Source organism: Escherichia sp. E1V33 (assembly GCF_004211955.1).
Taxonomy (GTDB): Bacteria; Pseudomonadota; Gammaproteobacteria; order Enterobacterales; family Enterobacteriaceae; genus Escherichia.
The window spans coordinates 57,672-115,342 of record NZ_RHJI01000013.1; the positions used below are offsets into that span (position 1 = coordinate 57,672).

The 57,671-nt window shown below is 51.2% G+C and carries 47 protein-coding genes, 1 tRNA gene, 1 other RNA gene and 1 pseudogene (2 of these 50 cut by a window edge); 33 read left to right on the forward strand and 17 right to left on the reverse strand.

Annotated elements, in window-relative coordinates; genetic code table 11:
* The 3 genes from xylB to yiaA all read left to right on the forward strand — a co-directional run.
* A protein-coding gene (xylB, locus tag D9742_RS13670) for a xylulokinase (RefSeq protein ID WP_130237258.1) crosses the window boundary here: on the forward strand, nt 1-898 show its 3' portion. Its footprint begins 557 nt before the window's first position; the window shows 898 of its 1,455 coding nt (coding positions 558-1,455); the start codon falls outside the window, past its left edge; the stop codon is at nt 896-898.
* A 166-nt stretch (nt 899-1,064) separates the two neighbouring features.
* Nucleotides 1,065-1,406 (forward strand): inner membrane protein YiaB, encoded by a 342-nt coding sequence (gene yiaB, locus D9742_RS13675; RefSeq protein WP_130237259.1) that lies wholly within the window; start codon nt 1,065-1,067, stop codon nt 1,404-1,406.
* Between the two features lie 41 nt (nt 1,407-1,447).
* The gene (gene yiaA / locus D9742_RS13680; protein ID WP_130237260.1) at nt 1,448-1,885 is read left to right on the forward strand and encodes an inner membrane protein YiaA; all 438 of its coding nucleotides are present in this window, start codon (nt 1,448-1,450) and stop codon (nt 1,883-1,885) included.
* A 41-nt stretch (nt 1,886-1,926) separates the two neighbouring features.
* On the opposite strand, the gene wecH is transcribed toward yiaA, so the two are convergent.
* Entirely contained in the window at nt 1,927-2,922 is a 996-nt protein-coding gene (wecH, locus tag D9742_RS13685) for an O-acetyltransferase WecH (protein ID WP_130237261.1), read from the reverse strand.
* 173 nt (nt 2,923-3,095) lie between these two features.
* On the opposite strand from wecH, the gene D9742_RS13690 reads away from it, so the two are divergent.
* The 4 genes and pseudogenes from D9742_RS13690 to hokA all read left to right on the forward strand — a co-directional run bounded on the left by D9742_RS13690 (nt 3,096) and on the right by hokA (nt 6,957).
* Nucleotides 3,096-3,395 (forward strand): YsaB family lipoprotein, encoded by a 300-nt coding sequence (locus D9742_RS13690; protein WP_130237293.1) that lies wholly within the window; start codon nt 3,096-3,098, stop codon nt 3,393-3,395.
* Between the two features lie 95 nt (nt 3,396-3,490).
* Nucleotides 3,491-4,402, forward strand: a complete 912-nt coding sequence (gene glyQ / locus D9742_RS13695; RefSeq protein ID WP_001168544.1) for a glycine--tRNA ligase subunit alpha — start codon at nt 3,491-3,493, stop codon at nt 4,400-4,402.
* Between the two features lie 9 nt (nt 4,403-4,411).
* Nucleotides 4,412-6,481 (forward strand): glycine--tRNA ligase subunit beta, encoded by a 2,070-nt coding sequence (gene glyS, locus D9742_RS13700; protein ID WP_130237262.1) that lies wholly within the window; start codon nt 4,412-4,414, stop codon nt 6,479-6,481.
* Between the two features lie 322 nt (nt 6,482-6,803).
* Nucleotides 6,804-6,957, forward strand: a pseudogene (gene hokA, locus D9742_RS13705) (type I toxin-antitoxin system toxin HokA).
* Here hokA and D9742_RS23465 read toward each other — a convergent pair.
* The 3 genes from D9742_RS23465 to D9742_RS13715 all read right to left on the reverse strand — a co-directional run bounded on the left by D9742_RS23465 (nt 6,934) and on the right by D9742_RS13715 (nt 7,929).
* Nucleotides 6,934-7,005 (reverse strand): hypothetical protein, encoded by a 72-nt coding sequence (locus tag D9742_RS23465; RefSeq protein WP_212735822.1) that lies wholly within the window; start codon nt 7,003-7,005, stop codon nt 6,934-6,936. The pseudogene hokA and the gene D9742_RS23465 overlap by 24 nt on opposite strands.
* Nucleotides 7,006-7,144: 139 nt before the next feature.
* Nucleotides 7,145-7,357, reverse strand: coding sequence for an RNA chaperone/antiterminator CspA (gene cspA, locus D9742_RS13710; protein WP_000014594.1), 213 nt, complete (start codon nt 7,355-7,357; stop codon nt 7,145-7,147).
* Nucleotides 7,358-7,638: 281 nt separating this feature from the next.
* Complete coding sequence (locus D9742_RS13715) at nt 7,639-7,929, reverse strand: HTH-type transcriptional regulator (protein WP_130237263.1); 291 nt, start codon at nt 7,927-7,929, stop codon at nt 7,639-7,641.
* A gap of 419 nt (nt 7,930-8,348) precedes the next feature.
* On the opposite strand from D9742_RS13715, the gene D9742_RS13720 reads away from it, so the two are divergent.
* Nucleotides 8,349-9,059, forward strand: a complete 711-nt coding sequence (locus D9742_RS13720; protein WP_064527854.1) for a DUF3053 domain-containing protein — start codon at nt 8,349-8,351, stop codon at nt 9,057-9,059.
* A 48-nt stretch (nt 9,060-9,107) separates the two neighbouring features.
* Here D9742_RS13720 and ghrB read toward each other — a convergent pair whose 3' ends face one another.
* Both ghrB and D9742_RS13730 read right to left on the reverse strand, forming a co-directional pair.
* Nucleotides 9,108-10,082: a glyoxylate/hydroxypyruvate reductase GhrB gene (ghrB, locus tag D9742_RS13725; RefSeq protein WP_130237264.1), complete on the reverse strand. Its 975-nt coding sequence runs from the start codon at nt 10,080-10,082 to the stop codon at nt 9,108-9,110.
* Between the two features lie 103 nt (nt 10,083-10,185).
* On the reverse strand, nt 10,186-10,845 hold the full coding sequence (locus tag D9742_RS13730) for an OmpA family lipoprotein (protein WP_000747625.1): 660 nt from the start codon (nt 10,843-10,845) through the stop codon (nt 10,186-10,188).
* 152 nt (nt 10,846-10,997) lie between these two features.
* On the opposite strand from D9742_RS13730, the gene bisC reads away from it, so the two are divergent.
* Nucleotides 10,998-13,331: a biotin sulfoxide reductase gene (bisC, locus tag D9742_RS13735; RefSeq protein WP_130237265.1), complete on the forward strand. Its 2,334-nt coding sequence runs from the start codon at nt 10,998-11,000 to the stop codon at nt 13,329-13,331.
* On the opposite strand, the gene D9742_RS13740 is transcribed toward bisC, so the two are convergent.
* The gene (locus D9742_RS13740) at nt 13,300-13,740 is read right to left on the reverse strand and encodes an N-acetyltransferase (protein WP_130237266.1); all 441 of its coding nucleotides are present in this window, start codon (nt 13,738-13,740) and stop codon (nt 13,300-13,302) included. The two genes, bisC and D9742_RS13740, sit on opposite strands and share 32 nt — an antisense overlap.
* Nucleotides 13,740-14,300: a DNA-3-methyladenine glycosylase I gene (gene tag / locus D9742_RS13745; RefSeq protein ID WP_130237267.1), complete on the reverse strand. Its 561-nt coding sequence runs from the start codon at nt 14,298-14,300 to the stop codon at nt 13,740-13,742. Before tag ends, D9742_RS13740 begins: the two co-directional genes overlap by 1 nt.
* A gap of 157 nt (nt 14,301-14,457) precedes the next feature.
* Between tag and D9742_RS13750 the strand changes: the two genes are divergently transcribed.
* The 10 genes from D9742_RS13750 to dppF all read left to right on the forward strand — a co-directional run bounded on the left by D9742_RS13750 (nt 14,458) and on the right by dppF (nt 25,230).
* On the forward strand, nt 14,458-15,156 hold the full coding sequence (locus D9742_RS13750; RefSeq protein ID WP_130216270.1) for an autotransporter outer membrane beta-barrel domain-containing protein: 699 nt from the start codon (nt 14,458-14,460) through the stop codon (nt 15,154-15,156).
* Between the two features lie 228 nt (nt 15,157-15,384).
* Complete coding sequence (locus D9742_RS13755; protein ID WP_130237268.1) at nt 15,385-16,587, forward strand: MFS transporter; 1,203 nt, start codon at nt 15,385-15,387, stop codon at nt 16,585-16,587.
* 276 nt (nt 16,588-16,863) lie between these two features.
* Nucleotides 16,864-18,555: a kdo(2)-lipid A phosphoethanolamine 7''-transferase gene (gene eptB, locus D9742_RS13760; RefSeq protein WP_130237269.1), complete on the forward strand. Its 1,692-nt coding sequence runs from the start codon at nt 16,864-16,866 to the stop codon at nt 18,553-18,555.
* A gap of 91 nt (nt 18,556-18,646) precedes the next feature.
* Nucleotides 18,647-18,723: transfer RNA gene (locus D9742_RS13765), tRNA-Pro, on the forward strand.
* A gap of 32 nt (nt 18,724-18,755) precedes the next feature.
* Nucleotides 18,756-18,891, forward strand: a non-coding RNA gene (locus tag D9742_RS13770) — RtT sRNA.
* 663 nt (nt 18,892-19,554) lie between these two features.
* Nucleotides 19,555-21,162: a dipeptide ABC transporter substrate-binding protein DppA gene (gene dppA / locus D9742_RS13775; protein WP_016262652.1), complete on the forward strand. Its 1,608-nt coding sequence runs from the start codon at nt 19,555-19,557 to the stop codon at nt 21,160-21,162.
* 141 nt (nt 21,163-21,303) lie between these two features.
* On the forward strand, nt 21,304-22,323 hold the full coding sequence (dppB, locus tag D9742_RS13785) for a dipeptide ABC transporter permease DppB (RefSeq protein ID WP_130237271.1): 1,020 nt from the start codon (nt 21,304-21,306) through the stop codon (nt 22,321-22,323).
* Between the two features lie 9 nt (nt 22,324-22,332).
* The gene (dppC, locus tag D9742_RS13790) at nt 22,333-23,235 is read left to right on the forward strand and encodes a dipeptide ABC transporter permease DppC (protein WP_000084677.1); all 903 of its coding nucleotides are present in this window, start codon (nt 22,333-22,335) and stop codon (nt 23,233-23,235) included.
* Between the two features lie 10 nt (nt 23,236-23,245).
* Complete coding sequence (dppD, locus tag D9742_RS13795) at nt 23,246-24,229, forward strand: dipeptide ABC transporter ATP-binding protein (RefSeq protein ID WP_001196484.1); 984 nt, start codon at nt 23,246-23,248, stop codon at nt 24,227-24,229.
* The gene (dppF, locus tag D9742_RS13800; RefSeq protein ID WP_000107036.1) at nt 24,226-25,230 is read left to right on the forward strand and encodes a dipeptide ABC transporter ATP-binding subunit DppF; all 1,005 of its coding nucleotides are present in this window, start codon (nt 24,226-24,228) and stop codon (nt 25,228-25,230) included. The genes dppD and dppF overlap by 4 nt, the downstream gene beginning before the upstream one ends.
* Nucleotides 25,231-25,259: 29 nt before the next feature.
* Here the strand turns inward: dppF and D9742_RS13805 are convergent, their stop codons facing one another.
* Nucleotides 25,260-26,531, reverse strand: a complete 1,272-nt coding sequence (locus D9742_RS13805) for an aromatic amino acid transport family protein (protein ID WP_130237272.1) — start codon at nt 26,529-26,531, stop codon at nt 25,260-25,262.
* 475 nt (nt 26,532-27,006) lie between these two features.
* Between D9742_RS13805 and D9742_RS13810 the strand changes: the two genes are divergently transcribed.
* Together D9742_RS13810 and D9742_RS13820 are read left to right on the forward strand one after the other, a co-directional pair.
* Nucleotides 27,007-27,114, forward strand: coding sequence for a type I toxin-antitoxin system toxin Ldr family protein (locus tag D9742_RS13810; RefSeq protein ID WP_077789174.1), 108 nt, complete (start codon nt 27,007-27,009; stop codon nt 27,112-27,114).
* Between the two features lie 375 nt (nt 27,115-27,489).
* Nucleotides 27,490-27,597, forward strand: coding sequence for a type I toxin-antitoxin system toxin Ldr family protein (locus D9742_RS13820; RefSeq protein ID WP_002431793.1), 108 nt, complete (start codon nt 27,490-27,492; stop codon nt 27,595-27,597).
* Between the two features lie 86 nt (nt 27,598-27,683).
* On the opposite strand, the gene bcsG is transcribed toward D9742_RS13820, so the two are convergent.
* From bcsG to bcsE, 3 genes are read right to left on the reverse strand one after another with little or no spacing between them, the layout of a single operon-like run.
* Complete coding sequence (bcsG, locus tag D9742_RS13825) at nt 27,684-29,363, reverse strand: cellulose biosynthesis protein BcsG (RefSeq protein ID WP_130237273.1); 1,680 nt, start codon at nt 29,361-29,363, stop codon at nt 27,684-27,686.
* Nucleotides 29,360-29,551, reverse strand: coding sequence for a cellulose biosynthesis protein BcsF (bcsF, locus tag D9742_RS13830; protein ID WP_130237274.1), 192 nt, complete (start codon nt 29,549-29,551; stop codon nt 29,360-29,362). The genes bcsG and bcsF overlap by 4 nt, the downstream gene beginning before the upstream one ends.
* Nucleotides 29,548-31,119, reverse strand: coding sequence for a cellulose biosynthesis c-di-GMP-binding protein BcsE (gene bcsE / locus D9742_RS13835; RefSeq protein ID WP_130237275.1), 1,572 nt, complete (start codon nt 31,117-31,119; stop codon nt 29,548-29,550). Before bcsE ends, bcsF begins: the two co-directional genes overlap by 4 nt.
* A gap of 273 nt (nt 31,120-31,392) precedes the next feature.
* On the opposite strand from bcsE, the gene bcsR reads away from it, so the two are divergent.
* From bcsR to D9742_RS13885, 10 genes are all read left to right on the forward strand, one after another.
* The gene (gene bcsR / locus D9742_RS13840; protein WP_064527810.1) at nt 31,393-31,581 is read left to right on the forward strand and encodes a cellulose biosynthesis protein BcsR; all 189 of its coding nucleotides are present in this window, start codon (nt 31,393-31,395) and stop codon (nt 31,579-31,581) included.
* Nucleotides 31,582-31,592: 11 nt separating this feature from the next.
* Nucleotides 31,593-32,345 (forward strand): cellulose biosynthesis protein BcsQ, encoded by a 753-nt coding sequence (bcsQ, locus tag D9742_RS13845; RefSeq protein ID WP_130237276.1) that lies wholly within the window; start codon nt 31,593-31,595, stop codon nt 32,343-32,345.
* Nucleotides 32,342-34,960 (forward strand): UDP-forming cellulose synthase catalytic subunit, encoded by a 2,619-nt coding sequence (gene bcsA, locus D9742_RS13850; RefSeq protein ID WP_130210108.1) that lies wholly within the window; start codon nt 32,342-32,344, stop codon nt 34,958-34,960. Before bcsQ ends, bcsA begins: the two co-directional genes overlap by 4 nt.
* A gap of 10 nt (nt 34,961-34,970) precedes the next feature.
* Nucleotides 34,971-37,310 (forward strand): cellulose biosynthesis cyclic di-GMP-binding regulatory protein BcsB, encoded by a 2,340-nt coding sequence (gene bcsB, locus D9742_RS13855; protein WP_130237277.1) that lies wholly within the window; start codon nt 34,971-34,973, stop codon nt 37,308-37,310.
* 6 nt (nt 37,311-37,316) lie between these two features.
* The gene (gene bcsZ / locus D9742_RS13860; protein ID WP_130237294.1) at nt 37,317-38,423 is read left to right on the forward strand and encodes a cellulose synthase complex periplasmic endoglucanase BcsZ; all 1,107 of its coding nucleotides are present in this window, start codon (nt 37,317-37,319) and stop codon (nt 38,421-38,423) included.
* Nucleotides 38,405-41,878, forward strand: coding sequence for a cellulose synthase complex outer membrane protein BcsC (gene bcsC, locus D9742_RS13865; RefSeq protein WP_130237278.1), 3,474 nt, complete (start codon nt 38,405-38,407; stop codon nt 41,876-41,878). Before bcsZ ends, bcsC begins: the two co-directional genes overlap by 19 nt.
* Before the next feature lie 82 nt (nt 41,879-41,960).
* Entirely contained in the window at nt 41,961-43,949 is a 1,989-nt protein-coding gene (gene hmsP, locus D9742_RS13870; protein ID WP_130237279.1) for a biofilm formation regulator HmsP, read from the forward strand.
* 182 nt (nt 43,950-44,131) lie between these two features.
* Nucleotides 44,132-45,418 (forward strand): C4-dicarboxylate transporter DctC, encoded by a 1,287-nt coding sequence (gene dctA / locus D9742_RS13875; RefSeq protein WP_130237280.1) that lies wholly within the window; start codon nt 44,132-44,134, stop codon nt 45,416-45,418.
* A 219-nt stretch (nt 45,419-45,637) separates the two neighbouring features.
* Nucleotides 45,638-47,134, forward strand: a complete 1,497-nt coding sequence (locus tag D9742_RS13880) for a pitrilysin family protein (RefSeq protein WP_130237281.1) — start codon at nt 45,638-45,640, stop codon at nt 47,132-47,134.
* Between the two features lie 219 nt (nt 47,135-47,353).
* Nucleotides 47,354-47,884 carry a hypothetical protein gene (locus D9742_RS13885; RefSeq protein WP_130237282.1) on the forward strand — a complete coding sequence of 177 codons (531 nt, stop codon included), beginning with the start codon at nt 47,354-47,356 and terminating at the stop codon, nt 47,882-47,884.
* Here D9742_RS13885 and D9742_RS13890 read toward each other — a convergent pair.
* The 3 genes from D9742_RS13890 to kdgK form a co-directional block, all read right to left on the reverse strand.
* Complete coding sequence (locus tag D9742_RS13890) at nt 47,862-49,904, reverse strand: hypothetical protein (protein ID WP_130237283.1); 2,043 nt, start codon at nt 49,902-49,904, stop codon at nt 47,862-47,864. The two genes, D9742_RS13885 and D9742_RS13890, sit on opposite strands and share 23 nt — an antisense overlap.
* Entirely contained in the window at nt 49,891-51,096 is a 1,206-nt protein-coding gene (locus D9742_RS13895) for a DUF3142 domain-containing protein (RefSeq protein ID WP_130237284.1), read from the reverse strand. Before D9742_RS13895 ends, D9742_RS13890 begins: the two co-directional genes overlap by 14 nt.
* Before the next feature lie 94 nt (nt 51,097-51,190).
* The gene (kdgK, locus tag D9742_RS13900; RefSeq protein WP_130237285.1) at nt 51,191-52,120 is read right to left on the reverse strand and encodes a 2-dehydro-3-deoxygluconokinase; all 930 of its coding nucleotides are present in this window, start codon (nt 52,118-52,120) and stop codon (nt 51,191-51,193) included.
* Between the two features lie 232 nt (nt 52,121-52,352).
* Between kdgK and pdeH the strand changes: the two genes are divergently transcribed.
* A complete protein-coding gene (gene pdeH, locus D9742_RS13905; protein ID WP_130237286.1) occupies nt 52,353-53,120 on the forward strand; it encodes a cyclic-guanylate-specific phosphodiesterase in 768 nt (255 codons plus the stop codon).
* Between the two features lie 68 nt (nt 53,121-53,188).
* Nucleotides 53,189-55,249 carry an AsmA family protein gene (locus tag D9742_RS13910; protein WP_130237287.1) on the forward strand — a complete coding sequence of 687 codons (2,061 nt, stop codon included), beginning with the start codon at nt 53,189-53,191 and terminating at the stop codon, nt 55,247-55,249.
* 234 nt (nt 55,250-55,483) lie between these two features.
* On the opposite strand, the gene D9742_RS13915 is transcribed toward D9742_RS13910, so the two are convergent.
* Nucleotides 55,484-56,806 (reverse strand): MFS transporter, encoded by a 1,323-nt coding sequence (locus D9742_RS13915; RefSeq protein ID WP_130237288.1) that lies wholly within the window; start codon nt 56,804-56,806, stop codon nt 55,484-55,486.
* Between the two features lie 410 nt (nt 56,807-57,216).
* Nucleotides 57,217-57,671, reverse strand: partial view of an inner membrane protein YhjD gene (yhjD, locus tag D9742_RS13920; RefSeq protein ID WP_130237289.1) — the final stretch only. Its footprint extends 559 nt past the window's final position; only the last 455 of its 1,014 coding nucleotides appear in the window; the start codon falls outside the window, past its right edge; the stop codon is at nt 57,217-57,219.

Below are 57,671 nucleotides of genomic sequence, written 5' to 3' on the forward strand. Positions count from 1 at the left end.
TGTCATGCTGGAAGCTTGCCAGCTATCTCGTGACCAGATGCCCGCATTATACGAAGGCAGTGAAGTTACCGGAACTTTACTACCCGAGGTGGCAAAAGCATGGGGAATGGCGACAGTGCCCGTTGTCGCGGGCGGCGGCGATAATGCGGCTGGCGCGGTTGGTGTGGGTATGGTTGATGCCAACCAGGCGATGCTGTCGCTGGGGACTTCTGGTGTTTATTTTGCGGTGAGCGAAGGGTTCTTAAGTAAGCCAGAAAGCGCCGTACACAGCTTTTGCCATGCATTACCACAGCGTTGGCATTTAATGTCGGTGATGCTGAGTGCGGCATCGTGTCTGGATTGGGCCGCTAAATTAACTGGCCTGAGCAATGTCCCAGCCTTAATTGCAGCTGCGCAACAGGCAGATGAAAGTGCCGAGCCAATCTGGTTTTTGCCTTATCTTTCCGGCGAGCGTACCCCGCACAATAATCCACAGGCGAAGGGTGTTTTCTTTGGCCTGACCCATCAGCACGGTCCTAATGAACTGGCGCGAGCAGTGCTGGAAGGCGTGGGTTATGCGTTGGCTGATGGCATGGATGTAGTGCACGCCTGCGGGATTAAACCGCAAAGTATTACGCTGATTGGTGGCGGAGCTCGTAGTGAGTATTGGCGTCAGATGCTAGCGGATATCAGCGGTCAGCAGTTGGATTACCGCACGGGGGGGGATGTCGGGCCAGCACTGGGCGCCGCAAGGTTGGCGCAGATTGCGGTGAATCCAGATAAATCGCTCAGTGAATTGTTGCCGCAACTGCCGTTAGAGCAGTCGCATATGCCGAACGCGCAGCATCATGCCGCTTATCAGCCACGACGCGAAACATTCCGTCGTCTCTATCAGCAACTTCTGCCGTTAATGGCGTAAACTTATCCCCTGCTGGCCGGGCAGGGGATAATTCCCGTCTATATAAATAATCAACTCATTAATATTTAATATGAATTTATTCTGAAAATCATTTGTTAATGGTGTTTTTCAGTTTTGTCTTTCGTTGGTTACTCGTAATGTATCGCTGGTAGATACGGAGATCATTATGAAAACCTCAAAGACTGTGGCAAAACTATTATTTGTTGTCGGGGCGCTGGTTTATCTGGTTGGGCTATGGAACTCATGCCCATTGTTAAGCGGCAAAGGCTATTTTCTCGGCGTGTTAATGACGGGAACGTTTGGCAATTATGCTTATCTTCGTGCTGAAAAGCTCGGGCAACTGGATGACATGTTTATTCGCATCTGCCAGTTAGTTGCGTTATTCACTATCGGTCTGTTGTTTATCGGTGTTTTAAATGCACCCGTTAGCGCCTATGAAATGGTGATTTATCCCATTGCCTTTTTTGCTTGCTTGTTTGGTCAGATGCGGTTATTGCGTTCAGCATGAGCTATGTAGCTCTTACAATGTAATATGAAAGGAACTCTGTGATGGAAAACAAAATATCAACCTATTCTCCGGCATTTAGCATTGTGTCATGGATAGCTCTCGTTGGTGGTATCGTTACCTATCTGTTAGGACTATGGAATGCAGAGATGCAGTTAAATGAAAAAGGATATTATTTTGCCGTACTGGTATTAGGACTGTTTTCTGCGGCGTCTTATCAAAAGACCGTTCGGGACAAGTATGAAGGCATACCGACCACCTCCATTTATTATATGACCTGCCTGGCTGTCTTTATTATCTCTGTTGCGTTACTGATGGTAGGTCTGTGGAATGCGACGTTATTACTCAGCGAAAAAGGTTTTTATGGACTGGCTTTCTTCTTAAGCTTGTTTGGTGCAGTAGCGGTGCAGAAGAATATTCGTGATGCTGGAATAAACTCACCAAAAGAAACACAAGTTACTCAGGAAGAATATAGCGAATAATCTGCGTAAGCCCGGCCAGTCCAATGTGTCCGGGCTTTTGCTCAACTCACGAATCTGTTTCTGTCGATTCGTTGCACCAGCACAGAAAGTAATAAGCTTGTGGCCAGCGTGGCGCAAAAGATCCAAATAATATCCAGTATTGGCCAGTTTTTAAGCTCAACCCCCCGGGTGCGCAGCGCATGGATAATCAATGCGTGGAACCCGTATATACCTAAAGAATGGCGTGATATCAGCCCAAGCCCGGGAACAGTGCGTGTATCCAGCGTGTTTTTTACCAGCGTCAGTAACGCGATTGCGCAGATAAAAACCATCGGTCCGCAATAGAGATACCAGGTATCGGCAAAATTTCCGCGCCACTGTAATTCATATAATGTCCCGCGAGAGATAATAAATACTCCCGCAACAAACAGTGCGGCGCTCATCCACGACAGCGGTTTATGTTGCGTATCCATCATGCCAATGGCGCGGCCCAACATGCCATACAGGATGTAGTAAAAAGTATCGCCATTGATATATAAGTTAATCGGTAGCCATTCGAAGCCGTCGATCTTCTGTGGCACTGTGTTTGGGTTAGCGATGATGCCAATCACCACCATGAGTACCAGCAACATTTTACCGCTAACGTTTTTCACCTGAACCAGCGGCGAAACCAGATAAATCACCGCAATCGCGAAGAAAAACCATAAGTGATAAAACACAGGTTTTTGTAGCAGGTTTTTCAGCGCTAACTCCACATTGATGGAGGTAAACAGTGCAATGTAGAGCAGCGCGATTGCGCTATAAAACAGCAGGCATAAGCCGATACGCAAGAAATGGCGCGGCTGGGCGCTACGTTCGCCAAAAAAGAGATAGCCGGAAATCATGAAAAATAGCGGCACGCTGACTCGGGAGGCCGAATTTAGAACATTCGCGATATCCCAGGTTACGGGGCTAACGCTATGGGCGTTGGTTACATACCAGGTGGTGGTATGAATCATCACCACCATTAAACAGGCTATCCCTCGCAGGTTATCAATCCAATAAATTTTGGGCTGCATCTGTGTCTCTGTAACTGGTTAAAAAAGGTCTGACCGATAAATCATCCGGCTGGTGCACTGGAATAATCCGAGTTTTATCTCTACAGCTTATAGAGGCTTGAGGAAATTCGTTAGATTCAGCCACTATACCGATATTAATAATAAGACTCACCTGCAAATAAGACGGTAATTTAATGATGATGAACAATTTCTTTCCAGCAATGGCGCTTATTGTGTTAGTGGGATGCTCGACACCGCCACCCGAACAAAAAGCACAGCGGGTAAAGGTTGATCCGCTGCGTTCATTGAATATGGAAGCGTTGTGCAAGGATCAGGCGGCAAAACGTTATAACACCGGCGAGCAAAAAATCGACGTCACTGCATTTGAACAGTTCCAGGGGAGCTACGAAATGCGCGGTTATACCTTCCGGAAAGAGCAGTTTGTCTGTTCTTTTGACGCAGATGGCCATTTTTTGCATCTTTCCATGCGTTAAGGCCTGCCTTTTTCCCGTTTCGTACTGTATATCTTCCATCCAGCGGGTATACTGATCCCTTCCTTTAAATCCACACGTATCCAGCACGAAATAATATGCAAAAGTTTGATACCAGGACCTTCCAGGGCTTGATCCTGACCTTACAGGATTACTGGGCTCGCCAGGGCTGCACCATTGTTCAACCATTGGACATGGAAGTCGGCGCGGGAACCTCTCACCCAATGACCTGTCTGCGCGCGCTGGGGCCAGAACCGATGGCGGCTGCTTATGTCCAGCCTTCTCGTCGCCCGACCGATGGTCGCTACGGCGAAAACCCCAACCGTTTACAGCACTACTATCAGTTCCAGGTGGTCATCAAGCCATCGCCGGATAATATTCAGGAGCTGTACCTCGGTTCCCTGAAAGAGCTGGGCATGGACCCGACCATCCACGACATCCGCTTTGTGGAAGATAACTGGGAAAACCCGACGCTGGGTGCCTGGGGGCTGGGCTGGGAAGTGTGGCTGAACGGCATGGAAGTGACGCAGTTCACTTACTTCCAGCAGGTTGGTGGTCTGGAGTGTAAACCGGTTACCGGCGAGATCACTTACGGTCTGGAACGTCTGGCCATGTACATTCAGGGCGTAGACAGCGTTTACGACCTGGTCTGGAGCGACGGCCCGCTGGGTAAAACCACCTACGGCGACGTGTTCCATCAGAACGAAGTGGAGCAGTCCACTTACAACTTCGAATACGCGGATGTGGACTTCCTGTTCACCTGCTTCGAGCAGTACGAGAAAGAAGCCCAGCAGTTGCTGGCGCTGGAAAATCCGCTGCCGCTGCCAGCCTACGAACGTATTCTGAAAGCCGCCCACAGCTTCAACCTGCTGGATGCGCGTAAAGCCATCTCCGTCACCGAGCGTCAACGCTACATTCTGCGTATTCGCACCCTGACCAAAGCAGTGGCAGAAGCATATTACGCTTCCCGTGAAGCCCTCGGCTTCCCGATGTGCAACAAAGATAAGTAAGAGGCGGCCATGTCTGAGAAAACTTTTCTGGTGGAAATTGGCACTGAAGAGCTGCCACCAAAAGCACTGCGCAGCCTGGCAGAGTCCTTTGCTGCGAACTTTACTGCGGAGCTGGATAACGCTGGCCTCGCACACGGCACCGTTCAATGGTTTGCGGCTCCGCGTCGTCTGGCGCTAAAAGTGGCTAACCTGGCGGAAGCACAGCCAGATCGCGAAATCGAAAAACGCGGCCCGGCGATTGCCCAGGCGTTCGACGCTGAAGGCAAACCGAGCAAAGCGGCAGAAGGCTGGGCGCGTGGCTGCGGTATTACCGTTGACCAGGCTGAGCGTCTGACTACCGATAAAGGTGAATGGCTGCTGTATCGCGCCCACGTGAAGGGCGAAAGTACCGAAGCACTGCTGCCGAATATGGTTGCGACTTCGCTGGCGAAACTGCCTATCCCGAAACTGATGCGCTGGGGCGCGTCTGACGTCCACTTCGTGCGTCCGGTTCACACCGTGACTCTGCTGCTGGGCGATAAAGTCATTCCGGCAACCATTCTGGGTATTCAGTCCGATCGCGTGATTCGTGGCCACCGCTTTATGGGCGAACCGGAGTTCACCATCGACAACGCCGATCAGTATCCGGAAATTCTGCGTGAGCGCGGTAAAGTCATCGCCGATTACGAAGAACGTAAAGCGAAGATTAAAGCTGATGCCGAAGAAGCTGCGCGTAAGATTGGCGGTAACGCTGACTTAAGCGAAAACCTGCTGGAAGAAGTGGCTTCTCTGGTTGAATGGCCGGTTGTGCTGACTGCGAAATTCGAAGAGAAATTCCTCGCAGTGCCATCTGAAGCCTTGGTTTACACCATGAAAGGTGACCAGAAGTACTTCCCGGTGTACGCGAACGACGGCAAACTGCTGCCGAACTTTATCTTCGTTGCCAACATCGAATCGAAAGATCCGCAGCAAATTATCTCCGGTAACGAAAAGGTTGTTCGTCCACGTCTGGCGGATGCTGAGTTCTTCTTCAACACCGACCGTAAAAAACGTCTGGAAGATAACCTGCCGCGCCTGCAAACCGTGCTGTTCCAGCAACAGCTTGGCACACTGCGTGACAAAACTGACCGCATCCAGGCACTGGCTGGCTGGATTGCTGAACAGATTGGCGCTGACGTTAACCACGCAACCCGCGCGGGCCTGCTGTCTAAGTGTGACCTGATGACCAACATGGTCTTCGAGTTCACCGACACTCAGGGCGTGATGGGTATGCACTACGCACGTCACGATGGCGAAGCGGAAGACGTAGCAGTCGCGCTGAACGAGCAGTATCAGCCGCGCTTTGCTGGTGATGACCTGCCGTCTAACCCGGTGGCTTGTGCGCTGGCGATTGCAGACAAGATGGACACCCTGGCGGGTATCTTCGGTATTGGTCAGCATCCGAAAGGCGACAAAGATCCGTTTGCGCTGCGTCGTGCCGCACTTGGCGTGCTGCGTATTATCGTTGAGAAGAACCTCAACCTCGATCTGCAAACGCTGACCGAAGAAGCGGTGCGTCTGTATGGCGATAAGCTGACTAATGCCAACGTAGTTGATGATGTTATCGACTTTATGCTCGGCCGTTTCCGCGCCTGGTATCAGGACGAAGGTTACACCGTCGACACCATCCAGGCAGTACTGGCGCGTCGTCCGACTCGTCCGGCTGATTTCGATGCCCGTATGAAGGCGGTATCGCATTTCCGTACTCTGGAAGCGGCAGCTGCATTGGCGGCGGCGAACAAGCGTGTCTCCAACATTCTGGCGAAATCTAACGAAGTCTTGAGCGATCGCGTTAACGCCTCCACCCTGAAAGAGCCAGAAGAAATTAAACTGGCGATGCAGGTGGTTGTACTGCGCGACAAGCTGGAGCCGTACTTTGCTGAAGGTCGTTACCAGGATGCGCTGGTCGAACTCGCCGAGTTGCGTGAGCCGGTAGATGCTTTCTTCGATAAAGTGATGGTCATGGTTGATGATAAAGATCTGCGTATCAACCGTCTGACTATGCTGGAAAAACTGCGCGAACTGTTCCTGCGCGTTGCGGATATTTCGCTGTTGCAGTAATAACGCCGTTATTAAATAGCCTGCCACCTGGCAGGCTTTTTTTATCGATAAATAATACAGCTACCTTTAATAATCTTCTGCTGAATAAAGATTATCTCATATATTAATTTTATGAGATTTTTTTAGGATTATATCAAGGAGAAGAAACGAAATTATTAAGCTAGAATAGCCACGGGTGCTTGAGACTGTTTGTCTCAGGTATTCACCGAAAGGCAGACAGAGAAAAGCCCCACCTGACTATAAATCAAAGTGAGGCTACCCTATGCCTGAACACCATAAGGTTAGCCTCTTACTCGTTGGAAATCAACACAGGAGGCTAGGAATGCCGCAGAAATATAGATTACTATTCTTTAATAGTGATTTGTTTCACGCTTTTATTTTTCACCTGGATGGTAAGAGATTCACTGTGTGAATTGCATATTAAACAGGGGAGTTATGAGCTGGCGGCATTTTTAGCCTGCAATTTGAAAGAGTAAGAGTCTTTGGCGGGAAATTATTCCCGCCTTTCTTACGGCGTTGCGCATTCTCATTGCACCCAAATTTATTCTTCATAAAAATAATAATAGATTCGATTACACGATCGATTATTTATTCCCTGAAAAACAAATAAAAAAATCCCCGCCAAATGGCAGGGATCTTAGATTCTGTGCTTTTAAGCAGAGATTACAGGCTGGTTACGTTACCAGCTGCTGGGCCTTTAGCGCCGCTTTCGATGGTGAAGGACACTTTCTGACCTTCGTCCAGAGATTTGTAACCATCGTTCTGGATAGCAGAGAAGTGTACGAACACGTCTTTAGAGCCATCGTCAGGAGTGATGAAGCCGAAGCCTTTGTCAGCGTTGAACCATTTTACGATACCAGTCATTTTACCGGACATAGTGTATTACCTTTAATAATTAAGTGTGCCTTTCGGCGATATGGCGTGCTTTACAGATTTTGAAGCGTTAAAGGAAATGTGCACTACGAGGGGTATCAACGATAACTCTTGAAGGGACTTGCCTTACTACACTGCTTTAATGGTCTGTACGTCAAACCGTTGATGTGCATTAAGCCACGCATTGGGGGTGGATGCAACAATTATTTTTCAAATTTATGATTAATCGGTCGGAAAACGGCCCTGTCATCAGGACCGTAAACATCAAAAAAGTTAATAAAACTCTATTCCATCAACTGCTTACTTAATGCAGGATTGGCCTGAATCAGACGCATTAATTTTAGTTCAGCACTGGAAGGCTTCACTCGTCTGGATTCCCATTCCTTTACCATCGCAACGGATACGCCCAAAACCCGGGCGAAATCATCAATTTTTAACCCCGTTCCTTTGCGTAATTGCTCAATCTCGGTACAGGGCGTAGGTCTGTGCGTCAGGGCAATCTTCTGTGTTTCATCTTTAAAAACAATTTGTTCCAGGCTGCTCAACAGCTCAAGCATTGGATCTTTATATTCCATTGAAAACTCCTCAAATCACACTGCGGGATCGTGAATTGCATTGAAGCTCATTAAGAATAGTCGGGAAACACAGACTCAGCGGGAAGCAACCAGAGTGTGATTCGATTCAGCTTATCAATAACTGTGACTTATAGTTACCTAACGATATGATTAACTCCGATATATTTCGCAGAATCCAGGATTGTAAAGATTCCGAAAATTTCCCTTAGCGAAGAGAAGTAAAGTTCTGGCTAAAAAAAGCAATAGCAATGCCTGTTTTTAACAATGAAACAACAAATTAACCTTCCTTCATTTTCTACATCATTTTCCCAGGAAGATTATGCATAAAGGGTATCTTGCAAGCTTGTCCTGGACTATCCTTGTCACGTCAGACACGCATGTGTCGTTGTGCGCTTTTTTTGGGTGAAAGGAGTAAGAAAATGGCGACAGGAAAGTCCTGCTCTCGCTGGTTTGCGCCTCTTGCGGCGTTATTAATGGTAGTTAGCCTGAGTGGGTGTTTTGATAAAGAAGGCGATCAGCGTAAAGCGTTTATCGACTTCCTGCAGAATACAGTGATGCGTAGCGGTGAACGTCTACCAACCCTGACTGCCGATCAGAAAAAACAATTTGGTCCTTTTGTCTCTGATTACGCGATTCTGTATGGCTATTCCCAACAGGTGAATCAGGCGATGGATTCCGGTCTGCGTCCGGTTGTAGACAGCGTTAACGCAATTCGTGTACCACAGGATTATGTCACGCAAAGTGGTCCACTGCGTGAAATGAACGGTTCGCTGGGTGTACTGGCGCAACAGCTACAAAATGCGAAGTTGCAGGCCGATGCCGCGCACTCTGCGCTGAAACAGACTGATGACCTGAAACCAGTCTTTGATCAGGCATTCACCAAAGTGGTGACGACACCGGCTGATGCGTTACAACCGTTGATTCCGGCGGCACAAACCTTTACACAACAACTGGTAATGGTTGGGGACTATATTTCCCAGCAGGGTACTCAGGTAAGCTTTGTGGCGAATGGTATTCAGTTCCCGACGTCACAGCAGGCGAGTGAATATAACAAACTGATTGCGCCATTACCGGCACAGCATCAGGCGTTTAATCAGGCCTGGACTACAGCAGTAACTGCAACCCAATAAAGAGTTAAAGCCCGAGCGGTTTTCGGGCTTTTCTCCACGCAGTCGCGGTTATTCCGCGACTTGCGGATTCACACAGTTCTTCTCGACATTCCCTTGTAACGCATTAATCAAATTATCCACAGCACAGGCGGCCATGCCATAACGCGTCTCATGGGTAGCAGAACCAATATGTGGGACTGCGACAACATTTGCCATTGAGAGCAGCGGTGAATCTACTGGCAGCGGCTCTTGTTCGAAGACATCCAGCCCGGCGGCGTGAATTTCCCCTTTCTGCAATGCCGTAATCAGTGCATTTTCGTCAACCACCGGTCCACGTCCTGCATTAATGAAGATGGCAGAGGATTTCATTTTGGCGAATTGTTCAGCGCCAAAGAGGTGATGAGTTTCTTCAGTTAGTGGCAGGATCAGGCAAACGAAATCCGATTCTTGTAACAGAGTATCCAGATCGCAATAACGGGCGTTAAAGCGTTCTTCAGCTTCTTTATGGTGGCGGCGAGCGTTATAGAGAATCGGCATATTGAAGCCAAAGTGTGCACGTTGTGCCAGCGCCATACCGATCCGTCCCATCCCGACAATGCCAAGAGTTTTATGATGCACGTCGCTGCCGTACCAGTCCGGGCCAATGCTCGCGGTCCATTCGCCCGCTTTTACGCGTTCTGCTACCTCGACAACCCGACGCGCGGTACACAGCATCAATGCCATCAGCGTATCGGCCACCGTTTCCGTTAATACGGTTGGCGTATGCATTAGCAGGATTTTACGGGCGGTAAGCGCATCGACGTCGAAATTGTCATAGCCGACGGAGATAGTTGATGCGGCACGCAGTTTCGGCATTTTTTCCAGCAACACGGCATCAACATTTTCATTTGAACCTAACAAGCCCTCGGCTTCGGCAAAAATATCCACGTTTTGCGCAACGGTTTGTGGGGTGAGGTTTGTCACCTGGTGAACGGTGAAATGCGCTTGCAGGCGTTGCAGTAAATCATCAGGTAAGGCTTTGTAGAGGATAACGGACGGCTTCATGCTTCTCTCCATTCACTGATAAGGCGATCACCTTAGCTTGAAAAATGAAGCAGGAAAACCTAAGAATACCAGGTGATTGAATCACCACCTGGCATGAAAGTGATTACAGCGGACTTAAGGTAATTTCTACGCGACGGTTTTGGGCTTTGCCTTCTGCGGTGCTGTTGCTGGCGATCGGGTTAGCCGGGCCAAGACCCTGGGTACGAATACGGCTGGCGTCAACGCCCTGGGTAATCAACGCGCTGGCAACGGAATCAGCACGCTGCTGCGACAGACGCATGTTCAGGTCATGACCGCCAGTGCTATCAGTGTAGCCAATCACGTTAACCGCCGTTTTCGGATACTCTTTCAGTACCATTGCAACACCGGTCAGGGTGTTAGCACCTGCTGGTTTCAGAGTGGCGCTGCTGCTGTCGAAGGTCACATTGTTCGGCATGTTGAGGATAATGTTGTCCCCGCTGCGAGTTACGCTAACGCCTGTGCCGCGCATTTTGTCGCGCAGTTTCGCTTCCTGCACATCCATGTAATAGCCAACGCCGCCGCCGAGTGCCGCGCCTGCTGCTGCGCCAATCAGTGCGCCTTTACCACGATCTTTCTTCGAAGAAGAGAGTGCGCCAATACCCGCGCCAACGAGAGAGCCCAGACCCGCGCCAATAGCAGATTTACCTGCTTCGCGTTCGCCGGTGTAAGGGTTAGTTGTACAGCCAGATACCGCCAGAGCGCCACTCACAACGGCGGCAATAAGATAAACACGTTTCTTCATTGTTAATCCTTAATAACCTTTTTATTCTTTGCCACGGGTTTCGTGGCGGAAGATTATGCCGCGTGAACATGAAGATTATTCCTGGGAATACTCGGAAATTTGTAAGTAATATTTAACTGCTCAATACATCTAACTTTTCAGGAGCCTTCGGTTTGGCCAACTCATCCTCACGTTATTCTGTTCTTACTGCCGCCCACTGGGGACCAATGCTGGTTGAAACCGATGGTGAAACAGTTTTCAGCTCGCGTGGTGCGCTAACCACAGAAATAGAAAACTCCTTGCAGAGTGCGGTTCGCGACCAGGTTCATAGCAATACGCGGGTGCGATTTCCGATGGTGCGTAAAGGCTTTCTTGCGTCACCGGAAAATCCACAAGGGATTCGCGGGCAGGACGAATTTGTTCGCGTCAGTTGGGATGAGGCACTGGATCTTATTCACCAACAACACAAACGCATTCGTGGAGCTTATGGTCCGACGTCGATTTTTGCCGGTTCCTACGGCTGGCGTTCAAACGGTGTGCTGCATAAAGCGTCAACCTTGTTGCAACGCTATATGGCGCTGGCAGGCGGCTATACCGGCCATCTGGGGGATTATTCGACCGGCGCGGCACAGGCGATCATGCCGTATGTTGTGGGCGGCAGCGAAGTTTATCAGCAGCAGACCAGTTGGCCGCTGGTGCTGGAACACAGCGATGTGGTGGTGCTGTGGAGTGCTAACCCTCTAAATACGCTGAAAATTGCGTGGAATGCATCCGATGAGCAGGGGCTTTCTTACTTTTCCGCACTGCGTGACAGCGGGAAAAAGCTGATCTGCATTGATCCCATGCGATCGGAAACCGTCGATTTCTTTGGCGATAAAATGGAATGGGTAGCACCGCACATGGGAACTGATGTGGCGCTGATGCTGGGGATCGCCCATACGTTGGTGGAAAATGGTTGGCACGACGAAGCGTTTCTGGCGCGTTGCACCACAGGTTATGCCGTCTTCGCCTCTTATTTACAGGGCGAGAGTGATGGCATAGCGAAAACTGCCGAATGGGCGGCGGGGATTTGTGGTGTTCCGGCAGAAAAAATCCGCGAACTGGCGGCTATTTTCCATCAAAATACCACCATGCTGATGGCGGGATGGGGAATGCAGCGTCAGCAGTTTGGCGAGCAAAAGCACTGGATGATTGTCACGCTGGCAGCAATGTTGGGGCAAATTGGCACACCAGGTGGCGGTTTTGGCCTCTCTTACCATTTTGCTAATGGTGGTAACCCCACGCGCCGCGCCGCAGTGCTCTCTTCCATGCAGGGTAGTTTGCCGGGCGGTACGGATGCAGTAGATAAGATTCCTGTCGCCCGTATTGTCGAGGCTCTGGAAAACTCAGGTGGCGCATACCAACACAACGGCATGAATCGTCACTTTCCGGATATACGCTTTATCTGGTGGGCGGGTGGCGCCAATTTTACACATCATCAGGACACTAATCGTCTGATTCGTGCCTGGCAAAAACCGGAACTGGTGGTCATTTCAGAATGCTTCTGGACGGCGGCGGCGAAACACGCCGATATTGTCCTGCCTGCAACCACGTCTTTTGAGCGTAACGATCTCACCATGACCGGAGATTACAGCAACCAGCATCTTGTGCCGATGAAACAAGTGGTGCCACCGCGTGACGAAGCGCGTAATGATTTCGACGTCTTTGCTGAATTAAGCGAACGTTGGGAGAAGGGGGGCTACGCGCGGTTTACGGAAGGGAAAACTGAGCTGCAATGGCTGGAAACTTTTTATAACGTTGCCCGACAACGAGGGGCAAGCCAGCAGGTTGAATTACCGTCGTTTGACGCGTTTTGGGAAGCAAACCAATTCATTGAGATGCCGGAAAACCCAACCAGCGAACAGTTTATTCGGTTTGCTGATTTTCGCCGCGACCCACAGGCGCATCCGTTAAAAACTGCCAGTGGTAAGATTGAGATCTTCTCGCAGCGTATCGCGGATTACGGTTACCCGGATTGTCCGGGGCATCCGATGTGGCTGGAGCCGGATGAGTGGCAGGGCAATGCCGAACCGGAGCAGTTGCAGATACTTTCTGCCCATCCCGCACATCGTTTACATAGCCAGCTAAATTACAGTTCTCTACGTGAATTATACGCGGTGGCAAACCGAGAACCTGTCACTATTCACCCTGATGATGCACGAGCGCGAGGCATAAAAGAGGGCGACACGGTACGCGTGTGGAACTCCCGCGGGCAGATTCTTGCCGGCGCGGTCATTAGCGAAGGTATTAAACCTGGCGTGATTTGCATTCACGAAGGGGCATGGCCCGATCTGGATTCAACTGCTGGCGGCATTTGTAAAAACGGCGCGGTGAACGTGCTGACGAAAGATCTCCCCAGCTCGCGGCTGGGGAATGGATGCGCGGGTAACACGGCGTTAGCGTGGCTGGAGAAATACACTGGCCCGGAGCTGCCGCTTACGGCGTTTGATCCGCCTGCCAATCCATAATCCAGGTGGGAAGTTGGGTTTCTTCCTGCCAGGCGCAGTCGACAATATGAAATCCTTGCGCATGGTAAAAATTTATTGCGGGCTGGTTTTTCTGGTAAACCTCCAACAATAAATGGGGATGGCGTTGTTGCACATGTTGCATCAGCGCCTTACCAATACCGCGCCTGATAGCCTTTGGTGTGACAAACATCGCAGCCAAAAATCGTCTTTCCATCACGCTGACAAAACCGAGAAGTTTACCGTCTTCTTCCCACACCCAGTTTTGCGCGTTGGCAAGATAAGCGTCACGCACCAGCGGAATACAGTCACGCCAGTAGCTTTCTTCTATGAAAGGATGTCCCCAGGTTGTACTTTCCAGCCATAATTCAAGGATCGCAGGTAATTCTAAACGTTGCGCTTCTCGAATCATTATTTCCTCCCCGGATGACAACAGCAGCCAACGACATGATCGTTCACCAGTCCGCATGCCTGCATAAAGGAGTAACAAATCGTCGAGCCAACAAATTTGAAGCCGCGTTTTTTCAGTGCTTTGGAAAGCGCATCAGAGGTAGGCGTTGACGTGGGGATTTCGCTCAACGTCTTGGCTTGTGTCACCTGTGGCTGATGGTTTACGAAAGACCAGACAAAGTCGGCAAACGGTTCGCCGTTCTGCTCCATTTGTAGGTATGCCCGTGCGTTACCAATTATCGCCTGAATTTTCCCACGATGGCGGATAATCCCGGCATCAAGCACCAGTCTTTCGACGTCCTCTTCCTGCATAGCCGCGACTTTTACCGGATCGAACTGATGAAAACAGGCGCGATAGTTTTCACGTTTTTTGAGAACGGTAATCCAGGATAACCCTGCCTGTTGTCCTTCAAGGCAGATCATTTCGAATAGTTTATTACTGTTGGTTTCAGGCACGCCCCACTCATTATCGTGGTAGGCAATATAAAGCGGGTCCTGACTCACCCAGCCGCAACGTTCCATACTTTCCCTCGCTATGTACCCGATCGTAAATATTTCACCCTCTTTTCTTGACGCATCGGTGAAAAAGTCAATATTTAATACAGGGCTAAGATGCCCGACATCCTACATACAATGACAATAATATTGCCGAATTCGGCTCTTCCCTGGAGTCGTGTTAATGATCATAAAAAAATGCGGTGGTCGCTGGCACTTAAGTCTGCTGGCGAGCGTGGTAATCAGTTCTTTTTTTCTCAACACAGCTTACGCCTGGCAACAAGAATATATCGTTGATACGCAACCAGGGCATACCACAGAGCGTTATACCTGGGATAGCGATCACCAACCGGATTACAACGATATTTTGTCGCAACGTATTCAAAGTAGCCAAAGAGCGCTGGGACTGGAAGTTAATCTGGCGGAAGAAACCCCTGCGGATGTGACCAGCAGTATGAGTATGGGCTGGAATTTTCCTTTATATGAGCAGGTTACAACGGGGCCAGTCGCCGCATTACATTACGATGGCACAACCACCTCGATGTATAACGAGTTTGGCGACAGTACTGCAACGCTGACCGATCCGTTATGGCATGCCAGCGTCAGTACGTTAGGCTGGCGTGTTGATTCTCGGCTTGGCGATTTCCGTCCCTGGGCGCAAATCAGCTACAACCAGCAATTTGGTGAAAATATCTGGAAGGCTCAATCAGGCCTGAGTCGCATGACGGCGACAAATCAGAATGGTAACTGGCTCGATGTGACCGTAGGAGCCGATATGTTGCTTAACCAACATATTGCCGCCTATGCTGCGTTATCCCAGGCGGAGAATAGCGCCAATGATAGTGATTATTTGTATACCATGGGCGTTAGCGCCAGATTTTAACGTGTTTTTTACAAATGCAGGCTGCTAATAACAATTATTGCGCTGATAGTGGGTACTAACTGACCAAATAATTATTTCGGTGAATATTTGTCACGTCATTCATTCCTGAACTAAGGCATTTCATTCCGTTCTGATGGCATTTCATGCCGTTTTTTCCCCTGCATAAAATGCACTTCGTTATGTTTGTCGGCAGAGAATTTTCCTTTTTACTACCGCAGGAATACTGCCATGACACCTTCAAACTATCAGCGTACGCGCTGGCTTACCCTTATCGGCACCATTATCACCCAGTTTGCGCTGGGGTCAGTTTATACCTGGAGCCTGTTTAATGGCGCGCTCTCTGCCAAACTGGATGCGCCGGTCAGTCAGGTTGCTTTCTCCTTCGGCCTGTTGAGTCTGGGACTGGCAATTTCTTCTTCTGTTGCTGGCAAGTTACAGGAACGTTTTGGTGTTAAGCGCGTCACAATGGCTTCCGGTATTCTGCTAGGGTTGGGGTTCTTCCTTACCGCACACTCCAACAGCCTAATGATGCTGTGGTTGAGTGCTGGTGTGCTGGTCGGTCTGGCAGATGGTGCGGGTTACCTGCTGACCCTTTCTAACTGCGTGAAGTGGTTCCCGGAGCGTAAAGGTCTGATCTCCGCATTCGCCATTGGTTCTTACGGCTTGGGGAGCCTGGGTTTCAAATTTATCGACACACAATTGCTGGAAACTGTCGGTCTGGAAAAAACCTTTGTAATTTGGGGTGCGATTGCGCTGGTGATGATTGTCTTTGGCGCGACTTTAATGAAAGATGCGCCGAAACAGGAAGTGAAAACCAGTAATGGCGTGGTGGAGAAGGACTACACCCTGGCAGAGTCTATGCGTAAACCGCAATACTGGATGCTGGCGGTGATGTTCCTTACTGCCTGCATGAGCGGTCTGTATGTGATTGGTGTGGCGAAAGATATTGCTCAGAGCCTGGCGCATCTTGATGCAATTTCCGCAGCCAACGCAGTAACGGTTATTTCTATTGCTAACCTTTCTGGTCGTCTGGTGCTGGGCATTCTGTCTGACAAAATCGCCCGTATCCGCGTCATCACTATTGGACAGGTTATTTCGCTGGTAGGTATGGCGGCACTGCTATTTGCACCATTGAATGCAGTAACATTCTTCGCGGCGATTGCCTGTGTGGCGTTTAACTTCGGTGGCACAATTACCGTCTTCCCGTCACTGGTTAGTGAGTTCTTCGGCCTCAATAACCTGGCGAAAAACTACGGCGTGATTTATCTCGGCTTCGGTATCGGTAGTATCTGCGGTTCGATTATCGCCTCGCTGTTTGGCGGCTTCTATGTGACTTTCTACGTCATTTTTGCCCTGCTGATTCTGTCTCTGGCGCTTTCAACGACCATTCGCCAGCCTGAGATCAGAGTGTTTCGCGAAGTACATGGTTAAGTTTAGCGACAGGTTTTAGACTTATCCTGAGCTTAAAAGGGCCATAAAGCAGGCCCTTTTAAGCGTTCAATTACCGCAAAAGTCTCCTTTCATACTTGTATTTTTGTAAATTTGTGCTTCAAGTACACTCTTTCCCCACACTTTTTCCCTTTGCTGTGGTCTACTTATCAGCGTGTGCAGATTTTCCTTATCTGACGACCTTCGCACTTTTCCCTTGCCTGGCTTGAAAGGCCATTATGCAGGGTGTTATCACCTGTTTTTCCAGGGTTTGTTTGCATGAGATATATCAAAACGATAACGCAGCAAAAGCTAAGCTTTTTGCTCGCTGTCTATATCGGTCTGTTTATGAATTGCGCAGTCTATTTCCGTCGGTTTGACGGTTACGCGCATAACTTCACTTTTCTTAATGGCGTCTCGGCGGTTATCGAACTGGCAGGGACGGTTCTGGCAACCTTCTTCTTTTTACGCTTAATTTCACTCTTTGGCAGAACGGCCTGGAAAGTGCTGGCTTCATTGCTGGTGCTGATTTCTGCCGGAGCCAGCTACTACATGACATTTATGAACGTCATGATTGGCTACGGGATTGTTGCTTCGGTGATGACCACCGACATTGACCTGTCGAAAGAAGTGGTTGGCTGGACACTTATCGCATGGGTTGTACTGGTGAGTATTATCCCGTTGCTATTTATCTGGATGAACCGCTCACAAGATACCTTCTGGCGTCAGCTTTGTACTCCGAAAACTCGCTGGCGTAGTGCGCTTACCGTGCTGTTGGCTGGCTTGTTGGTATGGGGGCCAATCCGTCTGATGGATGTAGTGCAAAAGCGTGCAGACCGTATGGCTGGAGTGGATATGCCGAGCTACGGTGGCGTGCTGGCGAACTCTTATTTGCCCTCGAACTGGCTTTCTGCGTTGGGGCTGTATGCCTGGGCGCAAGTGGATGAATCGTCAGACAATCGGTCGTTGATGAATCCGGCAAAAAAATTCACCTACACCCCGACGCAAAATCTCGACGATACCTATGTGGTTTTCATTATTGGTGAAACCACTCGTTGGGATCATATGGGAATGCTGGGCTATGAGCGCGATACCACGCCGAAGCTGGCGAAAGAGAAAAACCTGGTGATGTACCGCGGTTATTCCTGTGATACCGCGACTAAATTATCACTACGTTGTATGTTTGTGCGTGAAGGTGGAACGGAAGATAACCCTCAACGCACGCTCAAAGAGCAGAACGTATTTGCGGTTCTCAAACAGTTGGGCTTTAGCTCTGATTTGTACGCCATGCAGAGTGAGATGTGGTTCTACAGCAACACCATGGCTGACAACATTGCCTATCGCGAGCAAATTGCAGCAGAGCCGCGTAACCGTGGGAAAGCGGTAGATGATATGTTGTTGGTCAATGAACTCGAGCGTTCTCTGGAGAAAAAACCAGAAGGTAAGCATCTGATTGTCCTGCATACCAAAGGGTCACATTACAACTATACTCAACGTTATCCTCGTGAGTTTGCCCAGTGGAAGCCAGAGTGCTATGCAATTGATCGCAAATGCCCACGAGCGCCGATGATTAACTCATACGATAACTCCATCACTTACGTTGATCATTTTATCGACACAGTGATCGACAAATTCCGCGATAAGAAGGCCATTATTTTCTATGCAGCGGACCACGGTGAGTCAATTAACGAGCGTGAGCACTTGCATGGTACCCCACGTGAATATGCGCCACCGGAGCAGTTCCGCGTACCGATGATGGTCTGGATGTCGGATAAATATCTGGAGAATCCGGCCAACGCGCAGGCATTCGCGCAATTGAAGAAAGAAGCGGATATCAAAGTGCCACGCCGTCATGTGGAACTGTACGACACCATTTTAGGATGCCTCGGTTATACTTCACCGGACGGTGGTATCAATGAAAACAACAACTGGTGTCGAATCCCTGAGGCGAAGAAGGCAGAAGCTAACTAAATACATTGCTGAGTTTCTCGCCGATCAAAAGGCATTTTGCTATTAAGGGATTGACGAAGGCGTATCTGAGCAGTAAGATGCGCCCCGCATTCGGTGATTGGCGCAGCCTGGTAGCGCACTTCGTTCGGGACGAAGGGGTCGGAGGTTCGAATCCTCTATCACCGACCAAATTCGAAAAGCCTGCTCAACGAGCAGGCTTTTTTGCATCTGCAGCCCATGAGGAAGAGAACCTCCGGGGGCAGGGAGGTTCGACTCGAGCGAAGCGAGAGAACGTTGCGTCAGCAACGACCCGCAGGGCGAGCCACGAAGTGGCGAGTAATCCTCTGGCACCGACCAAATTCGAACGTAGGCCTGATAAGACGCGGTAGCGTCGCATCAGGCAACGGCACCGCACTTATTATCGGATGCGGCGTGAACGCCTTATCCGACCTAAACACCACATATTTCACTGCCAAATTTGCGCGCCATATCTCACTATCCATTAACGGATTTGTGACAGAATCCATTGTCTTTTTCTATATTTGCTTAAATCTTTTTTTGCGTTACTTATGGCTGGCGCTGGCATTTTCCCCTGTGCGTTTTAGCGTTCATGGTATTAATCGCTCAGATATCCACCTTTTCATCAGATTTTTTTCACTAAATGCATAAAACTTAATCACCAAATGTTGCTAAATATTAAGCTGATTGTTCTGGTGATGTTGGCGTAGCACAAATTTCTCTGCTGCAAATAGCTGTTTGAAGTTTTTTTAATCTTTGTTTGTGGATTCTCACCGTTGGTGTAAATCCCGGTTGGCTGTATTGACGTTTTCACATTCTGTTGACAGATTGTAGGTCACGAGGGGCATTTTATGGAGGATCCGCACTGTTACACTGATGTTAATTAGTACGGCATCCCCACCTCATAACGTTGACCCGACCGGGTAAAAAACAAAAAAGGTCAGGCAGCGACAACCCACTGCAAAGGGTTAAAACAACAAACATCACAATTGGAGCAGAATAATGCGTATTTCCTTGAAAAAGTCAGGGATGCTGAAGCTTGGTCTCAGCCTGGTGGCTATGACCGTCGCAGCAAGTGTTCAGGCTAAAACTCTGGTTTATTGTTCAGAAGGATCTCCGGAAGGGTTTAACCCGCAGCTGTTTACCTCCGGCACCACCTATGATGCCTCTTCCGTACCGCTTTATAACCGCCTGGTTGAATTTAAAATCGGCACCACTGAAGTGATTCCGGGCCTCGCTGAAAAGTGGGAAGTCAGCGATGACGGTAAAACCTATACCTTCCACCTGCGTAAAGGTGTGAAGTGGCACGACAATAAAGAATTCAAACCGACGCGCGAACTGAACGCCGATGACGTAGTGTTCTCGTTCGATCGCCAGAAAAACGCGCAAAACCCGTACCATAAAGTTTCTGGCGGCAGCTACGAATACTTCGAAGGCATGGGCTTGCCGGAGCTGATCAGTGAAGTGAAAAAAGTGGACGATAACACCGTTCAGTTCGTGCTGACTCGCCCGGAAGCGCCGTTCCTTGCTGACCTGGCAATGGACTTCGCCTCTATTCTGTCAAAAGAATATGCTGACGCGATGATGAAAGCCGGTACGCCGGAAAAACTGGACCTCAACCCGATCGGCACCGGCCCGTTCCAGTTGCAGCAGTACCAGAAAGATTCTCGTATTCGCTACAAAGCGTTTGATGGCTACTGGGGCACCAAACCGCAGATCGATACGCTGGTCTTCTCTATTACTCCTGATGCTTCCGTGCGTTACGCGAAATTACAGAAGAATGAATGCCAGGTGATGCCGTACCCGAACCCGGCAGACATCGCTCGCATGAAGCAGGATAAATCCATCAACCTGATGGAAATGCCGGGGCTGAACGTCGGCTATCTCTCGTATAACGTGCAGAAAAAACCGCTGGATGACGTGAAAGTTCGCCAGGCACTGACCTACGCAGTGAACAAAGATGCGATCATCAAAGCGGTTTATCAGGGCGCGGGCGTGGCAGCAAAAAACCTGATCCCGCCAACCATGTGGGGCTATAACGATGACGTTCAGGACTACACCTACGATCCTGAAAAAGCGAAAGCATTGCTGAAAGAAGCGGGTCTGGAAAAAGGTTTCTCTATCGACCTGTGGGCAATGCCAGTACAGCGTCCGTATAACCCGAACGCTCGCCGCATGGCGGAGATGATTCAGGCTGACTGGGCGAAAGTGGGCGTGCAGGCCAAAATCGTCACCTACGAATGGGGTGAGTACCTCAAGCGTGCGAAAGATGGTGAGCATCAGACGGTAATGATGGGCTGGACTGGCGACAACGGGGATCCGGATAACTTCTTCGCCACCCTGTTCAGCTGCGCTGCCTCTGAACAAGGCTCCAACTACTCAAAATGGTGCTACAAACCGTTTGAAGATCTGATTCAACCGGCGCGTGCTACCGACGACCACAACAAGCGCGTTGAACTGTACAAACAAGCACAGGTGGTGATGCACGATCAGGCTCCGGCACTGATCATCGCTCACTCCACCGTGTTTGAACCGGTACGCAAAGAAGTTAAAGGCTATGTTGTTGATCCACTAGGTAAACATCACTTCGAAAACGTCTCTATCGAATAATTAAAAGCCATACCCGGTGGTGCTGTGCCTCTGCGTGCAGCGCCATCCGGCAGCAATACTTCATTCCCTATCCGGGAGTTGATTTGTGAGCAATACAGACACGCAGTTCCAGGCTGCGGGTCACTACAGAGAATCCGGGTTATGTTGCAGTTTATTCTCCGACGTTTGGGACTCGTCATCCCCACGTTTATCGGTATTACCCTTCTCACATTTGCCTTTGTCCACATGATCCCGGGCGATCCGGTGATGATCATGGCGGGCGAACGTGGGATCTCCCCAGAGCGTCATGCGCAATTGCTGGCTGAACTCGGCTTAGATAAACCGATGTGGCAGCAGTATCTCCATTACATTTGGGGCGTTATGCATGGCGATCTAGGCATTTCAATGAAAAGCCGCATCCCGGTTTGGGAAGAGTTCGTGCCGCGCTTCCAGGCTACGCTGGAACTTGGCGTCTGCGCGATGATTTTTGCGACCGCGGTCGGCATTCCTGTCGGTGTGCTGGCGGCGGTTAAACGCGGTTCTGTTTTCGATCACACGGCGGTTGGCCTGGCGCTGACAGGTTATTCAATGCCTATCTTCTGGTGGGGCATGATGCTGATCATGCTGGTTTCGGTGCACTGGAACCTGACGCCCGTCTCCGGTCGCGTGAGCGACATGGTGTTCCTCGATGATTCCAATCCGTTAACCGGTTTTATGCTGATCGACACCGCCATCTGGGGTGAAGACCGTAACTTTATCGATGCCGTTGCCCATATGATCCTGCCCGCCATTGTGCTGGGTACGATACCACTGGCGGTCATTGTGCGTATGACGCGCTCCTCGATGCTGGAAGTGCTGGGCGAGGATTACATCCGCACCGCGCGCGCCAAAGGGCTGACCCGCCTTAGGGTGATTATCGTCCACGCACTGCGTAACGCGATGCTGCCAGTAGTGACCGTTATTGGTCTCCAGGTGGGAACATTGCTGGCAGGGGCGATTCTGACCGAAACCATCTTCTCGTGGCCGGGTCTGGGGCGCTGGTTGATTGACGCGCTGCAACGCCGCGATTATCCGGTGGTTCAGGGCGGCGTATTGCTGGTGGCGACGATGATTATCCTCGTCAACCTGCTGGTCGATCTGCTGTACGGCGTGGTGAACCCGCGTATTCGTCATAAGAAGTAAGGGGACATCATGTCACAGGTTACTGAAAATAAAGTGATTAGCGCACCGGTGCCGATGACCCCGTTACAGGAGTTCTGGCACTATTTTAAACGCAACAAAGGCGCGGTCGTCGGGCTGGTTTACGTCGTCATCGTGCTGTTTATCGCGATCTTTGCCAACTGGATTGCACCTTATAACCCGGCGGAACAGTTCCGCGATGCGCTGCTTGCCCCACCAGCCTGGCAGGAAGGCGGCAGCATGGCGCACTTGCTCGGCACCGATGACGTAGGGCGTGATGTGCTGTCACGCCTGATGTACGGCGCACGCTTGTCGCTGCTGGTTGGCTGTCTGGTGGTGGTGTTGTCGCTGATTATGGGCGTCATTCTCGGCCTGATCGCCGGTTACTTTGGCGGCCTGGTCGATAACATCATCATGCGCGTGGTCGATATCATGCTGGCGCTGCCAAGTCTGCTGCTTGCGCTGGTGCTGGTGGCAATTTTCGGCCCGTCGATTGGTAACGCCGCGTTGGCACTGACCTTTGTTGCGCTGCCGCACTATGTGCGCTTAACCCGCGCTGCCGTGCTGGTGGAGGTGAATCGCGATTACGTCACCGCGTCTCGCGTGGCTGGTGCCGGGGCGATGCGCCAGATGTTTATTAACATCTTCCCGAACTGCCTTGCGCCGCTGATTGTTCAGGCGTCGCTCGGTTTCTCTAACGCCATTCTCGATATGGCTGCTCTTGGTTTCCTCGGCATGGGGGCGCAGCCGCCAACGCCGGAGTGGGGCACCATGCTCTCCGACGTGTTGCAGTTCGCGCAAAGCGCCTGGTGGGTCGTGACCTTCCCTGGTCTGGCGATCCTGCTGACGGTGCTGGCATTTAACCTGATGGGTGACGGTCTGCGTGACGCGCTCGATCCCAAACTGAAGCAGTAAGAGGTTCGAGATGGCGTTATTAAATGTAGATAAATTATCGGTGCATTTCGGCGACGAAAGCGCACCGTTCCGCGCCGTAGACCGCATCAGCTACAGCGTAAAACAGGGCGAAGTGGTCGGGATTGTGGGTGAGTCTGGCTCCGGTAAGTCGGTCAGTTCACTGGCGATTATGGGGCTGATTGATTATCCGGGCCGTGTGATGGCGGAAAAGCTGGAGTTTAACGGTCAGGATTTGCAGCGTATCTCGGAAAAAGAGCGCCGCAACCTGGTGGGCGCCGAAGTGGCGATGATCTTCCAGGACCCGATGACCAGCCTTAACCCGTGCTACACCGTTGGTTTCCAGATCATGGAAGCGATTAAGGTGCATCAGGGCGGCAACAAAAGTACCCGCCGTCAGCGAGCGATTGACCTGTTGAATCAGGTCGGTATTCCCGATCCAGCATCGCGTCTGGATGTTTACCCGCATCAGCTTTCCGGCGGCATGAGCCAGCGTGTAATGATCGCCATGGCGATTGCCTGTCGGCCAAAACTGCTGATTGCCGATGAACCGACCACCGCGCTGGACGTGACCATTCAGGCGCAAATCATCGAACTACTGCTGGAGCTACAGCAGAAAGAGAACATGGCGCTGGTGTTGATCACTCATGACCTGGCGCTGGTGGCGGAAGCTGCGCATAAAATCATTGTGATGTATGCAGGCCAGGTGGTGGAAACGGGCGATGCGCACGCCATCTTCCATGCGCCGCGTCACCCGTATACACAGGCATTGCTGCGTGCGCTGCCGGAATTTGCTCAGGACAAAGAACGTCTGGCATCGTTGCCAGGTGTCGTTCCCGGCAAGTACGACCGCCCGAACGGCTGCCTGCTTAATCCGCGCTGCCCCTACGCCACTGACAAATGCCGTGCTGAAGAACCGGCGCTGAATATGCTCGCTGACGGGCGTCAGTCCAAATGCCATTACCCACTTGATGATGCCGGGAGGCCCACACTATGAGTACGCAAGAGGCCACCTCGCAACAACCATTGTTGCAGGCTATCGACCTGAAAAAACATTATCCGGTGAAGAAAGGCATGTTCGCGCCGGAACGTCTGGTAAAAGCGCTGGACGGCGTTTCGTTTAACCTTGAACGCGGCAAAACGCTGGCGGTAGTAGGGGAATCTGGCTGCGGTAAATCGACCCTCGGTCGGTTGCTGACGATGATTGAAACGCCTACTGGCGGTGAGCTGTATTACCAGGGGCAGGATCTGCTTAAGCACGATCCGCAGGCGCAGAAACTGCGTCGGCAGAAAATCCAGATCGTCTTCCAGAACCCCTATGGTTCGCTGAATCCGCGCAAAAAAGTTGGGCAAATTCTCGAAGAGCCGCTGCTTATTAACACCAGCTTAAGCAAAGAACAGCGTCGGGAAAAAGCCCTGTCGATGATGGCGAAAGTCGGCCTGAAAACCGAGCATTACGACCGCTATCCGCACATGTTTTCCGGTGGCCAGCGTCAGCGTATCGCCATCGCCCGTGGATTGATGCTCGATCCGGACGTGGTGATTGCCGACGAACCGGTTTCTGCGCTGGACGTCTCAGTGCGTGCGCAGGTGCTGAATCTGATGATGGATTTACAGCAGGAACTGGGGCTTTCTTATGTCTTCATCTCCCACGACCTGTCGGTGGTGGAGCACATTGCTGATGAAGTGATGGTGATGTACCTGGGCCGCTGCGTGGAGAAGGGGACGAAGGACCAAATATTCAATAACCCGCGTCATCCGTACACTCAGGCGCTACTTTCCGCGACGCCGCGCCTGAACCCGGACGATCGACGCGAGCGCATCAAGCTCACCGGTGAACTGCCAAGCCCGCTGAATCCACCGCCGGGTTGCGCCTTCAACGCCCGCTGTCGTCGGCGCTTCGGCCCCTGCACCCAGTTGCAGCCGCAGCTAAAAGACTACGGCGGTCAACTCGTAGCCTGCTTTGCTGTTGATCAGGATGAAAATCCGCAGCGTTAACTCACAAAACCGGGGCCATGCGCTCCGGTTTACTCAATCAGCTTCAACAGTGGCGACAAGCATAGCAAAATGCCGTAAAGCAGAATCAGCCAGGCTTTAAATCCGCGAAGTTTTTCCAGTTGTGCGACTTTATAGATCAGGAAAAACGGAATGAGGCACGACACAATGCCATACAACGGGCTTCCCAACTGAAAGAACACCAGCACCGATACGCGAAATGAAACCCAAATCGTCAATGTAATGACGATAAAAGCGCAAATAGCCAGAGTCAGCATGCGTGAGTTAATTTTCTGGGTATCAATAATTCGGCTTAGTAGATTGAGAATAATGCCTTTAATGGCCTCGTGGAAACCGAGGTAAATGCCAAAGAATGCGGTCAGTACGGCAAAGATATTCAGCACCGTAGAGGTGATATGAATGATATGCCCGGGGATCACCTGCGCGGCCAGTGCCAGTGCCGAGATATTTTGTTCAAAGGCAGAAACCGCCTCTTCATGGCTTATCGAAAAGGTAAAAGAAAAGGCAAAAAACAGGATCACCGCGATGAGCGTGATATAGCTAATGCGGTGGGTACGCAGCGCGAGTCGAGTTGCCAGTACTTTATCTGTTTCCCGTTTACGATAGGCAATATTCATCGGGTTAAGCACCTGAATAAATACCGCAGAGAAGAAACAAAATGGAATGGTGAGCAGGACGTCGCGGAAAAATACGGAGGCTTGTGGGAAGGCGGTTATATTGGCGAAATTCCAGTGCGGGATCATCGCAAAACCGAACACGACAATAATGCCGACTTTGACCACCACCATTGGCCCGGAGATCTTAAACAGTAATCGTTCACCACCAGACGCAATCGCCACAAGTACGGCGAAAATGGCGACTTTATAAAGTAGAGATTGTGAAAGATCGGCATCGGTTAAACCGAAGGTTTTCAGGTACGAGGCGCTGTCGAAAACCACGGAGAGAGAGTAGATAAAAATCCCGTGGATAATCATCAAAAAGTAGATAACCCCGAGGAAAATTCCCCAGTTTTTGCCCAGGTAATGACTGATAATATCTGTATAGTCATTACAGGAATCACTTTCAGAAAGGGTTTTTAAATAAATGTCCTGCACTACCCAGGTGGCAGGATAAGCAATGATCGCTGCGGTAATAAATACCCAAATTCCCTTCAAACCAATTTGTACTGGCATAAGCACGGTTCCGGCACCAATCGCCATGCCTATGCATAATAAAACCCAGCCGAAGTCGTAGCGTGTAAACGGCAATTTCTGATCGTGTTTCGGTAGTGTGTTGTGCTGCATAAAGTCCTGTCCAGAAAGAAGTCAGCCTCGCAAAAATGAATAAACCCAGTTTCTCGTGCGCAACAGGTGGAGAAGTCGAATACGCAGTATGTAAAAAATGAGGCAACAGATTCACTGGGGAGGTCGCGAGGAGGCGCAATTCTACAAAATTGCGCATTTCACTACCAGTCTGGAGTCAGCCCGGATATGAACTGCAACTAATGCAAATAAAGAAATTAAGCTGGAAGGCATCACGCAATGAGGAAGATTGCCGGGTGCTGGCAGTAAAAAGCAATCGTAGAATCAGCGGCAAGCCGGAAGGGTTCCGGTGAGGCGCAATGTTGCGGGGGCTTAATCCCTGGTGGCATTGGTTGCTGGAGAGAGAAAACCCCCGCACGTTGCAGGTATGCACCTGACAACATCACGGGGGCTAATCTTGAACCCAAACAACTCAAGAATAGCCGCGAAACGTTGTCATTACAATACAGGCGGCTATATGACGCTCGCAGAGTTGAGCATGGCTTTCTGGCATGATTTAGCGGCTCCGGTCATTGCTGGCATTCTTGCCAGTATGATTGTGAACTGGCTGAACAAGCGGAAGTAACGTGTCATGCGGGCGCCAGGCTGCCGTAATGGCTAGTTGCGCCCGGACCAGGCCGCAGGGGTGAAACTCTGCGGCCTTTTTCGTAAGAAAAATGCAACAGTTGCAAGCGGATAATATTCTGCGGAATGCGCTACACAACATGAAAGATTGATGGATTTCAGTGCAGAAAGGCTGCAGTAGAATCAGTGTCAAGCCGGAAAGGTTTCGGTGAGGCGCAATGTTGCGGGGGCTTAATCCCTGGTGGCATTGGTTGCTGGAGAGAGAAAACCCCCGCACGTTGCAGGTATGCACCTGACAACATCACGGGGGCCATTCTTGAACCTGAACAACTCAAGAATAGCCGCGAAACGTTGTCATTACAACAGAGGCGGCTATATGACGCTCGCAGAACTGGGCATGGCCTTCTGGCATGATTTAGCGGCTCCGGTCATTGCTGGCATTCTTGCCAGTCTGATCGTGAGCTGGCTGAATAAGCGGAAGTAACGTGTCATGCGGGCGTCAGGCTGCCGTAATGGCAATTTGCGCCCGGACCAGGCCGCAGAGGTGAAACTCTGCGGCCTTTTTCGTTATTACTGCGGATAAGGCACCCAGTCGCCACCGTTCAGGCGAACATACGGTTTATTTTGATATTGAATGACCACTGCATTCGAGTTTTCGGAAACAGGCGCAGTCTGAGGTAACCCACTGGTGAGTTTTTTCCAGTCAACATTATCTTCGGTGAAAATCTTGCCATCGAGAACGCGAACCACCAGATCGGAGATAGCCAGGAAGCTACTCGGTTGGTCGATGACAATTGGCGCGCCCTGATGTGGTGCCTTCATGCCGAAGAATTTCACGCCAACCGGGACATCAGTGATTGCCGGACTCGGAATGTCACGCAAACCAGAAACTTGCATTCTGTCACCTTTCAACGCGCCACCGTGTTCCGGCACTACGACCACCATCACTTTACGGCCAGATTTCTCCAGCTCGGTAAAGAACGCATCCAGTTCATCAAAGAATTTCTGCGCCCGCGCTTTGTAGTCTGCTGTTTTGCTGACTCCCGGATAATGGTTGCCATCATGCAGTGGAAGCGTGTTGTAGAACGTAGCGCTACGGGTGTTTTTATCTTTTTCGGTAACGTCCAGCCAGCGATTAAGCACGGCGGTATCGTCATAAACCGGTGAGCCATCAAAGCCCAGCAAAATGACGGGAAGATTTGTTTGATCCATTAACTCCGTTTGCATACCGCCGTTTTCGCGCACTTCTTTCAGGAAGCCGCCAAACTGGCCGTTATGCCCCATCATCAGGTGCTGGGTAAAGCCCAGTTTTGACAAGTTATCGAACAGATAGCAGTCATTATTTGCTGGTTGATACAGATTGGTGTGCGATGGCTGACCGCAACTGGCGCGCAGCAAACGAATCGCCGCCGGACCGCTGTATGAGGTTGCAGAGTTGAAATTCTTGAACTCAATATCAAAATGCGACCACAACGGATGTGACATTAACCCGGCAGCTTCAATATCCGACCATGAAAGCGAACAGATATTAATCACAAGAAGCTCAAATGGCTGCGCATCCGCTGGCAGTGCGGATGGGAAGGTCGATTTACGTTTCGCCTCGGCGTTATAGAAATTATTCAGCCAGGCATTGAGGTTTGCGGTTGTCGGCGGTACCGTTTGCGCTGGCATATCTCCAACTACTGGCGTGCCCCCGGTTGCCGCGACAGTTGCCGCTGCGTTACCGCCCGTCGTTGTTACAGTGGTGGTCGGTTGACCGGCTGGCCACAGGGAGAAACTTGGACCAGCCAACGTAAGTACATTCAGCCACACCAGAATGGCGACCACAAAAACGGTAATGCGGATCCATTGCGACAGGAATAACCAGGCCACTAACAAAACAAAGACAGCACCAATCATCTGCCAGTTAATAAAGCGCGTGACCAGGTCGATTAAATAATCGGTACTAAAACCTGCCACCTGTGACCCCTGGCTCATAATACTTTCCGGGCCCGGTAGCCAGGTATCATGCCAGAAGAGGGCAAAGCCGATCGGCAGGGCGATCCAGTGGCGCAAGCGATGCAGGCTGTAACGCGGAATCGGCATTAGCAAAAATGCGGCAAATACCAGATTGAGTAGCGGATGGAAGTTAAGGTAGCCCGCCCACAACAGGCCGAACTTAACCAGAAAATAAAAGTTCCAGCCAGAAAGGCCGCGCCAGTATTGCCAGAGGGAAGAAGGCATAGCGGTATTTTGGGTAAATTGAGTCATTTTTTGGTAGCCCTGGCTTTTTCTGCACGGCGTAACGTACCGGCCGGTTTTACATAACGAGGTTTCGCAAATAACAAACGCAGGATGTCACGAATGCGCCGTAGGGAATGGCGCGCCAGATAGCCCAGCGGGAAAAAAACAAGCGCACAAACGACAATGATTTCAATGATATCGCTGATGGTCATCATGATGAATGCTCCACAGGATCACTCAACAGTCGCAGCGGTTCCGGTATTCGTCGCCAGTTACGCCCATCATGCTCGGCATTGATTACCGGCCTGGAGGCCTGAGTTAAAGGCAGTGGCACCCCCCATTGTTCCGGGGCCAGCAGACGCATTTGCACCAGTTCGGCGCTGATTTGGTCATCTTCAAACCAGACCATACGATTAGAGAAAATATCGCCGGTAGGCAACGGGAAAATGTGATTCAACGCAGTATCCAGATCGTTGATCCGGCAGAATGAGAGGAACAGGACCAGTCGATTTCCACCAACGGTCATAATGTCGCCAGTGCGATTTGGACGGCATAGTGTCAGGGCTTGCTCAACACGAATGCCAGGAACCGGACGCAGTGCTACCAGCACCCCTTTACCATGTGCAGGCAGCAACGTGTTGTTCATCATATTATTTACTGCGTTACAGAACACATCCCACTTTTGAAAACCGCGCAGTTTCAGCGGTTGGGTCATGGATAGCAAGGTCGAGATATCTTCCGGAACATAGCGGCTGAACTTCTGCCCTTGCACGCTTTCAATCATCGTCAGACAACGAGAGAGCGGAGCATTCCACGGAATCACCATATTCGCGCCGCAGGCCAACAATAAACGTTCATCCGTGGCGCGCAGGCTGGCGATATTTTCCCGCACGAGGATTTTGATCGCACTGCCGCGCTGGCGACGCAGGGTATGAATGCTGCGGGCCAGTGGCTCAATTTGCGCATTTTGCTGTAAAGAAAACACCACCGTTGCTGCCTGAGCGGTACGGGCTTCATTGAACAGGGCTTCGTTGTTGTCGAACAGTTGCCAGTGTTCTGATAACGGGGGGGCGCCTTCCAGCACAGCAATATTGCTAAGAATGCGCTTTTCATCGCTGCGTGGTTGGATCTCCGCTTCTTCGCGCTGAACTAACGTCCAGATCCCCTCTTGCTGCTGAACGATGAGTTGCTGACGGGCGCTAACCCCTTTTTCGTTGCACCAGAAGGCGATATCCAGCAGATGTTGATCGCCCTGGAAACGCAAACTGGCGAGGCCAAAAAGAGAACGGTACTCTTCCAGCAACAATGAAAATTGTTTATCGTTATTATTTCCTGGATTAATTACCAGCAGTGAGCAATGGTATAATTTGCTCCAACTATTCATTTTATCCAGCCATGAACGAAGCCGAACAGTTGGAATGTTTTGCCATGCGTTATTGGCGCAAACAAGAATGAAAAGATAATTTTCGGGATCAATAGAACATTGTAAATCACGGGGCAAATAGTATAGCCCCTTTTCATGATTTAGCATTGAAAATAATTTTATTTTTTCCGGTCCGTGAGAATCATCTAATTTGAAGGTTTTCTCGGGATCGCTATCCATGCTAATGACCGCGACTTTCGCGGTTTCAGCTTGAGAAGCCATCGTTTGATTCACAAGGCTGATAGCATCTTCTTGACGATCGACGTTAAACCACCAGACGCCGCCTGCTGGCATATGCCGCAACTCATCCCATAAGGATGAGATACCGATAGAGAATACAGGGTCCACAACGTCCCTCAAGTCACCATTTTGTCTGATTATCAGTTTACTAGCGAAAGCTAAGAAATAAACCTACCATTGAAATTAAAACTTATCAGATTTAGCATGTGAATCAATTTAGCAGGCTGGAAGCCTTATGATATCAGTCTTTTCGTTTTTTACTTTCTTTAGTTGCGTACATGAAAGTTAAAAAATGAACGGATTACGTATTGCCGTCTGGCATTATACGGGCAAAATGCGGTCGATTAGAATTGACTGATGCGTGGCGAGTATATTTTATCGAGATTAAGCATAATGAATAACAACGAACAGGATACTCTGCCTGATCCCGCGATAGGCTATATCTTTCAGAATGATATTTTGGCATTAAAGCAGGCGTTTTCACTGCCTGATATCGATTATGCCGATATTTCTCAGCGCGAGCAGTTGGCAGCGGCGTTAAAACGCTGGCCATTGTTGGCTGAGTTTGCGCAACAGAAGTAGGGGAGTAGTGAATGGCCGTACTGGGATTACAGGGGGTGCGGGGAGGCGTGGGTACAACAACCATCACCGCCGCGTTGGCCTGGTCATTGCAAATGTTGGGAGAAAATGTCCTGGTGGTTGATGCCTGCCCGGACAATTTGTTGCGCTTGTCGTTCAACGTTGATTTTACCCATCGTCAGGGCTGGGCCAGAGCCATACTGGATGGTCAGGACTGGCGAGATGCCGGGATGCGCTATACCTCGCAGCTCGATCTGCTGCCTTTTGGTCAGTTAACCATTGAAGAGCAAGAGAATCCCCAGCACTGGCAAACTCAGTTGAGTGCAATTTGCGCAGGCCTACAGCAACTGCAGGCCAGTGGGCGTTATCAATGGATTTTGATCGACTTACCGCGCGACGCCTCGCCGATAACGCATCAGATCCTGAGCCTGTGCGATCACACACTGGCAATCGTCAAAGTGGATGCCAACTGCCATATTCGGCTGCATCAGCAAGCATTGCCTGCTGGCGCGCATATATTGATTAATGATTTCCGCATTGGTAGCCAGGTTCAGGAAGATATTTACCAGTTGTGGTTGCAAAGCCAGCGCCGATTACTACCAATGTTGATTCATCGCGATGAAGCGATGGCTGAATGCCTGGCGGCGAAACAGCCGTTAGGTGAATACCGCAGTGATGCGCTGGCGGCGGAGGAAGTTCTGACGCTGGCAAACTGGTGCCTGTTGAACTATTCCGGGCTGAAAAAGTCAGTCGGGAGCGCGTCATGAGTATCTTGACCCGGTGGTTGCTTATCCCGCCGGTCAACGCGCGTCTTATCGGGCGTTATCGGGATTATCGTCGTCACGGCGCATCGGCTTTCAGCGCGACGCTTGGCTGCTTTTGGCTGATCCTGGCCTGGGTGTTCATTCCGCTTGAACACCCGCGCTGGCAGCGTATTCGTGCAGAACATAAAAATCTTTACCCACATATCAACGCTTCGCGTCCGCGCCCGTTGGATCCGGTCCGCTATGTCATTCAGACTTGCTGGTTGTTGATCGGCGCTTCACGCAGAGAGACGCCAAAACCACGCTGGCGGGCATTTTCTGGCTTGCAGAATATCCGTGGGCGTTACCATCAATGGATGGACAAACTGCCAGAGCGAGTCAGCCAGAACACGCAACATCTTGATGAGAAAAAAGAACTGGGCCATCTGAGCGCCGGAGCACGGCGTTTTATTCTTGGCGTCATTGTGACTTTCTCGCTGATTCTGGCGCTAATTTGCGTCACTCAGCCTTTTAACCCGTTGTCGCAATTTATCTTCCTGATGTTGCTGTGGGGCGTGGCGCTAATGGTGCGGCGTATGCCAGGGCGCTTCTCGGCGTTGATGTTGATTGTGCTGTCGCTGACTGTCTCGTGTCGCTATATCTGGTGGCGATATACCTCGACGTTGAACTGGGATGATCCGGTCAGCCTGGTATGTGGCTTAATCCTGCTATTTGCGGAAACTTATGCGTGGATTGTGCTGGTGCTCGGCTACTTCCAGGTGGTGTGGCCGCTAAATCGCCAGCCAGTACCGCTGCCGAAAGACATGTCGCAATGGCCGTCGGTGGATATCTTTGTGCCAACCTACAACGAAGATCTCAGCGTGGTGAAAAACACCATTTATGCCTCGCTGGGTATCGACTGGCCGAAAGACAAACTCAACATCTGGATCCTTGATGACGGTGGCAGGGAAGAGTTCCGCCAGTTTGCGCAAAACGTTGGGGTGAAATATATCGCCCGAACGACGCATGAACATGCGAAAGCAGGCAACATCAACAATGCGCTGAAATATGCCAAAGGCGAGTTCGTGTCGATTTTCGACTGCGACCACGTTCCCACACGCTCGTTCCTGCAAATGACCATGGGCTGGTTCCTGAAAGAAAAGCAGTTGGCGATGATGCAGACGCCTCACCACTTCTTCTCGCCAGATCCGTTCGAACGCAACCTGGGGCGTTTTCGTAAAACGCCGAACGAAGGCACGCTGTTCTACGGTCTGGTGCAGGACGGTAATGACATGTGGGATGCCACTTTCTTCTGTGGTTCCTGTGCGGTGATTCGTCGTAAGCCGTTGGACGAGATTGGCGGCATCGCTGTCGAAACCGTTACTGAAGATGCGCATACTTCTCTGCGTTTACACCGTCGTGGCTACACTTCCGCTTATATGCGTATTCCCCAGGCTGCGGGGCTGGCGACTGAGAGCCTTTCGGCGCACATTGGGCAGCGTATCCGTTGGGCGCGCGGGATGGTGCAAATCTTCCGTCTTGATAACCCACTTACTGGTAAAGGGCTGAAGTTCGCCCAGCGACTGTGCTACGTCAACGCTATGTTCCACTTCTTGTCGGGGATTCCACGGCTGATCTTCCTGACCGCGCCGCTGGCGTTCCTGCTGCTGCACGCCTACATCATTTACGCGCCTGCGTTGATGATCGCCCTGTTTGTGCTGCCACATATGATTCACGCCAGCCTGACCAACTCGAAGATTCAGGGTAAATATCGCCACTCCTTCTGGAGCGAAATCTACGAGACGGTGCTCGCCTGGTATATCGCGCCACCGACGCTGGTGGCGCTGATTAACCCGCACAAAGGCAAATTTAACGTCACCGCCAAAGGTGGTCTGGTGGAGGAGGAGTACGTCGACTGGGTGATTTCGCGACCGTACATCTTCCTCGTATTACTCAACCTGGTCGGTGTTGCTGTCGGTATCTGGCGTTACTTCTATGGCCCGCCGACCGAAATGCTCACCGTGGTCGTTAGTATGGTTTGGGTGTTCTACAACCTGATTATTCTCGGCGGCGCAGTAGCGGTGTCGGTAGAAAGCAAACAGGTACGTCGTTCGCACCGTGTTGAGATGACCATGCCAGCGGCGATTGCCCGGGAAGATGGGCATCTTTTCTCCTGCACCGTTCAGGACTTCTCTGACGGCGGCCTGGGGATCAAGATCAACGGTCAGGCGCAGATACTGGAAGGACAGAAAGTGAATCTGCTGCTCAAACGCGGTCAACAAGAGTATGCCTTCCCGACTCAGGTTGCGCGCGTGATGGGTAACGAAGTGGGGCTGCAATTGATGCCACTCACTACCCAGCAACATATCGATTTTGTGCAGTGTACGTTTGCCCGTGCGGATACATGGGCGCTCTGGCAGGACAGCTACCCGGAAGATAAGCCGCTGGAAAGTCTGCTGGATATTCTGAAGCTCGGCTTCCGTGGCTACCGCCATCTGGCGGAGTTTGCGCCTTCTTCGGTGAAGGGCATTTTCCGTGTGCTGACTTCTCTGGTTTCCTGGGTTGTTTCGTTCATTCCGCGTCGCCCGGAACGGAGTGAAACGGTACAACCATCGGATCAGGCTTTGGCTCAACAATGATGATAACGCGATGAAAAGAAAACTATCCTGGATTTGTGCAGTGGCTATGGGGATGAGCGCATTCCCCTCATTCATGACGCAGGCGACGCCAGCAACGCAACCACTGATCAATGCTGAGCCAACTGTGCCTGCCCAGGCGGAGCAAAATCCGCGGGTCGGACAGGTGATGCCAGGCGTGCAGGGCGCGGACGCGCCCATCGTGGCGCAGAATGGCCCTTCGCGCGATGTGAAACTGACCTTTGCGCAAATCGCGCCGCCGCCGGGCAGCATGGTACTGCGTGGCATTAACCCGAACGGCAGCATCGAGTTTGGCATGCGCAGTGATGAAGTGGTGACGAAGGCGATGCTTAACCTTGAATATACGCCGTCGCCATCACTGCTGCCGATACAGTCACAGTTGAAAGTCTATCTGAACGATGAGTTGATGGGCGTGTTGCCAGTGACCAAAGAGCAGTTGGGTAAAAAGACGTTGGCGCAAATGCCGATTAACCCGCTGTTTATCACCGACTTCAACCGCGTGCGGCTGGAGTTTGTCGGCCATTATCAGGACGTGTGCGAAAACCCGGCCAGCACCACGCTTTGGTTGGATGTTGGACGTAGCAGTGGACTGGATCTTACGTACCAATCACTGAATGTAAAAAATGACTTGTCGCACTTCCCGATTCCGTTTTTCGACCCGCGGGATAACCGCGCCAATACGTTGCCGATAGTTTTTGCTGGTGCGCCGGATGTTGGTTTGCAACAGGCTTCGGCGATTGTTGCGTCGTGGTTTGGTTCCCGTTCTGGCTGGCGCGGACAGAACTTCCCGGTACTCTATAATCAGCTTCCGGACCGCAATGCGATTGTCTTTGCGACCAATGACAAGCGACCGGACTTCCTGCGCGAGCATCCGGCAGTAAAAGCCCCGGTGATTGAGATGATCAACCATCCGGAGAATCCTTACGTCAAGCTGCTGGTGGTCTTTGGGCGTGATGACAAAGATCTATTGCAGGCGGCGAAAGGCATTGCTCAGGGCAATATTTTGTTCCGTGGCGACAGCGTAGTGGTGAACGATGTTAAACCGCTATTGCCGCGTAAACCGTACGATGCGCCAAACTGGGTGCGAACCGATCGTCCGGTCACCTTTGGTGAGTTGAAAACCTATGAAGAGCAGTTGCAGTCCAGCGGGCTGGAGCCGGCAGCAATTAATATCTCGCTGAACTTGCCGCCAGATCTCTACCTGATGCGCAGCACTGGTATCGATATGGATATCAACTATCGCTACACCATGCCGCCGGTGAAAGACAGCTCGCGGATGGATATCAGCCTGAACAACCAATTCCTGCAATCTTTCAACCTGAGCAGTAAACAGGAGGCGAACCGTCTGCTGCTGCGGATTCCGGTGTTGCAAGGTTTGCTTGATGGTAAAACCGATGTCTCTATTCCGGCGCTGAAACTGGGGGCGACCAACCAGTTGCGTTTCGATTTTGAGTATATGAACCCAATGCCGGGTGGCTCGGTGGATAACTGTATTACCTTCCAGCCGGTGCAAAACCATGTTGTGATTGGTGATGACTCCACCATCGATTTCTCAAAGTATTACCACTTCATTCCGATGCCGGATCTGCGCGCGTTTGCTAATGCGGGCTTCCCGTTCAGCCGGATGGCGGATTTGTCGCAAACCATTACCGTGATGCCAAAAACACCAAACGAAGCACAGATGGAAACGCTGCTTAATACGGTGGGCTTTATTGGCGCACAGACGGGCTTCCCGGCGATCAACCTGACGGTGACCGATGATGGCAGCACCATTCAGGGGAAAGACGCCGATATCATGATAATCGGCGGTATCCCGGACAAATTAAAAGATGACAAGCAGATCGATCTGCTGGTGCAGGCTACCGAAAGTTGGGTGAAAACGCCGATGCGCCAGACTCCGTTCCCCGGCATTGTGCCTGACGAAAACGACCGCGCAGCAGAAACTCAGTCCACACTGACCTCTTCTGGTGCGATGGCGGCGGTGATTGGCTTCCAGTCACCGTATAACGACCAGCGCAGCGTAATTGCGTTACTGGCGGATAGTCCACGCGGTTACGAGATGCTCAACGATGCGGTGAACGACAGCGGTAAACGCGCCACTATGTTTGGTTCCGTAGCGGTGATTCGCGAGTCCGGTGTTAACAGCCTGCGCGTTGGCGACGTCTATTACGTCGGTCATTTACCGTGGTTTGAACGTTTATGGTACGCACTGGCGAACCATCCGATTCTGCTGGCGATACTGGCGGCAATCAGTGTGGTGCTGCTGGCCTGGGTATTGTGGCGTCTGCTGCGCATCATCAGCCGTCGTCGTCTTAATCCGGATAATGAGTAATAGATGATGAAAGTTTTGTGTAGTGGGATCTTGACGATGCTGCTGTTGGCTGCCTTCAGTGTTCAGGCAGCCTGCAACTGGCCTGCCTGGGAGCAGTTTAAAAAGGATTACATCAGTCAGGAAGGGCGCGTCATTGACCCCAGTGACGCACGCAAAATTACCACCTCTGAAGGGCAAAGCTACGGTATGTTCTTTGCCCTGGCGGCTAACGATCGTGCGGCATTTGACAACCTACTAGACTGGACCCAGAACAATCTTGCTCAGGGTTCCTTAAACGAACATTTGCCTGCCTGGCTGTGGGGCAAAAAAGAGAACAGTAAGTGGGAAGTGCTGGACAGCAATTCGGCCTCTGATGGTGATATCTGGATGGCCTGGTCGTTGCTTGAGGCGGGCCGCTTGTGGAAAGAACAACGTTATACCGACATCGGCAGCGCATTATTAAAACGCATTGCGCAAGAGGAAGTGGTGACGGTGCCGGGGCTGGGTTCCATGCTGTTACCGGGAAAAGTCGGCTTTGCCGAGAATAACACCTGGCGTTTGAATCCGAGTTATCTACCACCGACGCTGGCACAGTATTTCACTCGCTTTGGCGCGCCCTGGACCACGCTGCGCGAAACGAATCAACGTTTGCTACTGGAAACGGCACCGAAAGGTTTTTCGCCTGACTGGGTGCGTTATGAAAAAGATAAAGGCTGGCAGCTGAAAGCTGAAAAAACGCTGATCAGCAGCTATGACGCCATTCGCGTTTATATGTGGGTCGGCATGATGCCAGAGACTGATCCGCAAAAAGCACGGCTGTTAGCGCGCTTTAAACCGATGGCGACATTTACTGAGAAGAACGGTTATCCGCCGGAGAAAGTTGATGTCGCTACGGGTAAAGCGCAAGGTCAAGGGCCGGTAGGCTTTTCTGCGGCTATGTTGCCATTTCTTCAGGACCGTGACGCGCAGGCTGTACAGCGCCAGCGTGTGGCAGATAACTTTCCTGGCAGCGATGCCTATTACAATTATGTGCTGACCCTGTTCGGACAAGGCTGGGATCAACACCGTTTTCGCTTCTCGACAAAAGGTGAGTTATTACCTGACTGGGGCCAGGAATGCGCAAATTCACACTAAACATCCTCACACTTTCCCTCGGTCTGGCTGTGATGCCGATGGTCGAGGCGGCGCCAACCGCCCAGCAACAGTTACTGGAGCAGGTACGAGTTGGCGAAGCGACTCACCGCGAAGACCTGGTGCAGCAGTCGCTGTATCGTCTGGAACTTATCGATCCGAATAACCCGGACGTCGTTGCTGCCCGCTTTCGCTCTCTGTTACGGCAGGGTGATGTTGATGGGGCGCAAAAACAACTCGACCGATTGTCGCAATTAGCGCCGAGTTCGAATGCTTACAAATCGTCGCGGACGACGATGTTACTTTCCACGCCGGATGGTCGTCAGGCATTGCAACAAGCACGATTGCAGGCCACCACCGGACATGCGGAAGAAGCCGTGGCAGGTTACAACAAACTGTTCAATGGGGCGCCGCCGGAAGGTGACATTGCCGTCGAGTACTGGAGTACAGTGGCGAAAATTCCGGCCCGCCGTGGCGAAGCGATTAACCAGCTAAAACGCATTAATGCTAATACGCCGGGCAATACGGGCCTGCAAAACAATCTGGCGCTATTGCTGTTTAGCAGCGATCGCCGTGACGAAGGTTTTGCCGTACTGGAACAGATGGCGAAATCGAATGCCGGACGCGAGGGGGCCTCTAAAATCTGGTACGGGCAGATTAAAGACATGCCTGTCAGTGATGCCAGTGTGTCGGCACTGAAAAAATATCTCTCAGTATTTAGCGATGGCGATAGCGTAGCGGCAGCGCAATCACAACTGGCGGAACAACAAAAACAACTGGCCGATCCCGCTTTCCGTGCCCGTGCGCAAGGTTTAGCGGCGGTGGACTCTGGCATGGCGGGTAAAGCTATCCCCGAGTTGCAACTGGCGGTGCGTGCTAACCCGAAAGACAGTGAAGCGCTAGGGGCGCTGGGCCAGGCGTATTCCCAGAAAGGCGATCGCGCTAATGCGGTGGCTAATCTGGAGAAAGCCCTCGCGCTGGACCCGAATAGTAGTAACAACGATAAGTGGAACAGCCTGCTGAAAGTGAACCGTTATTGGCTGGCGATCCAACAGGGCGATGCCGCGCTTAAAGCAAACAATCCTGATCAAGCGGAACGGTTATTCCAGCAGGCGCGCAATGTAGATAATACTGACAGCTACGCGGTGTTGGGGCTGGGCGATGTGGCGATGGCGCGCAAAGATTACCCCGCAGCCGAACGTTATTATCAGCATACGCTGCGCATGGACAGCGGCAATACCAACGCCGTGCGCGGTCTGGCGAATCTCTATCGCCAGCAATCGCCGGAAAAGGCTGAAGCATTTATTGCCTCGCTCTCTGCCAGCCAGCGGCGCAGCGTTGACGATATTGAACGCAGTCTGCAAAACGACCGTTTGTCACAGCAGGCCGAAGCGCTGGAAAAACAGGGCAAATGGGCGCAGGCAGCAGAACTTCAGCGGCAACGACTGGCACTGGACCCCGGCAGCGTGTGGATTACTTACCGGCTTTCACAGGATCTCTGGCAGGCCGGACAACGCAGCCAGGCTGATACTCTCATGCGCAATCTGGCGCAACAGAAGCCGAACGACCCGGAGCAGGTTTACGCTTACGGGCTGTACCTCTCAGGTCACGATCAGGACCGGGCGGCACTGGCGCATATCAACAGCCTGCCGCGCGCGCAGTGGAACAGCAATATTCATGAACTGGTGAACCGACTGCAAAGCGATCAGGTGCTGGAAACAGCCAATCGCCTGCGTGAAAGCGGCAAAGAAGCCGAAGCGGAAGCGATGCTGCGTCAGCAACCGCCTTCTACGCGCATTGACCTCACCCTGGCCGACTGGGCGCAGCAACGGCGCGATTACACCGCCGCCCGCGCGGCTTATCAGAACGTCCTGACGCGCGAACCAACTAACGTCGACGCCATTCTTGGATTGACGGAAGTGGACATTGCTGCTGGCGACAAAGCGGCGGCGCGCAGTCAGCTGGCGAAACTGCCCGCCACCGATAACGCCTCTCTGAACACTCAGCGGCGCGTGGCGCTGACGCAGGCGCAGCTTGGCGATACTGCGGCGGCGCAGCAAACCTTTAGTAAAATCATCCCACAAGCAAAATCCCAGCCACCATCGATGGAAAGCGCGATGACGCTGCGCGACGGCGCAAGGTTTGAAGCACAAACGGGGCAACCGCAGCAGGCGCTGGAAACCTACAAAGACGCGATGGTCGCATCCGGTGTGACCACGACGCGTCCGCAGGATAACGATACCTTCACTCGTCTTACGCGTAATGATGAAAAAGATGACTGGCTGAAACGCGGCGTACGTAGCGATGCGGCGGACCTCTATCGTCAGCAGGATCTTAACGTCACCCTGGAGCATGATTACTGGGGATCGAGCGGTACTGGCGGATACTCCGATCTAAAAGCGCACACCACCATGTTGCAGGTAGATGCGCCATATGCGGACGGACGAATGTTCTTCCGCAGCGATTTCGTCAATATGAATGTCGGCAGTTTCTCCACCAACGACGACGGCACATGGGACAACAACTGGGGGACCTGTACGTTACAAGACTGTAGCGGCAATCGCAGTCAGTCGGATTCTGGCGCAAGCGTGGCGGTCGGCTGGCGAAATGACGTCTGGAGTTGGGATATCGGCACCACGCCGATGGGCTTCAATGTCGTGGACGTGGTCGGCGGCGTCAGTTACAGCGACGATATCGGCCCGCTTGGCTACACCGTTAACGCCCATCGTCGACCTATTTCCAGTTCATTACTGGCCTTCGGCGGACAGAAAGACTCCCCGAGCAATACCGGGAAAAAATGGGGCGGCGTACGTGCCGATGGTGTGGGGTTAAGCCTGAGCTATGATAAAGGTGAGGCAAATGGCGTCTGGGCATCACTTAGCGGTGACCAGTTAACCGGCAAAAATGTCGAGGACAACTGGCGCGTGCGCTGGATGACGGGCTATTACTATAAAGTCATCAACCAGAATAATCGTCGCGTCACTATCGGCCTGAACAACATGATCTGGCATTACGACAAAGATCTGAGTGGGTACTCACTTGGGCAGGGCGGCTACTACAGCCCGCAGGAATATCTGTCGTTTGCCATACCGGTGATGTGGCGTGAGCGCACGGAAAACTGGTCATGGGAGCTGGGCGCGTCTGGCTCATGGTCGCACTCGCGCACTAAAACCATGCCGCGTTATCCGCTGATGAACCTGATTCCGACTGACTGGAAAGAGGACGCCGCTGACCAGACCAACGGCGGCGGCAGCAGCCAGGGCTTTGGCTATACGGCGCGAGCGTTACTTGAACGACGCGTCACATCCAACTGGTTTGTCGGCACGGCGATTGATATCCAGCAGGCGAAAGATTACGCGCCAAGCCATTTCCTGCTCTACGTGCGGTATTCTGCCGCCGGATGGCAGGGCGATATGGATTTACCGCCACAGCCGCTGATACCTTACGCCGACTGGTAAGTTTTCAGATAGCGCCTCTCTTAATGCCGCTGCGATCGGGTATACTCGGGCGGCAGTCTGGGATTTCCGGGGGAGAGATAATTTGCGCGTTAGTCGTTCGTTAACAATCAAGCAGATGGCAATGGTGGCGGCCGTTGTCCTGGTGTTTGTCTTTGTTTTTTGCACCGTTTTGCTGTTCCACCTGGTACAGCAGAATCGCTATAACACGGCTACGCAACTGGAAAGCATTGCTCGTTCTGTCCGCGAACCTTTATCCTCCGCCATTCTCAAGGGGGATATTCCCCAGGCGGAGGCCATTCTCTCCAGCATCAAACCTGCGGGCGTGGTCAGCCGCGCAGATGTGGTGCTGCCTAACCAGTTCCAGGCGCTGCGTAAAAGTTTTATTCCTGAACGCCCGGTGCCGGTAATGGTTACCCGACTGCTCGAACTACCGGTGCAAATCTCGCTGGGTGTCTACTCTCTGGAGCGCCCGGCAAACCCACAACCGATTGCTTATCTGGTGTTACAGGCGGATTCCTTCCGCATGTACAAGTTCGTGATAAGTACGCTCTCCACGTTAGTGACCATTTACTTACTTTTGTCACTCATCCTGACAGTGGCGATTAGCTGGTGTATTAATCGGCTGATTTTGCACCCTTTACGTAATATCGCCCGTGAGCTTAACGCCATTCCGCCGCAGGAGATTGTCGGCCATCAGCTGGCGTTGCCGCGTCTGCACCAGGACGATGAAATAGGCATGCTGGTGCGCAGTTATAACCTTAACCAGCAACTGTTGCAGCGCCATTATGAAGAGCAGATCGAAAACGCGATGCGCTTCCCAGTGTCGGACTTGCCAAACAAAGCCTTGCTGATGGAGATGCTGGAGCAGGTGGTGACGCGTAAACAGACTACTGCGCTGATGATTATCACCTGCGAAACACTGCGTGACACCGCCGGTGTGCTGAAAGAGGCGCAGCGGGAAATCCTGCTACTGACGCTGGTGGAAAAACTCAAGTCGGTGCTGTCGCCGCGCATGGTTCTCGCGCAGGTCAGTGGCTATGACTTCGCTGTTATCGCCAACGGTGTTCAGGAACCGTGGCACGCTATTACTTTAGGTCAGCAAGTGCTTACTATCATGAGCGAGCGTTTGCCGATTGATCGCATTCAACTGCGCCCACACTGTAGCATCGGTGTGGCGATGTTCTATGGCGATATCACCGCCGAACAACTTTATGGTCGTGCTATTTCTGCGGCGTTTACTGCTCGTCATAAAGGGAAGAATCAGATTCAGTTCTATGATCCGCAGCAGATGGAAGCCGCTCAACAGCGGCTGACAGAAGAGAGCGATATCCTTAATGCGCTTGAAAATCATAAATTTGCGATTTGGTTACAACCTCAAGTCGAGATAACCAGCGGCAAATTAGTCAGCGCGGAAGTGTTATTGCGTATCCAGCAACCGGATGGAAGTTGGGACCTACCGGATGGGTTAATTGATCGTATTGAGTCTTGTGGACTGATGGTTACCGTCGGTCACTGGGTGCTGGAAGAGTCATGCCGACTGCTTGCCGCCTGGCAGGAGCACGACATTATGCTGCCATTATCGGTGAACATCTCAGCCCTGCAACTGATGCACCCGAATATGGTGACGGATATGCTGGAACTGCTAACGCGCTATCGTATCCAGCCAGGAACGCTGATTCTGGAAGTGACAGAAAGCCGACGCATGGATGACCCTCACGCGGCGGTGGCAATCCTTCGTCCGCTGCGCAACGCCGGAGTACAGGTGGCGCTGGATGATTTCGGTATGGGCTATTCAGGGCTGCGTCAGTTGCAGCATATGAAATCTCTCCCGGTGGACGTTTTGAAAATTGACAAAATGTTCGTTGATGGTTTGCCGGAAGATAGCAGCATGATTGCCGCGATTATCATGCTGGCGAAAAGCCTGAATCTGCAAATCATTGCCGAAGGCGTGGAGACAGAAGGGCAACGCGACTGGCTGGCAAAAGCGGGCGTTGGTATTGCCCAGGGCTTCCTTTTTGCTCGTCCACTTCCTGTTGAAATCTTCGAAGAGAGTTACCTGGAAGATAAATAGCTACCCCATACTGATTACAAAACTTTAAAAAGTGCTGGTTTGTGCGAGCCAGCTCAAACTTTTTAACCTTTTTGTTTCAATTATGATCCAGGTACATTTCTGTGATGTTGTCTGGGTGTTATTTTAAGGCCGCAGGTACCCCATAACCTTACAAGACCTGTGGTTTTACAAAAGGACACCCTATGAAAACCTCTCTGTTTAAAAGCCTTTACTTTCAGGTCCTGACAGCGATAGCCATTGGTATTCTCCTTGGCCATTTCTACCCTGAAATAGGCGAGCAAATGAAACCGCTTGGCGACGGTTTCGTTAAGCTCATTAAGATGATCATCGCTCCTGTCATCTTTTGTACCGTCGTCACTGGCATTGCGGGCATGGAAAGCATGAAGGCGGTCGGTCGTACCGGCGCAGTCGCACTGCTTTACTTTGAAATTGTCAGTACCATCGCGCTGATTATTGGTCTTATTATCGTTAACGTCTTACAGCCTGGTGCTGGAATGAACGTCGATCCGGCGAGTCTGGATGCGAAAGCGGTAGCCGTTTATGCCGCGCAGGCGAAAGACCAGGGGATTGTCGCCTTCATTATGGACGTCATCCCGGCGAGCGTCATTGGCGCATTTGCCAGCGGTAACATCCTGCAGGTGCTGCTGTTTGCCGTACTGTTTGGTTTTGCGCTGCATCGTCTGGGCAGCAAAGGCCAGCTGATTTTTAACGTTATCGAAAGTTTCTCGCAGGTCATCTTCGGCATCATCAATATGATCATGCGCCTGGCACCGATTGGGGCGTTCGGGGCGATGGCGTTTACCATCGGTAAATACGGTGTCGGCACACTGGTGCAGCTGGGGCAGCTTATTATCTGCTTCTACATCACCTGTATCCTGTTTGTGGTGCTGGTACTGGGTTCAATCGCTAAAGCGACCGGTTTCAGTATCTTCAAATTTATCCGCTACATCCGTGAAGAACTGCTGATTGTGTTGGGAACATCGTCTTCCGAATCGGCGCTGCCACGTATGCTCGACAAGATGGAAAAACTCGGCTGCCGGAAATCGGTGGTGGGGTTGGTCATCCCGACAGGCTACTCGTTTAACCTTGATGGCACATCGATATACCTGACGATGGCGGCGGTATTTATCGCCCAGGCCACTAACAGTCAGATGGATATCGTCCACCAAATCACGCTGTTAATCGTGTTGCTGCTTTCTTCTAAAGGGGCGGCAGGGGTAACGGGCAGTGGTTTTATCGTGCTGGCGGCGACACTTTCAGCCGTAGGCCATTTGCCGGTAGCGGGTCTGGCGCTGATCCTCGGTATCGACCGCTTTATGTCAGAAGCCCGCGCGCTGACTAACCTGGTCGGTAACGGCGTAGCGACCATTGTCGTTGCTAAGTGGGTGAAAGAACTGGACCACAAAAAACTGGACGATGTGCTGAATAATCGTGCGCCGGAAGGCAAAACGCACGAATTATCCTCTTAATCTCACCACTTATGCCCGCACTCCCTTCCCCGAGTGCGGGTGTTTGCGCATAATTGGCCCCTGTGCCTGAACTTACCACCTGGGTGAGTTCAGGTTTATTTCACTTCTTCCGTGACATTTTCATATTCTTGCGGTCTAACACGAAGTGTTTTTAATGTCATTTAGACTGACCGACAACGGGCAGTTTTTTATTACCAGGATAGTTGATCAGGGGTTCACATGCAGGGCACAAAAATTCGACTTTTAGCGGGCGGTTTGCTGATGATGGCCACTGCTGGCTATGTGCAGGCAGATGCGCTCCAGCCTGATCCAGCATGGCAACAGGGGACGCTCTCCAACGGTTTACAGTGGCAAGTGCTAACCACGCCCCAGCGTCCCAGCGATCGTGTTGAAATTCGCCTGCTGGTTAATACCGGTTCGCTCGCCGAAAGTACACAACAGAGCGGTTACAGTCATGCTATTCCCCGCATTGCGCTGACACAAAGCGGTGGCCTTGAAGCAGCGCAGGCGCGTTCATTGTGGCAACAGGGTATCGACCCTAAGCGTCCGATGCCGCCGGTAATCGTCTCTTATGACACCACGCTGTTTAATCTTAGTTTGCCAAATAATCGCAACGACTTGCTGAAAGAGGCGCTCTCTTATCTGGCAAATGCCAGTGGCAAACTGACCATCACGCCAGAAACCATCAACCATGCGCTGCAAAGTCAGGATATGGTGGCAACCTGGCCTGCCGATACTAAAGAGGGCTGGTGGCGTTATCGTCTGAAAGGATCAACCTTGTTAGGTCACGATCCTGCCGATCCGCTGAAACAACCCGTTGAAGCGGAAAAGATTAAAGATTTCTACCAGAAATGGTACACCCCGGATGCAATGACGCTGCTGGTGGTGGGGAACGTTGATGCGCGTTCGGTTGTCGACCAAATCAACAAAACGTTTGGCGAACTGAAAGGCAAACGTGAAACACCGGCTCCGGTGCCGACGCTTTCTCCGCTGCGTGCGGAAGCGGTGAGTATAATGACCGACGCGGTGCGTCAGGACCGGTTATCCATCATGTGGGATACGCCGTGGCAGCCGATTCGTGAATCAGCCGCACTGCTGCGCTACTGGCGCGCGGACCTGGCCCGTGAGGCGCTGTTCTGGCACGTTCAGCAAGCATTAAGCGCCAATAACAGCAAAGACATCGGTCTTGGATTTGACTGTCGTGTGCTGTATCTGCGTGCGCAATGCGCCATTAACATTGAGTCGCCAAACGACAAACTGAACAGCAACCTTAATCTGGTGGCGCGTGAACTGGCGAAGGTTCGCGATAAAGGCCTGCCGGAAGAGGAGTTCAATGCGTTAGTGGCGCAAAAGAAACTGGAGCTGCAGAAACTGTTTGCCGCCTATGCGCGAGCTGATACCGATATTCTGATGGGCCAGCGGATGCGTTCGTTGCAAAATCAGGTCGTCGATATCGCGCCGGAGCAATATCAGAAACTGCGCCAGGATTTCCTTAACAGCCTGACGGTGGAGATGTTAAATCAGGATCTGCGTCAGCAACTGTCGAACGACATGGCGTTAATTCTGTTGCAGCCGAAAGGTGAGCCGGAATTTAACATGAAAGAGTTGCAGGCCGCATGGGATCAAATCATGGCCCCATCGACTGCGGCTGTGACGACATCCGTAGCCACGGATGACGTCCATCCTGAAGTTTCGGATATTCCACCCGCGCAGTAATAAATAACCCGGCAGCGTTTTTTCTACGCTGCCGGGATTAACGGTAATGAATAAGTTACCGTTATATACCCGCTGATATTTTTCCTGGCACGGCGGTAGCGTGCAGATAATCCTTCATTATTAAAATAAGCTTACCGTAGAGTGGGTTTAATTATTGCTGTGGCTTATATAAAGGAAAGGAAGTTACTTTTTGAACGTAACATACTGAAAGGAATGTAAATGCGCTACAAAGCCATACTATTCTTGCTAATAATCGTACTCTGCTTAACTGGCCTCTATTCCTGTAACAAAAACTTCCTCTTATTCTGGAATGCGAATAACATTTATGTCGATACAAAAGACAGTATCAGTAAAGAAAAAATAAAAATAGAATTTGGTGTTAGTGTAAACACGATCAACCGAGAAACGGATGCCGAATTATTTGCTGACAGAGATAAGTATTCTGTTCTCTTCGAGGGTAACGTAAAAAACAAGATGGTAAATGGGTACGGGGAAAATGATTTTTTGATTACCTATGACGAACGGTGCTATTTGTCATTTCGTCAATTTAAAACTAACCGTCGACACCAGCATGACTATTATTTTAACTTTTTTAACAACAATGGCGATATTTTCGTCACAGTTGAAATCAAAGGCGAGAATCCGCTTAAATTTACGCGTAGTTTGAATGATATGCGTCAGCAGTTTTCACCAGTCCGAAAGGGTAGCCCTTCTCACTTCTGCAAGGTTATTTCTTCAGATCCTTCTTAAACACTGGTTCCGGACAATCACGACCAAAATGCGCAGCCCAGTCAAAAGCTTTACCGTTTTTTACGTAGCGTTGATAAATTAATGCACCGGTTTCTGGATCAAGATATCTGACCCAACTTGCAGCATGGCATAACACGGCAGCCCATGCCTGGGTTTTAGGGTGAAGTAAATCGGCAGATTGTCCGGCCCATTCCGCAGCCTGCCAGCGATAATGCAAAAAATGATCATCAGCGGTGGGGATTGCGTGGCGAATACGTTGTTTTTCTTTACGACTTATCCAGTAATCGTTATTGCTGTATTCAAAAGGTTCTGAATACTGCCCACTGGAAATGGCATAATCGGGATACATTTCATAAGCCACCAATTCGATACCACTGAAACGCAAAAGTCGCGCAGCTTCATATTGCGCCTGCGCGCGTTGCTTATCAGGGATATTTTTATTTTTTGCTATCGCCATTAAATCAGCCAGTTTTTGTGCGGCCTGGCGATAATTGGGAATATCAAACCAATTGATGGCCTGCTGGTACTGGCCATGACGAATTAATCGTCTCCCTAATAGTGCTCGTAATTTAACATCTGTTGGAATGATATCTGGCGAAATATAATAACCGTAACTGCTATTGTTTAAATCTACAGGTTTTAAAGGGTGCTGAGGTACCGGTACGTTTTTTTCAACAAACGCCTGTAACTCCGACAAGGTCAAAACGTTTTCTGCCACCCAGGCTAAATCGGCCCAATAGAGATCTTTGGCCTGGTAAAACAATGCGGTCGCCTGAAGATAATCATCGCGTTTTAATGCCAAAATCGCTTGCTCACTGGCAATACGGCAAGAGGGGACGGTAACTTTATCGGCATGGTAATAAGGGCTTTGCGGGTCCATACTTCCCCAGACTTCATCGGCAGGGAACTGCGGGGCTGCGCGAGCATAGTGACGCGTTGCCAGTGGAATATCTCCGGCTCGTAATGCCAGTTTTGCTTTTAACCATTCGCTTAAGCCACTTTCTGGCGCATCCTGCAATAGCATTTGTGCTAACGAATAATTTCCTGCCCGATACGCCAGCGCTGCAAGTCGATCGCTATAACTAAACCCTTTCACTCTGTGTTGACTTAGCAACTTAATTAAACGGTCGCGATGCGTTGGACAGGTATAATCTACAAGGTCTTTAGTACAGGCTTCGCTGTCATATCCCCAGTCTTGACGAATAAAGAGCTCTGCGATTACCAGTTGCTGTACCAGCGGATCATCAATAACCGACTCCAGCAGTGGTAAGTTTTTCTCCCTGGTTATATACAGCGAAATCATCCGCAGCGAAGTTTTCCCGGTGGGCGAACCCTGGGCCGCTTGCCGGGCATAAATTTTTACTGCTGCAGCGACATCACCTTTTCTCAGATAATAATGCCCAATCTGACCGAGACTGGCGAGAGAGAGCAGTTCAGGATCGGCTTCTCCACTACGGACTTCTTCAATGATTTGCTGATAACGCTGTATGGCCTGCTCAGCAAGTACCTGATTAAATCCGCCTTTATTGATTATAAGATCGAGATTGTCATCAGTGGCATCAAATCCCCCCCTTGCCAGACTATATAGCGCAGCCAGTCGCCATTCTCCTTGCTCTGTTTTCGGCAAGGCTAATAATTGCTGAAAGTAAGGGCTATCGTATTTTCCCTGATGAAAATCCTTAGCTCCTGAATAATAAAGCCTCTGCGCATTAGATAATGGTTGCTGCAATTTTTGCTCGATTTCCAGTGACCGATTTTGTACAGGAGGTTCAGCATCATCATCTGTATTTGTCTGTGTTGCCTCATCGGGCGTATTTTCATGCCATATTGGTAAACCAGGATCGCGATTAGCCAACAGTTGTACTTCAAAGACAAAACTGCCATTTGGCATTTCCAGCATTGCGCTATTGCGGTCAGTTAACAGATGATTAGGAATAAATGGTCCACAGGCATTAACGTTGGCGCTAATTAGCGAGAGAAATACAACAACGGAAAGCCGCGATATTTTAGGGGATAACATTGAACTCTCCCTGGAGTTTTTGATTGCAGCGCGCCCATCCCAGCGGACTGCTTTCTCCGGCGCGCAGTTGTCTGGCGCTTCCTCTCACAAAATTCAGGCTGGATGAGCCAGGTTGCACCTGATAGTGGCTGGCTCCATCAGCGAATAGACAATCTGCATTGGGTAGCATTATTTGTTTCGGCAACGGCGCATCAATTTCGCCGCTGTTTTTAATGGCCAGATCAAAAAGCTGCTCGTCTGCATGTTGAGCAATCATTAACGACCAGCGTGGGGTCAGCGGTTGATGCTGAATCACGGCTTCCAGCGTCGTCAGTGACCAGGCGCGACGATCGCCTGCTAGCGGTAGCCGAAACCATACCAACCCCTGTAATCCACGCGGTGGTTGCTGTTCTAAATATTGAATGAAATCGGCAATTGTTTGCGGCGACACACTTAATTCACGCATCTCTTCGGCAACGTATAACGGAGCCTCACTCTCGACGCGATTATCACTGGTGAGCGCGGAACCGTAAGCGGGTAATGCGATGAAAAAAGGATGCGTGGTTTGCCTGGCATATTGCTTTACCCAACGCTGCGCCAGACTATCATCTAACAGGCCTTTTTCGGGCGATAGCACGTTATGTACCTGCAAAACTGAAGTGTCCGCAATGCGCAATAATCGGGCGAGATGTGGTGATTCAAGCCAGGTAGGCAGGGCGGTAATGCTAAGTTTTATATTTGTAGGAAGCGTCTGATGTAACTTACTAAGTAGTATCAGATATTCCTCCAGTTTTGCTGTTGGCGCGTCATAATCAATTTCCACACCTACCAGCGTAATACCTGCCTTTTGCCACTCACGTAGGGTCTGTTGAATATGCTGGATAATTTGCTGGTTATTAAGTCGTGTAAGCTGACCATCGAGTCGCGCGACCAGCCAGACCGGGCGACCATCTTGCTTAATAAGTGAAGTATTAACCGTAAAGTGTCGGATGCCTTCCTGCGGGTGAAATTGCATCCCAAGTATGCGTAGAGTAGAGAAAAGTGGGCGGCTTCGTTTTAGTGCCTCGTTATGTTCTGCTGTCCAGACGCGTTGCCAGATATAGACTTGCTGATCAAAGCGAAGCGGTTGTGAAGGGGTAAATAAAATATGCAGCCCGTAGCCCAGGCCGATCAGAAGAAGTGAAACTGCAAAAATCCTTTTGCAAAATGGCATATTGTCACAGCATAACGATTATCAACAGGGTAATAGTATACTGTTGAAACGATTAACGGAGAACGAATATCTACCCGTTCTCCGCCACACACAATTACGCTGGCATTGCCTCACGCGGGATAATCGCGCCGCGATACTGAATAACGGTACTTGCAGTCAAATGCCCACGTTTCGCGGCCTCTTGCGCACTACCGCCTGTCAGACGTACCGCCAGATACCCGGCGCTGAAAGAGTCACCCGCAGCGGTGGTGTCGATCACTTTCTCTTTCGGCAGTTTCACCGCAGGAACATCAACTAACGCTTCACCTGCAATGGACACCAGGCAAGAATCTGCCCCGCGTTTCACCACAACTTCGTTCACGCCCGCGTTATGGGTACGTGCAATGACGTCTTCCACCGGCTGTTGACCCCACAGTGCATCTTCGTCATCCAGCGTCAGGAAGGCGATGTCCGTGCATTCCAGCATTTGCTGATACACCTGCTGCGTCTCTTCTTTGCTGGCCCACAGGCGCGGACGGTAGTTATTGTCGAAAATCACTTTTCCACCATTGGCGCGGCATTCGCGCAGCAGGGCAAGCAGCTTCTCGCGGCTGGTTGGGCTTAAGATCGCCAGGCTAATCCCGCTAAGGTAGAGATAATCGAATTTCGCCAGCTCTGCACAAATCGCCGCTGACTGCTCGCTCTCCAGCCAGAATTTGGCCGCAGCTTCGTTACGCCAGTAGTAAAACGTACGTTCGCCAGTGTCATCGGTTTCAATGTAGTAAAGCCCCGGCAGGCGATTTTCCATCCGCTGGGTCAGGGAAGTATCGACGTTCTCGCCGTGCCAGGCGTCCAACATCTGCTGACTAAAACTGTCCGTTCCCAGCGCAGTCACGTAATGAACTGTTAATGCCGTAGAGTCGACCTGACGGGCGATGTAGACGGAGGTGTTCAGGGTATCGCCGCCGAAACCGCGCTTAACGTCTGCGCCTTTCTCGGAAAGCTCAATCATGCATTCGCCAATCACGGCAATCTTTTTGGACATAGTCGTGAACCTGATCTGTAAAAAAATTAGCGTTAGTTTGCGCTGTGGTGGTTTGCTGGTCAACTATATTAAAACACTGTTCCATTATTTTTTTGAGCCAGAACGTATTCCTGGAAGATTTCGCCGCAGGACGGGCAAATTTAGCCGCTTCGGGCGGTAAAGTTCTGGCGTTGTGCGCCGATAACACTTGTCGAGTCCGGGCAGCATCACTTTTAAACACAGGACATCTTCGATGATAAGGCAGGTTATTCAGCGAATAAGCCATCCTGAAGCAAGTATCGAAAGCTTGCAGGAACGACGCTTTTGGTTGCAGTGTGAACGTGCTTACACCTGGCAACCGATTTACCAGACATCCGGCCGGTTGATGGCCGTAGAGCTATTAACGGTCGTTACTCATCCCGAGGAGCCTTCGCAACGACTGCCGCCGGATCGTTATTTTGCTGAAATCACCATCAGACATCGTATGGATGTGGTGAAAGAACAGATTGATTTGCTGGCGCAAAAAGCCGTGTTCTTTGTTGAGCATGGCCTGCTGGCATCGGTTAATATTGATGGCCCGACACTTCTCGCCCTACGTCAGCAGCCGGAAATTCTGCGTCAGATTGACCGTCTTCCCTGGCTGCGTTTTGAACTGGTAGAACATATCCGCCTGCCGAAAGATTCAACCTTTGCCTCGTTGTGCGAATTTGGTCCGCTATGGCTTGATGATTTTGGCACCGGGATGGCAAATTTCTCCGCGCTAAGTGAAGTCCGTTATGACTACATTAAAATCGCTCGCGAACTGTTTGTGATGCTGCGCCAGTCGCCGGAAGGCCGCACGCTCTTTTCGCAGCTTTTGCATTTGATGAATCGCTATTGTCGCGGAGTGATCGTCGAAGGTGTGGAAACGCAGGAGGAGTGGCGCGATGTACAGAACTCTCCCGCATTCGCGGCACAAGGCTGGTTTCTTTCGCGTCCGGCACCGATAGAAACGCTGGATACGGTGGCTCTGGTGATGTAGCCGCCTCATTTTCCGCCTGGCTGGACTATCTTTAGGACTGGCCCAGGAAGAATATGAGGAAGCGAACTATGAGCAAGGCAGGCAAAATAACCGCCGCGATTTCAGGGGCTTTCTTGTTGTTGCTCGTCGTGGCGATCATTTTGATTGCGACTTTTGACTGGAATCGGCTCAAACCGACCATCAACCAGAAAGTCTCTGCGGAGCTGAATCGCCCGTTCGCTATTCGTGGCGATCTGGGCGTGGTGTGGGAGCGGCAGAAACAGGAAACCGGCTGGCGCAGCTGGGTACCGTGGCCCCATGTACATGCAGAGGACATCATTCTCGGCAATCCGCCAGACATTCCCGAAGTCACAATGGTGCATCTGCCACGGGTAGAAGCAACGCTGGCCCCTCTGGCGCTGCTGACCAAAACAGTCTGGCTACCGTGGATCAAACTGGAAAAGCCCGACGCACGCCTCATTCGACTCTCAGAAAAGAACAACAACTGGACCTTTAATCTCGCCAGCGATGACAACAAAGACGCGGATGCAATGCCTTCGGCATGGTCGTTTCGGCTGGATAATATTCTTTTCGATCAAGGGCGGATCGCCATTGATGACAAAGTAAGCAAAGCGGATCTGGAAATTTTTGTCGATCCGTTAGGCAAGCCACTGCCGTTCAGCGAAGCTACTGGATCGAAAGGTAAAGCGGATAAAGAAAAGGTGGGCGATTACGTTTTTGGCCTGAAGGCGCAGGGACGTTATAACGGTGAACCGCTCACTGGTACGGGAAAAATAGGCGGTATGCTGGCGCTGCGTGGCGAAGGGACGCCGTTTCCGGTACAGGCTGATTTCCGTTCAGGTAATACCCGTGTTGCTTTTGATGGCGTCGTGAATGACCCAATGAAGATGGGCGGTGTCGATTTACGGCTTAAATTTTCTGGCGATTCACTGGGTGATCTCTATGAACTGACGGGCGTTCTGCTGCCCGATACCCCGCCGTTTGAAACGGATGGTCGGCTGGTAGCGAAAATCGACACTGAAAAATCGTCGGTCTTTGATTATCGCGGCTTTAATGGGCGAATTGGCGATAGCGATATCCACGGTTCTCTGGTCTACACCACCGGCAAGCCACGACCAAAACTGGAAGGTGATGTCGAGTCGCGGCAATTACGGCTGGCGGACCTGGGACCGTTGATTGGCGTTGATTCCGGTAGAGGGGCGGAAAAGTCAAAACGGTCGGAACAGAAGAAGGGCGAAAAAAGCGTTCAGCCAGCGGGCAAAGTGCTGCCGTATGACCGCTTCGAAACCGATAAATGGGACGTCATGGATGCAGATGTTCGATTCAAAGGCCGTCGTATCGAGCATGGCAGCAGCCTGCCGATTAGCGATCTTTCTACCCATATCATCCTCAAAAACGCTGACCTACGCCTACAACCGCTGAAATTTGGTATGGCGGGCGGTAGCATTGCGGCGAATATTCATCTGGAAGGCGATAAAAAGCCGATGCAAGGGCGGGCGGATATTCAGGCCCGTCGGCTGAAACTGAAAGAGCTAATGCCAGATGTGGAACTGATGCAAAAAACGCTGGGGGAAATGAACGGTGACGCGGAACTACGCGGTAGCGGTAACTCTGTGGCGGCGCTTTTGGGGAACAGTAACGGTAACCTGAAACTGTTGATGAATGACGGGCTGGTGAGCCGCAACCTTATGGAGATTGTTGGGCTGAACGTCGGTAACTACATTGTCGGTGCGATTTTCGGTGATGATGAGGTGCGGGTGAACTGCGCGGCAGCAAATCTGAATATTGCCAACGGCGTGGCGCGTCCGCAGATTTTTGCTTTTGATACTGAGAACGCGTTGATTAATGTTACCGGCACGGCAAGTTTTGCTTCGGAACAGCTTGATTTGACTATCGATCCTGAGAGTAAAGGGATTCGGATTATTACGCTGCGTTCGCCGCTGTATGTGCGTGGGACGTTTAAAAATCCGCAGGCTGGGGTGAAAGCCGGGCCGTTGATTGCCCGAGGTGCTGTTGCGGCGGCACTGGCAACGCTGGTAACACCGGCTGCGGCGTTACTGGCGCTGATCTCACCTTCCGAAGGGGAGGCTAATCAGTGCCGGACGATTTTGTCGCAGATGAAGAAGTGATGGGGTTGGATTGTGTTTGCTGGTGAGTTTGGGAGCAGCGTGTTCCCCTCACCCTAACCCTCTCCCCAAAGGGGCGAGGGGACTGTTTTGTGCGTGTTGAAACTACGAGCACCACCTTTGCATTTACTGTCTGGTCGAGGGGCTGTTATGTTCGCGATATAACATCTCGCTCCGCTTTTCTCCCTCTCCCTTTCAGGGAGAGGGCTGGGGTGAGGGTGGCAGCCCGCACGATACTTACAACGACTGATGTCGCGTCTCATGGGTCAGCAGCAGGGCGATTAACGTCAAACCAGCCATCGCTGCCAGATATAACCCTACCGCACCTAACCCGTAGTTAGTCTGCAACCAGGCCGCGATATATGGCGCAACAGAAGCCCCGAGAATCGACGATACGTTGTAAGAGAACGATGCCCCAGTGTAACGCACTTCTGTCGGGAACAGCTCTGGCAGCAGTGCGCCCATCGGTCCGAAGGTCAGCCCCATCAGACTTAACCCCAGCAGCAGGAAGGCAAAAACCAGAATCGGATTGCCAGAACCAAGCAGTGGATTAAAGGCGAACAGCGCGAACAGGATGATAAGCGTCGTGATGATCACCATGCTTTTACGGCGCCCAAAGGCGTCGGCCAGCAATCCGGCTACTGGCACCATCACGCCAAAACCAACTACTGCCATCATTAGCATCCACAGCACTTCATTACGCGGCAGGCCAAGCCCAACTGGCGCGGCGGCGGTACTAAAGGTCATTGAGTAGACAGTCATGATGTAAAACAGCGTGTAGGTCGCCAGCATGATAAAGGTGCCAAGTACGGTGACGCGTACGTGTTTGGTCAGCAGCGTACCCAGCGGGATCTTCACCTGTTTTTTCGCTTTTGCGACTTTCTCAAACACCGGCGACTCATGCAGCGACACGCGAACATACAGGCCGATAATTACTAGCACCGCCGAGAAGATAAACGGCACGCGCCAGCCCCAGCTCATAAACTGCTCGTCAGTCAAAAGCCAGGAAAGCAGCAGAAAAGTGCCGTTAGCAAAGAAGAAGCCAATCGGTGCGCCCAGCTGTGGGAAGGAGCCGTACAGCGCACGTTTACGCGGCGGCGCGTTCTCGGTTGCCAGCAGCGCTGCGCCACCCCATTCACCGCCTAATCCCAGACCCTGACCAAATCGAGCCAGCGCCAGCAGCAGCGGGGCGAAAATACCAATCGTGGCATAGCCTGGCAGCAGACCAATAACTACCGTCGAAATCCCCATCGTCAGCAAAGAGGCGACCAGCGTCGCTTTACGCCCAATGCGATCGCCGAAATGACCAAATACGGCAGAACCGATTGGGCGTGCGACGAAAGCGATGGCGAAGGTGGCGAGCGACTGTAGCGTTGCCGCTGCGGGATCGCCCTGCGGGAAGAAGATATGCGGGAACACAATAACAGCCGCAGTGGCGTAAATGTAGAAGTCGAAGAACTCAATGGCTGTGCCAATGAGGGAGGCAACAAGGACTTTATTACGCGAGTTTATCGGCGTGTATTCTTGCTCGTTGTCGAGTGTTGTGGCTGTTGCTTGCATAATCTTTTCTTATTTTTTGGCTAACGAATAGCCATATTACGCACAGCAAAAGTGATATTTCAATGTGTAACAAATCGCGGAAAAGGTTAAAAACCAGGCAAAAAGGGGATAATGTTTAGGCTAGTGATTTTTCTTCTATGAAATGCTTCACACAATTTCATAAATGGTGGATAAAACTGGTTTCAGGTTAAATAAAAGTTACCAACTGGATTTATATGCTGGGGTTATGAGTTGGAATGAAATTGTTTGCTCCCGAATAGATGGTTGAAGAGGCTCAGGGGAAGAGTTTCAAGAGGTTATGTGCGCATTATAGCCGGATGCGATGCTGGCGCATCTTATCCGGCCTACGGGGAGCCAGGCCGAATAAATTCGTAGGCCGGATAAGGCGTTTACGCCGCATCCGGCATATTTTAAGGCTGCGTTTTCCCCGGCATTCGCGGGTCGTCTTTGTATTCGGCGGTGGCAATCCACGCCGCGCAAAACAGCGTCAGACGAGCGAAGAAGTAGAAAAACGCCATCAGCCCCAGCACGGAACCAAACGCTGCGCCAGAGGGGGATTTCATCAGCGATGGCAGGGTGTAGGTCATCACGATTTTAATAACTTCAAAACCAATAGCAGCAAGGAATGTTCCGCGAATCAGGGCTTTTTTGCGCGGACGGTGGCGCGGCAACCGCCAGAAGATCCAAAAGAAAAGCAGATAGTTGGCGAATATAGAAATCGCCAGGCCAATCAACCGCCACGTCGGTTTCAGCCACTCAATGCTGTTAAGATGCAGAGCGCTAATAATCATTTGCTGCGCAGAACCGGCAACGGAAGTTATTGAAAGCGTGACAATCAGCGCAATCAATAAACCAATCAGCGAAA

Bases quoted from the DNA above. Each gene is read 5' to 3' on its own strand.
- yiaB (WP_130237259.1), top strand. From the start codon at position 1,065: ATGAAAACCTCAAAGACTGTGGCAAAACTATTATTTGTTGTCGGGGCG.
- yiaA (WP_130237260.1), top strand. From the start codon at position 1,448: ATGGAAAACAAAATATCAACCTATTCTCCGGCATTTAGCATTGTGTCA.
- wecH (WP_130237261.1), bottom strand. From the start codon at position 2,922: ATGCAGCCCAAAATTTATTGGATTGATAACCTGCGAGGGATAGCCTGT.
- D9742_RS13690 (WP_130237293.1), top strand. From the start codon at position 3,096: ATGATGATGAACAATTTCTTTCCAGCAATGGCGCTTATTGTGTTAGTG.
- glyQ (WP_001168544.1), top strand. From the start codon at position 3,491: ATGCAAAAGTTTGATACCAGGACCTTCCAGGGCTTGATCCTGACCTTA.
- glyS (WP_130237262.1), top strand. From the start codon at position 4,412: ATGTCTGAGAAAACTTTTCTGGTGGAAATTGGCACTGAAGAGCTGCCA.
- cspA (WP_000014594.1), bottom strand. From the start codon at position 7,357: ATGTCCGGTAAAATGACTGGTATCGTAAAATGGTTCAACGCTGACAAA.
- D9742_RS13715 (WP_130237263.1), bottom strand. From the start codon at position 7,929: ATGGAATATAAAGATCCAATGCTTGAGCTGTTGAGCAGCCTGGAACAA.
- D9742_RS13720 (WP_064527854.1), top strand. From the start codon at position 8,349: ATGGCGACAGGAAAGTCCTGCTCTCGCTGGTTTGCGCCTCTTGCGGCG.
- ghrB (WP_130237264.1), bottom strand. From the start codon at position 10,082: ATGAAGCCGTCCGTTATCCTCTACAAAGCCTTACCTGATGATTTACTG.
- D9742_RS13730 (WP_000747625.1), bottom strand. From the start codon at position 10,845: ATGAAGAAACGTGTTTATCTTATTGCCGCCGTTGTGAGTGGCGCTCTG.
- D9742_RS13740 (WP_130237266.1), bottom strand. From the start codon at position 13,740: ATGATTCGAGAAGCGCAACGTTTAGAATTACCTGCGATCCTTGAATTA.
- tag (WP_130237267.1), bottom strand. From the start codon at position 14,300: ATGGAACGTTGCGGCTGGGTGAGTCAGGACCCGCTTTATATTGCCTAC.
- D9742_RS13750 (WP_130216270.1), top strand. From the start codon at position 14,458: ATGATCATAAAAAAATGCGGTGGTCGCTGGCACTTAAGTCTGCTGGCG.
- D9742_RS13755 (WP_130237268.1), top strand. From the start codon at position 15,385: ATGACACCTTCAAACTATCAGCGTACGCGCTGGCTTACCCTTATCGGC.
- eptB (WP_130237269.1), top strand. From the start codon at position 16,864: ATGAGATATATCAAAACGATAACGCAGCAAAAGCTAAGCTTTTTGCTC.
- dppA (WP_016262652.1), top strand. From the start codon at position 19,555: ATGCGTATTTCCTTGAAAAAGTCAGGGATGCTGAAGCTTGGTCTCAGC.
- dppB (WP_130237271.1), top strand. From the start codon at position 21,304: ATGTTGCAGTTTATTCTCCGACGTTTGGGACTCGTCATCCCCACGTTT.
- dppC (WP_000084677.1), top strand. From the start codon at position 22,333: ATGTCACAGGTTACTGAAAATAAAGTGATTAGCGCACCGGTGCCGATG.
- dppD (WP_001196484.1), top strand. From the start codon at position 23,246: ATGGCGTTATTAAATGTAGATAAATTATCGGTGCATTTCGGCGACGAA.
- dppF (WP_000107036.1), top strand. From the start codon at position 24,226: ATGAGTACGCAAGAGGCCACCTCGCAACAACCATTGTTGCAGGCTATC.
- D9742_RS13805 (WP_130237272.1), bottom strand. From the start codon at position 26,531: ATGCAGCACAACACACTACCGAAACACGATCAGAAATTGCCGTTTACA.
- D9742_RS13810 (WP_077789174.1), top strand. From the start codon at position 27,007: ATGACGCTCGCAGAGTTGAGCATGGCTTTCTGGCATGATTTAGCGGCT.
- D9742_RS13820 (WP_002431793.1), top strand. From the start codon at position 27,490: ATGACGCTCGCAGAACTGGGCATGGCCTTCTGGCATGATTTAGCGGCT.
- bcsG (WP_130237273.1), bottom strand. From the start codon at position 29,363: ATGACTCAATTTACCCAAAATACCGCTATGCCTTCTTCCCTCTGGCAA.
- bcsF (WP_130237274.1), bottom strand. From the start codon at position 29,551: ATGATGACCATCAGCGATATCATTGAAATCATTGTCGTTTGTGCGCTT.
- bcsR (WP_064527810.1), top strand. From the start codon at position 31,393: ATGAATAACAACGAACAGGATACTCTGCCTGATCCCGCGATAGGCTAT.
- bcsQ (WP_130237276.1), top strand. From the start codon at position 31,593: ATGGCCGTACTGGGATTACAGGGGGTGCGGGGAGGCGTGGGTACAACA.
- bcsA (WP_130210108.1), top strand. From the start codon at position 32,342: ATGAGTATCTTGACCCGGTGGTTGCTTATCCCGCCGGTCAACGCGCGT.
- bcsB (WP_130237277.1), top strand. From the start codon at position 34,971: ATGAAAAGAAAACTATCCTGGATTTGTGCAGTGGCTATGGGGATGAGC.
- bcsZ (WP_130237294.1), top strand. From the start codon at position 37,317: ATGAAAGTTTTGTGTAGTGGGATCTTGACGATGCTGCTGTTGGCTGCC.
- bcsC (WP_130237278.1), top strand. From the start codon at position 38,405: ATGCGCAAATTCACACTAAACATCCTCACACTTTCCCTCGGTCTGGCT.
- dctA (WP_130237280.1), top strand. From the start codon at position 44,132: ATGAAAACCTCTCTGTTTAAAAGCCTTTACTTTCAGGTCCTGACAGCG.
- D9742_RS13880 (WP_130237281.1), top strand. From the start codon at position 45,638: ATGCAGGGCACAAAAATTCGACTTTTAGCGGGCGGTTTGCTGATGATG.
- D9742_RS13885 (WP_130237282.1), top strand. From the start codon at position 47,354: ATGCGCTACAAAGCCATACTATTCTTGCTAATAATCGTACTCTGCTTA.
- D9742_RS13890 (WP_130237283.1), bottom strand. From the start codon at position 49,904: ATGTTATCCCCTAAAATATCGCGGCTTTCCGTTGTTGTATTTCTCTCG.
- D9742_RS13895 (WP_130237284.1), bottom strand. From the start codon at position 51,096: ATGCCATTTTGCAAAAGGATTTTTGCAGTTTCACTTCTTCTGATCGGC.
- kdgK (WP_130237285.1), bottom strand. From the start codon at position 52,120: ATGTCCAAAAAGATTGCCGTGATTGGCGAATGCATGATTGAGCTTTCC.
- pdeH (WP_130237286.1), top strand. From the start codon at position 52,353: ATGATAAGGCAGGTTATTCAGCGAATAAGCCATCCTGAAGCAAGTATC.
- D9742_RS13910 (WP_130237287.1), top strand. From the start codon at position 53,189: ATGAGCAAGGCAGGCAAAATAACCGCCGCGATTTCAGGGGCTTTCTTG.
- D9742_RS13915 (WP_130237288.1), bottom strand. From the start codon at position 56,806: ATGCAAGCAACAGCCACAACACTCGACAACGAGCAAGAATACACGCCG.